Here is a 56055-nt window from a genome sequence, read left to right on the forward strand (position 1 = left end):
GATCGTCGATGGGACTCATGCCTGAAGGCTATGGACGACGACCGACAGCTGGCCGAGGTTATCCACAACCGCGATGGCTATCCACAAGTTCGACGAACCGCTTGTCGGATCTCAGAAGTTACGGTAGTCGCGCACGGGCATTCGTGATCCGTGCCGCTCCGGCTTGGGTGCCACGAGCTCGATGAGCCGAATGACGCGATAGCGTTGCCCGGCATAGGGTTCCAGGAGTTCCAGCATGCCGGCGTCGTCCGTTTTGTGGCCGGCGAGTGCGAAGCCCACCTGCCCGGCGATGTGGTAGTCACCGACGGGGACGGCGTCGGGATCACCGAGCGCGCGTGCTCGGATCTCGGCCTCGGTCCATGGCCCGACTCCTTGGATCGAGGTCAGGTGCTCCGGTTTGGTTTCCACGTCGACGGTGGCAGCGATGCGGATGGTGCGCATGCGGACCGGCTCGGCACCGGACTTGTGCCACTCCCATGACGGGATGTCGAGCCATTCCCGTTGGGGCGGTGGGACCTTAGCGCCGCCTAAGTCGGTGCCGACATGGTTGAGTAGATAGCGCCAGGCGCGCCAGGCCTCTGCGCCGGGCACCTTCTGTTCCAGCACGGCGGGGACGAGGGCTTCCCAGACGCGATCGCTAGCGCCGAGGCGGACGCCTTTCGCGCCGTGCACCAGCCGGGCGATGACATCGTGTTTCGGTGTCAGTGCCTCGGGCTCGTCGTCGGCGCCCAGCAGGCGTGGAAGGCGATCCAGCAGCCATTCGGCGCCGTCACCGTGGGCGCGGCCGACGACGGTCTTGTCTTCACGCGAGATCGTCAGCACGCCGGGGCCATCCGGGGTGTAGGAGCCCCGGGTGATGGATCCTCCGGGGGATACGCGATATGTCGGGTCGGTCGATCCGCGGCGGTGGATGCCGAGCGTGCGGCGAATATCCAAAGGCCACGGTGGAATCCACTCGCGGGTGAGTGGCGCTGCTAGGCCCCCGGGCAGAACTTCCAGCCGCCCGTCTCCTTTTTGAACTCGATGTCGTGCTTGCCCTTGGCATCGGTGATGTGAATGACGGCGGTGTCGTCATCAATCTCGAGGCCAGTGATTTTCGACGGGCCGTTATCGGCCTTGGTCAAGGCGTTGAGGTCGGGTGCCTGGCCGCTGCCCGCGATGTCCTTGAATGCCTCGCGGTACTTGGCGCAGAAGAAGGTGAGCATCTTCTTGAAGTCGTTGGCCTTGGCGGCATCGGCCATGCCGGAGATGGTCTGCTTGATCTGCTTGATGTCCTCGTCTTTGTTGGAGCCGGAGGAGCGAGGGGCATCGACGATCTGATCGCTGGCGGCGGTCGTCCGCTCGGTGCTGGAGTTGGTGGTGGTCAGGCCGAGCACCAGCAGCGCGATCAGGAAGATGCCGAGCGAGCCGCCGACGACGGCCAGGGCCTTCTGCTGTGGGGACATGGGTGGCCGGGGCGGCTTCGGGGTGGGGAAGTACCCGCCGGGGGGCTGACCATACTGACCGGGCTGGGGGTATCCCGGGAACTGCGGCTGAGGCTGCTGGTACTGGCCGTGGGGGTACTGCGGTTGCGTCATCTGTGTGTCTGTCCTAGCGCGGCGGCGGTCATGGCGTTCCCTGCCAGTGTGCCGGATGGGCGTGGTGCGGGTGGTTGTCACGCGGTTTCCGTGCCTGCCGAGGTGAGTGTCCCGTTTCTCCACACACCTCCCCGACATGTCCGAGATTCAGGCTTCAGCGGGCTGCGCTGTTAGTCTCCGAGGAACGCCGGAATTGGGACGCGGGGAGGCGTGCTCGACCGGTTGATCGCAAGGAAGCGCGAAAGAGCTGGTAGCGAGGCTGACGGAGAGATTAGTGCGCGGCGGAGAGATCAAGGCCTTAACGGGACTTCGCATCATCGCCGCGCTCTGGGTCGTGCTCTTTCACTTCCGGCCACTGCTGGAGGAAGCGGTCCCCGCATTCCGGTCCGCACTGACTCCCGTCCTCAACTGCGGCGCTCAGGGCGTCGACCTCTTCTTCATTCTCAGCGGATTCGTGCTGACCTGGAACTACCTGGATCGCATGGGGCACCGCTGGTCCACCAGGGAGACGCTGCACTTCCTGTGGCTGCGCCTGGCCCGGGTGTGGCCCGTCTACTTGGTCACCATGCACCTGGCCGCGCTGTGGGTCATCTTCACCATGCACGTTGGGCACATACCGCCGAAGGACGTCAACGGATACGACGCCATGAGCTATGTGCGTCAGCTCTTCATGGTGCAGCTGTGGTTCCGTCCGTACTTCGATCTGTCCAGCTGGAACGGTCCGGCGTGGTCGATCAGCGCCGAATGGCTGGCTTACCTGCTGTTCGGCGGCCTGGTCCTCGTCATCTTCCGGATGGCGCGCGCGACGCGGGCCCGCAGTCTGATGGTTCTGGCTGTGGTGGCCTCGCTGCCGCCGGTCGTCCTGCTGCTGCTGACCGGGCAGTTCTACACCCCGTGGAGCTGGTTGCCGCGCATCGTCATGCAGTTCACCGCGGGTGCGCTGGCCTGCGCGGCGGTCAGCCGGCTGCGGCTGACTCACCGTTCTCGCCATATCGCCGGCTATGTGGCGATAGCGATTATTGCGGCGATCGTGGGTGCGCTGTACTTCCTGGACGCTCATCCGATCTCCGGAGTGACCGATAGCAGCGGCGTGGTGGACGTCCTGTTCGTGCCGTTGGTGATGGCGCTGGCGGTGGGCATCGGCCCGCTGCCCACGCTGCTCTCGACGCGCATCATGGTCTACGGCGGACAGATCTCCTTCGGGCTGTACATGGTGCATGAGCTCGTGCATGTCTCATGGACATGGGCGACCAAGCAATTCGAGCTCTCGTTGACGGACTCTGGCGGCGGCTGGATCGTGGTCGGTCTGATTGCGCTCGCCGTGGTGCTGTCGATGGCCCTTTACCACTGGGTGGAGGAACCCGGGCGGCGGTGGATGCGCCGCATGATCGGCGTCACCAAGCCCGCCATCACCGACCATCACGCCGTGCACAACGGGCAGAAACATCGTGCACCCGCGGACCTGACCGAACCCGAGCGCGAGCGGGTTGCCGTCGGCTCGGTGGATGTAACGCGCCGTTAGTTTCAAACGAATAACGCTGTGCCGCAGTCGGGCTGAGGGCCCGTAAAATGCTGGGGACAGTGGAGGTAGCAGTGGTCCGTCTGGCGGCGTTCGTCATCGCATTCGCGTTTCTCTTCGGTGTGGCTGCTCAGCAGACTGCGCCCGTGCGCCCGTACCGTCTGCTCAATTCCGGATCCGGCCTCAACCATGTCGCGGTGGTCAGCGATTCGTACACCACCGGCACCAGAGAAGGCGGACTGGGCGCCAAGTCGTGGACATCGCTGACCTGGCGGATGCTGAGCCGTGAAGGCGTCCGGGTTACGGCAGACGTCGCGGCCGAAGGACGCGCCGGATACGGCGTGCGCGGTGACCATGGCAGCGTCTTCTCCGACCTCACCGGCCGGGTGGTGCACCCCGACGACGAGCTCGTGGTGTTCTTCGGCTCGCGCAACGACCAAGGCGTTGATCCCGACGTGTACGCCGAGGTGACCCGCAACACGCTGGCGTCGGCGCGGCGCATGGCCCCGGCGGCCAAACTGCTGGTGATCGGCCCACCCTGGCCGACGGCCGACGTCCCCGACGTGGTGCTGCAGCTGCGCGACATCCTGTACGGCGAGGCCCACGCGATCGGCGCATCCTGGGTGGATCCGTTGGCCGAACGGTGGTTCGTCGGGCGCCCGGAGCTGATCGGCTCGGATGGCGTGCACCCCAACGATGCCGGGCACGCCTACTTGGCCGACAAGATCGCCCCGCTCATCGGCACCCGGCTGACCCGTCGGCTCTGAGAGTAAGCAACAACTGCAACCAGTTCGTTGGTAGGGTTCAGGCATGACGCGGCTCGTGTTATTGACTGGAATTACCTTGGCTGCCTTCGTTTTTGCGGGCTGCGGCTCATCATCAACATCGACAGAGAAGACGCCCGTATCCACGTCGGCCGCGTCGTCATCGACTGCGCTCCCCGAGCCGTCTCACAAGGTGGTGCCGCCCGGTGGCGTCTACTGGAATCCGGTGACCCAGCAGCCGGAGGCGAAGCCCACTGAGATCGTGCTGACTCCCGCCGATGCCGGAGACATGCTCGTGGACATCACCTGGGACAGCTGGGCTCAGCAGCGGGCGACCGGGAAGGCCGTCCGCGCGACGAAGGACTGTGCTCCGGACTGCGCGACGGGTGGGACCACCCGTCGGGACGTCACGCTGCTTTTCGAGGCCTCGCAGGCACTCCCGGATGACAGTGGGTGGTGGCAGTTCACCAAGCTGGTCATCACGGACCGTGACGGCAAGGCTGAGACCGTCGACATGCCAGTGACCGCGCAGTAGCGCGGCCACCGAGTTGACCCGTTGGCTCTAGTCGGCGATCACGTCCAAGGTGCCGAACAGGGTGAGTCCCGCGGCGGGGGCCAGCGCGCTGGACGCCGCGTTGTCCACCTGGCACCGGTATTGCGGTTCATAACCCTGCGCGCAGGCATACCGAAACGCGGTGCGCACCAGCTGGCGGGCGTGCCCCCTGCCTCGGAAGATCGGCAGCGTCAGCACTCCGAGATCCATGATCGCCGCGTCGTCCCACTGATAGATGCTGGAGACGGCCACGAGGCGGCCGTTGTCGAAGGAACCGAACACCGCCCAATGGTCCAGTTCTACCTGCGCGTTATCCAAGTCCTGTTCCGAGGCAACCGATTCGAACGCTGTGAAGATGGCCGCGTCACCTGCCGTCAGCCGACGGATATCTCCGGTCGGTACCTCGGCGACGAGTGCGGCACGGGCGTCGTTGGTGAAGTAGAACAAGTTGTCCGCGCCGTGCATGGTGACGCCGGCCTTGTCCAGGCTGGCCCAGAAGTCGGATTCCGAAATCGATTGGGCGCCATTGATTCCGGTGCGCTTGGCGAGTTCCGGAACGAGAGCGACGCTGGTCTTGCCGTCCACCGTGTGCAGCACCATCAGCTGGCTGTCCTCGTCGAGGTCGGGGTAGACGGCGAGCTGGAAGTTCTCACCGCTGTGCAGGACAGTGCCGCGTCCGAGGTAGCTGCGCCAGAAGTCGGTGATGATCGGGGAGAAGTCAGGCATCTGCTCTATCTTGTGTGAGGTAATCGGTTATGGCGCAAACGGATCCAGAGTAGAGAGCGGGATGGAGTGGCGCCACCGAATATTGCGGTGATCCATCACGAATCAGGCCGCCTGCATCCCGAAGGACACAGGCGGCCTGATTCGTGATGGAGTTTTAGAGCGTCAGCGCATCAATGACGTCAGTAGTGGGTTGCCCGAGGTCTCGGCGCGCTTCTCCGGATCGGTGCAGTCCTTCCACTTTCCGTTTTCCTGCACGAACTCACGCTGCTGGTTGGCGGTCACGTCGTGACCCTGCGCGGTGACCGCCGCAGTCGCCGTCGGTCCGGTGACATTGATGTCCGAGACGTTGTAGGTGACGCCGGACAGCACCTCGCGCGCCGCGTTGCGGAACGAGGTCCGGTACGCCTTGTCGTCGTTGTTCTGGATCGCGGTGGTCAGTGCCTGGGTGGTGGGTCCGGAGACCCCTGCCGCCGAGGCGACCGCGCCGATCATTCCGGGCCCGTAGCCGGACACTTCACTGATCGGGGGGATCTGGTCTTCGGCGGACTTCGAGGCGATCGTGCCGCGGTACTTGTCGCAGAAGAATGTCGAGAGCGTGGCGTTGTCGAGCGACTTGATCGCCGAAGCCTCGCCGGAAATGATCTGCCGGATCTGCTGCTCATCGGCAGGGGCGGCGGCGGCCAACGCCGGTCCGCTGAGTGCGGCTGCCAGCGCGATCACGCCAGCGCCCATAAGGCGATTCTTCATCTAAAAGCTCCCATCGTCGGGTTTTGTCAAACCTTACCGAATGAAATGTCGCGCGTTCCTGCTTAGCTGTTACCGGTACATCGCGACCAGGAGCACCAGTGCTGCCAGCACGCCAATCAACATCACGGCCTTGCGCAGCTTCCAGACAAGAAGCAAAGCGATGGCGATGGCCGCGAGGGCGACAGGATTCGACGCGAGTTCAGAGACGGCCATACCTCCACCATGTCACGGTGGAGGGGCAACGCGCTGCTCCGCCATGCGTATGAAAAGGGCCCTGACCGGGGGTTCCTGGTCAGGGCCTTACTTCTAGCGTCGGGGTGGCGGGATTCGAACCCACGACCTCTTCGTCCCGAACGAAGCGCGCTACCAAGCTGCGCCACACCCCGCTTTGAAGCCACGCAAGGGTATCGCATCGAGGGCTTCGGTCGCGAATGCGTTGATCCCCGGGTGTGAAAACCGCGTGTGACATGCCCGTATTGTCGCGAGGCCTAGCCCCAGTGGCCGGTGTCCTCGAACGCGGCCAGACGCTCCGACGGCGCATTGAGATCGAATCCCTGCTCGGCGACCCAGGCGTCGTTGAAGTAGGTGTCGGCATACCGATCGCCGGTGTCGGCTAGCAGTGTCACCACCGACCCGGGGACGCCATCACGTGCCATCTCAGAAATGAGCCGGAAGGCGCCGCAGAGGTTGGTTCCCGTCGACGCCCCCACCCGACGACCCAACACTCTGCTGGCGTGTCTCATCACCGCCACCGAAGCGGCATCGGGTACCTGTTCCATGCGGTCCACCACGGTCGGCAGGAACGAGGATTCCACCCGGGGGCGTCCGATGCCCTCGATGCGCGACGAAATTCGGGTCACCACTTCATGTCCCGCTATGTATGACGGGTAGAAGGCCGAGTTGTCGGGATCCACCACGCACAATTGGGTGGGGTAGCGCCGGTACCGGATGTACCGCCCGATGGTCGCGCTGGTGCCACCGGTGCCCGCGCCGACCACGATCCACGTTGGCAGCGGGTGCTTTTCGTGATGCATCTGGTTGAAGATCGATTCGGCGATGTTGTTGTTGCCGCGCCAGTCGGTCGCTCGCTCGGCGTTGGTGAACTGGTCCAGATAGTGTCCACCGGTCTCGTCGGCGAGTCGCTGTGCCTCGGCGTACACCTGCTGCGCCTCATCGACGAAATGGCAACGGCCACCCTGAGACTCGATCAAGTCGATCTTGCTGGGGCTCGTCGAGGCCGTCATCACCGCGATGAACGGCAACCCCAGTAGTTGCGCGAAATAGGCCTCGGAGACGGCGGTCGAACCGGAGGAGGCCTCCACGATCGTGGTGCCTTCCCTGACGAACCCGTTGCACAGCGAGTACAGGAAAAGTGAACGCGCTAAACGATGTTTGAGACTCCCCGTGATGTGGGTGGACTCGTCCTTGAGATACAGCTGCACATCCACGGTGTCGGCCCAGGCCGCCGGCAACGGATATCGCAGCAGATGGGTGTCGGCGCTACGGCGTGCATCCGCCTCGATCAACCGGACCGCGTTATCGGCCCACACGCGGCTCACGTCACTGCGCGGTGGCGCTGGGCAGCCGGTCGCCTGATTCGGCGTCGGCCCCTTGGCCGCGGATGCGCGCGGGCACCAGGGTTAGCAGCGTCGCTTCCGGACGGCAGAAGAACCGCATCGGCGCGAACGGTGATGTCCCGATACCCGCCGACACGTGCAGCTGCATATGCGAACCCCACTGCGACGGGCCCTTCACTCGGGAACGGTCCAGCTCGCAGTTGGTGACGATCGCCCCGTAGAACGGCAGGCACAACTGCCCGCCATGGGTGTGACCGGCCATCACCAGCTGATAGCCATCCTCGGCGAAGCGATCCAGCACCCGCGGCTCGGGTGAATGGGTCAGCCCGAGTCGCAGCGTGGCCAGCGGGTTCGGCATTCCGGCGATGGTGTCGTAGCGGTCCCGCTGCAGATGCGGGTCGTCCACCCCGGCGGCCGCGATCCGCACCCCGGCGACCTCCAGCTCGTGACGGGTGTGGGTCATGTCGTGCCACCCACGCTCGGTGAACGCGGCGCGCAGATCCTGCCACGGCAGCGGTTCGCCGTGCGTGCGCTCATCGCTCTTGTAGAGGTACTTGGCCGGATTCTTCAGGCGCGGACCGAAGTAGTCGTTGCTTCCGAAGACGAAAAGCCCGGGGACCGAAAGCAAATCGCCGAGTGCCTGGACAACCGAGGACACCGCCTTGGGGTGGGCCAGGTTGTCGCCGGTGTTGATCACCAAGTCCGGCTGCCATTGCGCCAGCTCGCGCAACCAGGCCTGCTTAAGGCGCTGACCGGGCCGCATGTGGATGTCGCTGATGTGCAGCACGCGCAGCGGAGAGGCCCCGGGATCGAGTACGTCCATCGTCGCCTCACGGATGGTGAACGCGTTGCGTTCGATGATCGACGCGTATCCGATGCCAAGCGCGGCCGAACCTGCCGAGTACGCCGCGGCCCGCTTGATAACCGTGTTGAACGACGTGTTCATCATCCGAGAGTAACTCTGAAAGCTGAGTGACCCCTGATCACCTGCGCGAAACGTGGCGTATTTCTCGTCAAAGACTCCAGAGCTAGATCACGGGGGCGGCGCGAGCACCGGCACAGTGATCGGCGGCAGGCCGGGAATGTTGACGACCGTGGTGGTCATCTCGCCCGGCGGGCCGCCCAGGCCCGGAATGACGATCGGCGGCGGCGCCGGCGGGATGCCGTTACTCAACAAGATGGTGACGATGGAGCCGGGGATGGTGGTCCCGGACGGGCTGGTGCCGACAACCTCGTTGAACGGCGCGGTGCTGTTCACCACGCTGGCCTGATCGGCCACCTTGAACCCGGCCTTCTTGAGGGCGTCACGCGCCTCGCTCTCGCGCAACCCGTTGATGCTGGGCACCTTGGAACCCGGACCGCCCTCGACATACCGCGGTTCGGTGGGCGGCAGGGCGGTGGGGCCGTAGTTCTCGGCAATCGGCTTCATGGCCTCGAACCAGGCCCGCGCCGGCTCATTACCGCCGTACAGGTTTCCGTCGCCGCACTTGCGCAGCGGGAACGAGCACAGATCACCGGGGGTCGTGGAGTCGTCGAAGATGTAGCTCGCCCCGGCCAGGTTGTTGGTAAATCCCAGGAACGCCGAAGAGCGATGTGCCTCAGTGGTTCCCGTCTTACTGGACAACGGCAGGCCCCAACCGACCGAACCCGCCGAACCTGCGGCGGTGCCGCCGGGCTGGTCGTCCTTGCTCAGGGCGTTCGCGAGAGTGTTGGCCAATCCGGTAGGCACCGCCTGCTCGCACGACTCGGTGGTCGTCGGTACCTCTTTGCCGTGGCGGTCGAAGACCTTGTCGATCGGATTGGGCGGGCACCACTTGCCGCCCGAGGCCAAAGTGGCAGCCACATTCGATAATTCGAGGGCATTGACCTGGATGGGGCCCAGTGTGAATGAGCCCAGGTTGTACTTTTTGATGTAATCGGCCAGGCTCTCGTCGCCCTCGGGGTCGTAGGGCTTGGCGGTGCCCGCCTGTGCGTAGGAACGCATGCCCAGCTTCACGGCCATATCGACCGCCTTGGACACACCGATCGACTGAATCAGCTTGGCGAAGGCGGTGTTCGGCGAGGTCGCCAGGGCGTCGGTCACGCTCATCGGGGAACGGTAGTTGCCGACGTTCTTGACGCACCAGGTGTCCTTGGGGCAGCCCTTGGTGCCGTCGCTGCTGCCGAGCCCCTTGGCCGCGAAGGTGGGCGGCACGTCGAGCACGGTGTTGATACCCATGCCCATATCCATGGCCGCGGCGACCGTGAAGATCTTGAAGATCGATCCGGCGCCGTCGCCGACGAGCGAGAACGGCTGCGGCTGCATGGTCTCGTTGGTCGCGCCATCCAGACCGTAGGTACGGCTGGAGGCCATCGCCAGGATGGGGTGGCTGGTCTGCCCGGGTTTGATGACGCTCATGACGTCGGCGACACCGTTGAGGCCCGGATCGGCGACGTGCGAGACCGCTTGTTTCACCGAGTTCTGCACATCGGGGTCCAGGGTGGTGCGGATGAGGTACCCACCCTTCATCACCTGGTCCTTGCTGATCCCGGACTTGGCCAGGTAATCGAGCACGTAATCGCAAAAGAACGCACGGTCGCCGGCGGCGATGCAGCCGCGCGGCAGCTCATTGGGCTGGGGCAGCACGCCGAGGGGCTGCGCCCTGGCGGCCACTAGCTCGGCCTTCTTGTCGGGGGCGTTGGCGATCATGGTGTCGAGTACCAGGTTGCGGCGCGCCAGCGCGCGTTCGGGATTGACGTAGGGATTAAGACCAGAGGTGGACTGCACCATGCCCGCCAACAGCGCCGCCTGCTGCCAGTTCAGGTCCTTCGCGTCGACCCCGAAGTAGGTCTGTGCGGCATCTTGCACACCGAAGGAGTTGTTACCGAAGGACACCAGGTTCAGGTACCGGGTCAGGATCTCCTGCTTGGTAAAGGTGCGGTCCAGCCGCAGCGCCATCCGGATCTCGCGCAGCTTGCGCGCGGGGGTGGTCTCGATGGCGGCCTTGCGTTCGGCGTCGGTCTTGGCCACCACCAGCAGCTGGTAGTTCTTCACATACTGCTGCTCGATCGTCGAACCACCGCGGGTGTCCTCGTCGCCGGAGGCGTACCCGGCCAGGCCGCCCAGCGTGCCCTTCCAGTCGACACCGTTATGCGAGGTAAACCTCTTGTCCTCGATAGACAGCAGGGCCAGCTTGATGGTGTCGGCGATCTGATCGGCGGGCACCTCGAAACGCCGCTGTGTGTAGAGGTACGCGATCTTGTTGCCCTTGGCGTCTTCCACCGTGGTGACCGCGGGTACCTCACCCTCGAGCAGCTGGGTGGAGCCGTTGGCCACCACATCGGATGCCCGATTGGATGCCAACCCGAAGCCGCCCGCGAAGGGGAACATCAGTCCGGCCAAGATCACCGCCGCGATAAGCCCGCAGCCCGCGAGCTTGGCGAGGGTCACCGTCTCGGGCGGGCGTTCTGACATACGCACAGGGTAACTGGCGTCCCCGGGGGTGTCTGCGGGTAGTTGATCGGTAACGCGAGGCTCCGAAACGGCGATGAAAAGACGTTGTCGGCACAACCGTCCCAAAAAATTCGGATCAGGTGTTGCGTTGGAGATCCCTGACCACTAACTTGATCTCACGGTGTGATTCAAGTTACACACCGAGCGGACTGTGGCCCACGCCTCTTGCGGGCCACCAGTGACAGAAGGGATAGCCAGTGTCAGCTTCAAGGCCTGCCATGAGTGCTTTACATACAGTGGGATCGATCGATGGTGGAGAAGCACGCATTGCCTGGGTCTCACAGGCCAGATGCAGACAAGGCGATCCCGACGAGTTGTTCGTCCGCGGAGCGGCACAGCGTAAGGCCGCAGTTATCTGCCGGCACTGCCCGGTGATGATGGAATGTGGTGCCGACGCCCTCGATAACCGGGTGGAATTCGGCGTATGGGGTGGACTGACCGAACGGCAGCGCCGCGCGATGCTCAAGGCTCACCCTGAGGTGGAGTCCTGGTCGGACTTCTTCGCCGCGCAGCGCAAGCACAAGAGCGCCGTCTAACACAGCGCCGTCCAATACCTAGCGCCGAGCGCGCGCTCAGGCACCCCGATCCGCGAGGATTGGAGCACCTGAGTGCGCGCTCGTTGCGTTTTTAGGAAGCGACGCCGGTGATCTGATCGGCGATGGCGCGCAGCGCGTCCACATCGGAGACATCGAACGGGAGCGAGGGCACCCCGACGATCGGGACGGTGGGGTTGGCGCTCGTGAACCGCGACAGCAGCCGGATCTCCCGCTTGGCGGTCGCCGCGCGCTCGGCATGCACCCGCAGCACCGCCCCGGGGAGGCTGTATTCGCCCGACTCCTCGAGATTGTCCGCGACATCGATGGCGCGCTCGACGGTCAGGCTCGACAGCGTGGGGTGGGTGCGGTTGAGGATCAGGCCTGCCAGCGGCATGCCCTCCTGGCTCAGCCGCTCGACGAAGAAGGTGGCCTCACGCAGCGCATCGGGTTCGGCGGCCGACACCACGATGAATTGGGTGCTGCGCCGACGCAGCAGCTCGTAGGTGCGGTCGGCCTTCTCGCGGAAGCCTCCGAACGTGGAGTCCAGTGATTGCACGAACAGTGAAGCATCGGAAAGCAATTGCGATCCGAGCACCGTCGACAGCGCCTTCATCGCCAGCCCGACGGCTCCGGTGACGATTCGCCCCAGGCCACGGCTAGAGCCCAGCAGCATCTTCCAGAGGCGTCCATCCATGAAGCTGCCCAACCGCTTGGGCGCGTCCAGGAAGTCAAGGGCGTTGCGGGACGGCGGGGTGTCCACCACGATCAGGTCCCACTTGTCTTCATGGAGAAGCTGTCCCAGCTTCTCCATGGCCATGTATTCCTGCGTGCCCGACATGGAGGTGGCGACGGTCTGATAGAACTTGTTGTCCAGAATCGATTGTGCGCGATCGGATCCCGCATGCTGGACCACCAGCTCGTCGAAGGTGCGACGCATATCCAGCATCATCGCGTACAGCTCACCCTTGACGCCCTCGACGTGCACCTGCTGCGGGGTGTTGCCCAGTGCCTCGATGCCTAGTGACTGCGCCAACCGGCGTGCCGGGTCGATGGTGAGCACCACGACGGTGCGGCCGTACTCCGCGGCGCGGAGCGCGACCGACGCGGCGGTGGTGGTCTTGCCGACACCGCCTGCGCCACAACAGACCACGACGCGGTTCTTGCGGTCTTCGAGAATGGCCGCCATATCCAAGACGGCAGGTGTGTTGCTCATCGGACTCCCTGCTCGGCCAGGCTCTCGGCCAGTTCGTAGAGGCTACCCAGGTCGACGCCGTCGGCCAGGGTGGGCAATTCCAGTCGAGGTATCTGCAGCTCGCCAAGCAGCTCTTCACTCTCGGCGCGTGCACGCATCCGTGTCGCGTGCTCGATCGTCTCGGTGAGTAGACCGGCGAAGTCCGCGTCGGAGAGAGTTACGTTGTTATCGGTCAACGCCTTACGCACCTCGTCGGCGTCGATGACGCCCTCGGCAGCCTTGTCCAGATCCGTGGGCGACAGGTGCGGCACTACGGTTCGGTTGACGATGACGCTGCCGATCGGCAGGCCCATCCCGCTCAGTTCGGCGATGGCCTCGGCGGTTTCCTGCATGGGCAGTGCCTCCAGCAGGGTCACCAGGTGGATCGCCGTCTGGTCCGAGTGCAGCAGCCTGCGCACTCCCTCGGACTGGGAGTGGATAGGGCCGCCCTTGGCGATATCGGACAGTGCCGACGTCACGTCGAGGAAGCGGGCGATCCGGCCGGTGGGCGGGGCATCGACCACGACGGCGTCGTACACATGCCGTCCGGACTTGTCGACGCGGACGATGCACTCCTTGATCTTTCCGGTCAGGATGACGTCTCGCAGACCCGGCGCGATCGTGGTGGCGAACTCTATGGCCCCGATGCGCTTCATCGCACGCCCGGCCAGACCCAGGTTGTAGAACATCTCGAGGTACTCCATGAACGCCGTCTCGATCTCGACGGCCAGGGCGTTCACCGCCCCGCCGCCCTCGGCGGTGGCGATCTTGAGTTCCTTGGGCGCCAGCGGAGGTACGTCGAAAAGCTGGGCGATGCCCTGCCTGTTTTCGACCTCGACCAGCAGTACCTTGCGGCCGCCCGCGGCCAGCGCAAGGGCTAGGGCCGCGGCGATGGTGGACTTTCCAGTCCCGCCCTTGCCGGTCACAAAGTGCAGTCGTGCATTCGCGACTCGTGCGGGCCAGGCATCTGACAAGGGCCCCGCCGCCGCATCGCTGGGGGAGTCAGGGGAAGTGTTCACCACGCACGCATGCTAACCGTCCATGATCGACTGCCAACGACGAACGCCCTAGGGTGCGTATATGACCGAACGCACCGCATGGGAGTACGCCACCGTCCCGCTGTTGACACATGCCACCAAGCAGATCTTGGACCAGTGGGGAAGTGACGGCTGGGAGCTGGTGAGCGTGCTACCCGGACCCACCGGTGAACAGCACGTCGCCTACCTGAAGCGGTCGAAATGAGCACCCATAGCGCCCGGCTCGCCGAGCTCGGAATCGAACTGCCCGCCGTCGCGGCGCCCCTGGCCGCGTATCAACCCGCGGTACGCAGCGGCAATCACGTCTATACCTCCGGGCAGCTGCCGATCGTGGACGGCAACCTGGTCGCCGCGGGCAAGGTCGGGGCCGAGGTCACGCCGGAGGATGCCAAGGCACTGGCCCGTACCTGTGCCCTCAATGCGGTCGCCGCGGTGGACGCGCTCGTCGGGATCAACAACGTCGTGAAGGTGGTCAAGGTCGTCGGATTCGTCGCCTCGGCACCCGGGTTCACCGGCCAGCCCGGCGTGGTGAACGGAGCATCGGAGCTGCTGGGCGACGTGTTCGGGGACGCGGGTGTGCACGCGCGCTCGGCCGTGGGTGTGGCGGAGCTGCCGATCAACGCCCCGGTGGAGGTGGAGATCGTGGTGGAGGTCAGAGCGGAAGCCTCCGCCTGATGACCCACCCGGCCTACGGGCAACTGCGTCCGGTCACCGAGACCGCTTCGGTGCTGCTGGCCAATAACCCCGGGATGATGACGCTGGAAGGCACCAATACCTGGGTGCTGCGCGCGCCGGGCAGCGACGAGGTCGTCATCGTCGACCCCGGGCCGGGTGTCGCCGCTGGTGACCCCGATGTGCACGTCGAGGAACTGGCGAAGATCGGCAAGGTGGCTCTGGTTTTGGTGAGTCATCGGCATTTCGATCACACCGGTGGTGTCGACCGTCTGGTCGAGCTGACCGGTGCGCCGGTGCGCGCCGCCGACCCGGCGTGGCTGCGCGGCGATTCGGTGGCGCTCTCCGACGGCGAGCGCATCGACGTCGCGGGCTTGTCGATCTCGGTGCTCGCGACCCCCGGGCACAGCGACGATTCGGTGTCTTTCGTTCTCGATGACGCGGTATTGACCGCCGACACCATCCTCGGGCGGGGGACCACTGTCATCGCGCAGGACGGCGGCGGCCTCGGTGACTACCTGGAGTCACTGAAACGCCTTGAGGGCCTGGGCAAGCGCACCGTGCTGCCCGGTCACGGTCCCGAGCTGGGCGACCTTTCGGCGGTATCGGCCGAGTATTTGGCGCACCGCGAGCAGCGTCTTGAGCAAGTGCGCGGGGCACTGGCCGCATTGGGTGAAGATGCCTCGGCTCGGCAGGTTGTCGAATTCGTCTACACCGATGTGGACCCGTCGCTGTGGGGCGCCGCCGAATGGTCGGTGCAGGCGCAGCTGGACTACCTGCGCGCTGTTTAGTCGGCGGTGAACCCCATCCCACTGGCCCTCGCGGGCTCGCTCAGCTGGGGCGTCAGTGACTTCATCGGCGGACACGCGAGCAAGCGGCGTTCCACGCTCGCCGTACTCGCGCTCAGCCGGCCCGTCGGGCTGGCCGTGGTGGGTTTGGTGGCTGTGCTTACCGCGTCCACGCATTTCGACGGCCGCACGCTGCTGGGAATGCTGTCCGGCCCAGCGGCTTTCACGGCTCTATACGCGTTGTACCGCGCGCTTGCCATCGGTCCGATGGGGGTCGTTTCGCCCATCGCGGCGGTAGGTGCGGTGGTACCGGTCATCTGGGGCGCCATGATCGGACAGTCACTGTCGGGGCTGACGTATCTGGGGCTGGCCGGCACACTCGTCGGCGTCATGTTGGCCTCGGCCTCGCAAGGACTGGACGGACGGCGTCCGGGGCGACAGGTGCTCATGTGGTCGTTCTTTTGCACGGTGATGTTCGGGGTCTGCATGATCCTGCTGGCCGAGGCAGGCAGGTATCACCCCGTGGAGGCGGTGGTTGTTTCCCGCGCCACCGAGGTGATGCTGATCCTGGTGCTGGGGGCGTTCAACTGGACGAGCCTGCGGCAGAACCTGCGCCCGCCGTTCGGTGTGGTGCCCCTCGCCGGGTTGCTCGACACGTCGGCGATCCTGCTGTTTACCTACGCCTCGTCGCGCGGAAGCCTGGGTGTGGCGGCGGTGCTGTCCTCGCTGTACCCGGTGGTGACGGTGCTCATTGCCCGCCTCATGCTCCACGAGCGGCTGAGCCGGATTCAGCAAGCCGGTGCGGTACTGACGCTGGTGTGCGTCGCGGTGGTGGCGTTCAGCGCATCACGTTGATGCACGAACCGCTAGCGCGCGCGGCGAGCCAGACGCTCCGAGTCTGAGATCAGGACGCTTTTGCCCTCTAGCCGGATCCAGCCGCGGTGCGCGAAATCGGCCAGTGCCTTGTTCACGGTCTCGCGGGACGCACCTACCAGCTGAGCGATCTCTTCCTGCGTCAGGTCGTGCGTCACGCGCAGCGAGCCGCCCTCCTGGGTGCCGAACCGCTGGGCCAGCTGCAGCAGCTGCTTGGCGACGCGACCGGGCACATCGGTGAAGATCAAGTCAGCGAGATTGTTGTTGGTGCGGCGCAGGCGGCGGGCCAACACGCGCAGTAGCTGCTCGGCGATCTCCGGGCGGTCGCCGATCCAGGCGCGTAGCGCGTCCCGGTCCATCGATACCGCGCGCACCTCGGTGATGGTGGTGGCGCTGGACGTCCGGGGCCCGGGGTCGAAGATCGACAGCTCACCGAACATGTCCGACGGGCCCATGATCGTCAGCAAGTTCTCACGGCCGTCGGGAGATCGGCGCCCGATCTTCACCTTGCCCGTGATGATGATGTACAGGCGGTCGCCAGGCTCGCCCTCGGCGAACACCGTATGCCCGCGCGGAAAGTCAACTGGCTGCAGCTGCTTCGTCAGCGCCGAGATGGCACTCGGTTCGACACCCTGGAAGATTCCGGCCCTGGCCAGGATCTCGTCCACGTTTGCCCCTTACCCAAATTCGTTGGTCATGCTTGCGCTGGCCTGCTCGACATGAGTCTAGAGGCCAAGTCGCTAAAGAACGTGATCCAAGCTACACCGCTGCCCCACCGGCACGCAGTGAATCCACCACCGAATGCCGGGAGCGCATGGAGTGCACACCCTCGTCACGCAGGCTGGAGGTACCGCCCGTTCGCGGGGGCTTGGTGGACGAACCGTTGACTCGTGGCTGGTTGTAGCCGTTTGTGGTGGCCTGGTACACCGCCTCCAACGACGGCTCGATGCGTTGCAACTGACGCCGGTGCAAACCCTCGATGGCCGACGGCATGCCGTCGCGCGCGAGCCGATTCATATCCGATGGACCTGCTTGGTCCAGAAAATCGGCGACCTCACTTGGTTGCAAGGTATGCCGCATCAACCCGGCTTCCAGCCTTCCCAGCCCAAGGCTGGCAAGCATGAGAAGTCCGGGTACCAACAAACCGAATAGGCCCGACACGGGTTGAAGTAAACACGCCCAAGATCTCGACGAGGTCACGAAAAACAACCGGTTTGTCCTGCGCAAGGGTGCAATCGGTGGGCGTACTCGCCCCTGCGGTGTCTCAGCCTCCCGCTACCCTGGGCTTGTGTCTGTGACCGGATCGGCCTCTAAGCCCAGAGCGAAATTGACGGCGAAGACGTCAGCCCCGGTCCGAGCACGGAAGGCTGAGACGCACACGGGACTGGTCCGTCGTGCGCGACGGATGAATCGCACCCTGGCGCAGGCATTTCCACATGTCTACTGCGAACTCGATTTCACCACGCCGCTGGAATTGACGGTCGCCACCATCTTGTCGGCGCAATGCACCGACGTCCGGGTCAACATGGTGACCCCCGCGTTGTTCGCCAAGTACCGCACTGCCGAGGACTACGCCGGGGCCAATCGGACCGAACTCGAGGAAATGATCCGTACCACCGGTTTCTACCGGAACAAGGCGAACTCGATCATCGGGCTGGGAACCCAGCTGGTGGAGCGATACGGCGGTGAAGTGCCGCCGCGCCTGAAGGACTTGGTCACCCTGCCCGGCATTGGCCGTAAGACGGCAAACGTTGTTCTGGGCAACGCCTTTGACATCCCGGGCATCACCGTCGACACGCATTTTGGGCGGCTGGTGCGGCGTTGGGGATGGACCGAGGAAGAGGACCCGGTCAAGGTCGAGCACATCGTCGGCGAGCTCATTGAGCGCAAGGAATGGACCTTGCTCAGTCATCGGGTGATCTTCCACGGTCGGCGCGTATGTCATGCCCGTAAGCCGGCCTGCGGGGTGTGCGTACTGGCCAAGGATTGTCCGTCATACGGATTGGGCCCGACAGATCCCGAGCTGGCGGCGCCGCTGGTGAAGGGTCCGGAAACCGAGCACTTGCTGGCCCTGGCCGGGTTGTGACGTGGCTCGGCTCAGCACCGGGGCACGGTGGACGATTGCCGGGATGGTGCTGGTCGCCGCACTGATCACCGTCATGCTGTCGCAACAACACGATGAGCGGCAGCGCGGGCCGCGGGGCCAGGATCTTGTCGCCGCCCGGGAACGTCGAGACGCCGACACCCCCGAAGCACTCGCGGAGTTGCGCCGTCAGGCGCAACTGCCGCCATGTCCGACCGCGGGCAGTGCCCCGGGGATGCCGGAACTGGCCGGGATAACGCTCGAATGCAGTGGGGTCAGGGTGCCGGTGGGTGCTGTGCTTGCCGGGCGTCCGGTGGTGCTGAACCTGTGGGCCTACTGGTGTGGTCCGTGTGCCGATGAGCTGCCGGCGATGGCCGAGGTGCAGCGCCGCGCGGGTGACAAGCTGACCGTTGTGACGGTGCATCAAGACGAGAATGAGGCCGCCGGGCTGGCCAAGCTCGCCGAGCTACACGTCCGGCTGCCGATGATCCAGGATGGAGCCCGGCGAATCGCGGCGGCACTGAAGTCACCGAATGTCATGCCCACAACAATTTTGATCCGTGCGGACGGTAGCGTTGCCCGAGTGCTACCGCGTTCGTTCACTTCGGCGGATGAGATCGGTGCCGAGGTGGAGCAAGCGTTGGGAGTGAGGTTCTAGGTCGTGACTGCCGATGGGCCGCATGCGCGAAGAGGATTGGCGACGGCGCCGTTGACGCCCAGCGCCGCTCCCGACTGGATGCGACCGCTGGTGGACAACGCCGCGGGTGTCAAAGACATCTATGGCCGAGGTGTGCACCCCGCGATCAAGGCGGTGCTGCGGGCGCGCAAGCTGCCTTCGTCCGGTCGGCCGGCGGCCGTCTTGGTGTTGGTATCCGCCGACGGAACGATCACCGATCCCACCGAGGCAGATCTGTTGCTCACGGTGCGGGCATCGACCTTGCGTCAGCACAGCGGCCAGGTGTCGTTTCCCGGCGGCGCTACCGATCCCGGTGACGGGGGACCGGTAGGAACGGCATTGCGTGAGGCACACGAGGAGACGGGGCTGGACCCCATCCGCGTGCAACCGCTGACGGTGATGGACCCGCTGTTCATTCCTCCGTCCGGTTTTCACGTCTCGCCGGTGCTTGCGTACTCACCCGATCCGGGTCCTGTCCTCGCCGTCGATCCGGGCGAGACCGCCGAGGTTTCGCGCGTGAAGATCGGTGACCTCGTCAACCCTGCGAATCGGATCATGGTGACCAAGAAGACTTTTGGTATTCGTTACAGCGGCCCGGCCTTCCTGCTGCCGGGGATGCTGGTGTGGGGCTTCACCGGGCAGATCATCGCGGCGATGCTGGAAGTGTCCGGCTGGGCGCAGCCATGGGACACTCGTAACCTTCGTGATCTTGATGAGCTACTGGCCGAGCACCTGGGAGGGTCGGTATGAACCTGAATCCATCGCAGTGGCTTGATATCGCCGTCGTCGCCGTCGCGTTCATCGCGGCCGTATCCGGATGGCGTTCCGGCGCATTGGGTTCCCTGATGTCCTTCGTCGGGGTGATTCTGGGCGCGGTGGCGGGGATCATGCTGGCCCCGCATGTGGTGGGCAACCTGGAAGGGGCGCGCACCAAGCTGTTCGCCTCGCTCATGCTCATCCTGGTGCTGGTGGTCATCGGCGAGGTCGCGGGCGTGGTGCTGGGCCGCGCCATGCGCGGCGCCATCAAGAATCGGGCGCTGCGTGCCGGCGATTCGGTGGTGGGGGTGGTGCTGCAGGTGGCCGCCGTCCTGATTGCCGCATGGCTGCTGTCCATCCCGATGCAAAGCTCTGCCCAGCCGAATATCTCTGCGGCAGCGCGTGAATCGAAGGTGCTCAGCCAGGTCGACAAGTACGCCCCAGACCAACTCCGCAAGGTTCCCAACGATCTGTCGAAGCTGCTGGATACCTCCGGGCTGCCCAGTGTGTTGCAGCCTTTCGGCAAGACCCCCATTGCGGCCGTCGACGCTCCCGAGTCAACCCTGGCCGACGGGCCGGTGGTGCGTGGAGCCGAGCCGAGCGTCGTCAAGATCAAGGGCATCGCCCGCAGCTGCCAAAAATCGCTCGAGGGAACCGGATTCGTCATCGCCCCGCACCGGGTGATGTCCAATGCCCACGTGGTGGCCGGCACGAACAGCGTCACCGTGGAGTCGGCAGGGCAGACCTTCGACGCCAGCGTGGTGGCCTACGACCCCGGTGCGGACATCTCGATCCTTGCTGTTCCGGATATGCCGGCGGCGCCGCTGGTCTTCGCGCCCAAGCCCGCCAAGACCGGGGACGACGCCATCGTGCTGGGCTACCCGGGCGGTGGGAACTACAGGGCGACCCCGGCGCGGGTCCGCGAGATCATCGAACTGAATGGCCCAGACATCTACCGGTCCACCACGGTCACCCGAGAGGTGTACACCGTCCGGGGCTCAGTGCTCCAAGGCAATTCGGGCGGTCCGCTGATCGACACGGAAGGTCGGGTGCTCGGCGTGGTCTTCGGGGCGGCGATCGACGATGACGACACCGGATTTGCGCTCACCGCCAAGCAGGTCAAGGATCAGCTGGCTAAGGCGGAGCTTGTCCAGCCCGTCGGTACCGGCAGTTGCATCTCCGCTCCCGAAGCCAGCAAGTCGCCGGAGCAGCCCGTCAATGGGCCGCAGTCACCGGCGCCCAACAAAACTCCGTAGGTGTTCGTTGACGGTGGCGGGATCTTCCTCGTGGCCGTAGTGACCCACCCCGCGCAGCGCCGCGAACTGGCCGTTGGGTGCGAATCGAAGTGACCGATGCACCGGGTCGGCAAGCACGTAGGGATCGGTATCGCCGCGCATGTGCAGCACGGGGACAGACAGTTCGCGGTTCATTGAGCGCATGAAACGCCAGCCTTCGCTGCGCAATTGGCTGCGCACAGCCCACCGCTGATACTCCAGCGCGCAATGAGCCACACCCGGGATGGCGATGGCGGTGCGCAGCTGGCTGATGGTCTCGGCGAAATCCTCGGTGGTGGTCCACTGCGCGCCGGCCCGCGAGCGCACCAGACGTTCCAGCTCGGCACCGCGATGACGTGTCAGGGTGCGCTCGGGGAGGATCGGCACCTGGTAGCGCATCAGTGAAGGCAGTAGCGCCCCACGCTGTCCGGTTCCGCGGAATGTGGAGGTGCGTAAGGCGATCGGGTGCGGCGAGCTCACCACCGCGATGGCATCGACAAGGCGCGGATGCAGGTTGGCGGTGGCCCAGCAGACCAGCCCGCCCTCGGCATGCCCGACCAGCGTGGCCGACGTGTGGCCCAGGGCGCGAATCAATCCGGCGGTGTCGCCGGCCAATGTCCATCCGTCGTATCCGCGCGGTGGCTTGTCACTGCCCCCGTAGCCGCGCAGATCGATCGCCACCACGCGGGCATCCGTCAGTTCGCGAAGCTGATGACGCCATGACCACCAGAAGGAACCGAATCCGTGCAGCAGCAATACGAGTGGTCTGCTGGTGACGGGTGTGTTCGGCGGGTTGGCGTCTTCGTTGTTGGTGGCCTCCACCACGTGAAACCGAATTCCGTTGGCATGCACGTCGGAATGACGCCATGGGCCGACGATGCGGACCACGGACGGGTCGGGGTGGCGGGCCGTCTGGTCAAACAGCATGGATGTGTCGGTATCGAGCCGACGTCAGTCAGCTACCAGCCCGACGGGTCTGCGGGCTTGGCCGACTTGGTCAGTGCGGGGGTCTCGTCGTCTCGTGAGGTGAACACGGTCCGTGTTTCCTTGACGGAGGCGATGGTGTCGCGTGGTCCTCGGATTCGTCTGACCTGCAGGAAACCGATCAGCACCGCGAGGACGGCGACGAACACCATGGCGGCGAAGATGATCAGGTAGGCGGCCCAGGCGGGTAGCCAGATCTTGAGGATCTCGGCGGCGAAAAAGAAGAAGAAGAACGTCGAGTAGAACAGGACCACGAGAGCGGCGATGAAGAAAACGCTGCCCGCAACGCCCTTCTTGACATCCCGGACGACCTCGGCGCGGGCCAGCTCCACCTCGGCGCGCACCAGGGCCGAAACCTGGGCGGTGGCATCACGGACGAGATTGCCGATGGTGGGTTCGCCGGTCCCGGTCGCGTTCGGATCGGACAGCGGAATGGCGGCGACGGTGATCGGAACACCATTGCTGTCCGTGCGGTGGTTGCGGCTTCCAGGGCTGCTCACTGTGCTCCCTCCGTGTCCCCTTGCGGGTCCGGTGTGATGTCGTGCGGCCTATGTTGCCACGTCGGTGGCGCCGGGGATGCGGCGCGTCTGACGGGGGGCGTCGTTACCCAATCGATAGCACTGTGACAGAAGTGACCAGTGTGAATCTTGTTTAGAATGATGGCAGGCATGGCCGACGGGGGAGAGATGCGGCCGGAATGAGAAAGGCTGCACCGATGAGCCGCATGCGCGAAGAGACCAAGGCGCCGATGAGGTCCCCTGGGCGGCGTTTGCGGTACGGGTTGCCGGTCCTGATCGCACTGTTCGGCCTCGTCACGGGCGTGATTCCGGCTGGTGCGGCTCCCGCCGCCGGCGCCGATGACAAGGTGCCCATGGGTGGCGGCGCCGGGCTGATCATCAACGGCGACACCCTCTGCACGTTGACGACTATCGGCCACGACAACAAGGGCAATCTGGTGGGCTTCACTTCCGCTCACTGCGGCGGTGCGGGTTCGCAGGTGGCCTCGGAGGATTTTCCCAAGAAGGGTGTAGTCGGCAAGTTCGTCAACGGTAACGAGCAGTACGACTACGCGACTATCCAGTTCGATCCCGAGAAGGTGCAGCCGGTGAACACCTACAAGGGCTTCACCATCACCGGAATCGGGCCGGACCCGCAGCCCGGTGATATCGCATGCAAGCTGGGACGCACCACCGGCAACTCATGCGGCGTGACGTTCGGCGCCGGAGCTGAGCCCGGCACATTCATCAATCAGGTGTGCGGACAACCGGGGGACTCGGGTGCGCCGGTCACCGTGAACGGACAACTGGTGGGAATGATCCACGGCGCCGCGACCAAGCTGCCAGTGTGCGTCATCAAGTACATCCCGCTGCACACCCCGACCACCACATACTCCATCAATACCGTGCTGGCCGACCTCAACGCCAAGAACCGCACCGCCGGAGTGGGTTACACCCCGGTCGGATAGGCGGTCCTACTTGCTGGCTCTGATCGCCTCGAAGACGCTCGGGTCGACCAGTGTCGAGGTGTCGCCCAGCTCGCGTCCTTCGGCCACGTCACGCAGCAGCCGCCGCATGATCTTGCCGCTGCGGGTCTTGGGCAGCTCGGGTACCACGTGAATCTCGCGCGGTTTGGCGATGGGCGAGATTTCCTTGGACACCTGGGCTTTCAGGTGTGAGACGAGCTCGTCACCCTCGACGGTGTGGCTGGCCTTCAGAATCACGAACGCCACGATGGCCTGCCCCGTCGTGTCGTCGGAGGCGCCGACGACAGCCGCCTCGGCGACACCGTCATGTCCGACGAGTGCGGATTCCACCTCGGCGGTGGAGATCCGGTGACCGGATATGTTCATGACGTCGTCGATGCGACCCAGTATCCAGATGGCGCCGTCGCTGTCATAGCGGGCGCCGTCACCGGCGAAGTACCAGCCCTTGTCGGCGTAGCGGGACCAGTAGGTCTCCTTGAACCGCTCCGGGTCGCCCCAGATGCCGCGCAGCATCGACGGCCACGGCTGATCGAGAACCAGATACCCGGTGACCGGTTCGTCGCCGCTCGCCGGCTCCAGCCGATTCCCTTCGTCGTCAACGATTTTCGCGGAGACACCGGGTAACGCACGCATCGCCGAACCGGGTTTGGTGTCGGTGATGCCCGGCAGCGGGGAGATCATCGCCGAGCCGGTTTCGGTCTGCCACCAGGTGTCGACGATGGGTGTGCGGTTGCCACCGATGACCTCCCGGTACCAGCGCCACGCCTCCGGGTTGATCGGCTCACCGACGCTGCCGAGCAGTCGCAGGCTGGACAGGTCGTGCGCGAACGGGATCTCACGGCCCCATTTCATGAACGTCCGCACCAGTGTGGGAGCGATGTAATAGATGGTGACGCCGTACTTTTCGATGATCTCGAAATGCCGGTGCTCGTTCGGGGAGGTGGGTGTGCCCTCGTACACCACCTGGGTGGCGCCGTTGGACAGTGGGCCGTAGACGATGTAGGTGTGGCCGGTGACCCAGCCGATATCGGCCGTGCACCAGTACACGTCGGTCTCGGGCTTGAGGTCGAAAATGTTGAAATGTGTGTACGAGGTCTGCGTCAGGAAGCCGCCCGAGGTATGCACGATGCCCTTGGGCTTTCCGGTGGTCCCCGATGTGTACAGCAGGAACAGCGGATGCTCGGAATCAAAGGACTCGGGGACGTGAGTGGTGTCGGCATGGGCAACCGTCTCGTGCCACCACAGGTCGCGACCCGGGGTCCATTCGACGGGAATCTCGGTGCGGCGCACCACGAGAACATGTTCGACAGAACTCGGCTCGCCGTCCAACGCCTCGTCCACACCGGCCTTCAGCGGGGCCGCGGCGCCGCGGCGCCATTGGCCGTCGGAGGTGATGACCAGCTTGGCCTGGGCGTCGTCGATGCGCGCCCGCAGCGCCGCCGCGGAGAATCCCGCGAACACCACCGAATGCATCAGGCCCAGTCGTGCACACGCCAGCATCGCCACAATCGCCTCGGGCAGCATCGGCATGTAGATGGCCACCCGGTCGCCGGACACCAGGCCGAGCTCGGTCAGATAGTTGGCTGCCTGGCTGACTTGAGCCAGCAGCTCGGCGTAGGTGATGGTGCGCGTGTCCCCGGGCTCTCCCTCCCAGTGGATGGCGACGCGCTCACCGTTGCCGGCCTCCACATGCCGGTCGACGCAGTTGTACGCGACATTGAGCTTTCCCCCGACGAACCACTTCGCGAACGGCGCCTCGGACCAGTCGAGTACCTCACCGAAGGGCTCGCTCCAGTGCAGGCGGCCCGCCTGCTGCGCCCAGAACCCGAGACGATCTTCCTCGGCCGCCTGGTAGAGGTCGGCAGTCGCGTTCGCCGTCGCCACAAACTCCGGTGACGGCGGGTAGCGGTCTGGTTCGGTGCTGATTTCGGTCATCTGATCTGGCCTTTCTGCCATCGACAGGTCCGTGTCGAAAGCCTAGTGGGCGGTCTTGGTTACCGAGAAGTAATTGTGGTCGTCGTTCAGATCCGGGCGCGGCGGTGTGTCGATGGAGAGACATCGGCGTGATACCCGCCTATGGTTCGTCCTACCTATTTCAGCTACCGAAGGGAAGGGTGGGGATGAGGTTCCGCCAACTGGCCGTCGCGTTGCTCGTTGGTATTGCCGCGATCCTTCCCGCCGGCTGCGGTGACCTCGTGACTCCGGCGCCGCCGGGCTACTACAGCATGTACATCACCGAGCCCGAGCACACCTTGGTACCGGGAAACACCACCGAGAATCAGGGTGGCCGGATCCTGCGCTCGCTATTCACCGCGCTGGTCGAGTTCAACAATGACACCGCTGCGGTGGAATACACCGGTGCTGCCGAATCGATCACCAGCCACGACAACGTCAACTGGACGATAAAGCTCAAGCCCGGATGGACATTCCATAATGGCGAACCGGTGACGTCCCAGTCCTATGTGGATGCTTGGAACTACACAGCCCTGAGCACCAACGCGCAGGGCTCCTCGAGTTTCCTCGCCAATGTTGACGGGTTCGATGATCTGCAGGGCGATCCGAAGAACAAGATTCCCCCGCGGGCGACGCAGATGCGCGGACTGCATGTCGTGGATGACCTGACGTTCACCGTGCGGCTGAACACTCCGTTCGCGATTTACCCGATGACATTGGGGTACACCGCGTTCCTCCCGTTACCCAAGGCATTCTTTCGGGATCCGGCCAAGTTCGGGGTGCACCCCATAGGAAATGGCCCGTTCAAGGCGGACGGTGATTGGGTGCGCGGCATCGGGTTCACGCTGAGTCGCTATGACCAGTACGCCGGCCCGAAGAAGGCCAAGTCGAAGGGCCTGATCTGGCGGGTCTACACCGAGGGCCTGACCGCGTACACCGATATGCAGGCCGGCGCCCTTGATATCCAGCTCGATCTGCCCGACTCCGCGTACGAGAACGCCAGGGCCGAATTCGGATCGGCCTTTTTGGAGCGGCCACGCCCGGACATCACTTCGCTGGGCTTCCCGATGTATGACCCGCGGTTCGGCGATGTGCGTGTGCGCCAGGCGATTTCCATGGCCATCGATCGCGAGGCGATCACCCAGGTGATCTTCTCCGGCACCCGTACTCCCGCCACCTCGTACGGTTCGGCGGTGGTCTACGGGTACCGCAAGGGGGCGTGCGGCAAGCTCTGTGAGCTGCATGTCGACGAGGCCAACAAGCTGCTCGATGACGCTCATTTCGATCGGAGTAAGCCCGTTGAGCTGTGGTACAGCTCGTCGAGCACCGGATCGCTGGCGTGGGTGCAGGCCATCGGAAATCAGCTGCAATCCAACCTGAAAGTGCCCTACATCCTCAAGAGTCTGCCGTGGTCGCAGTTCCTGCCGTTGCAGGACAGCAAGGGGATGACAGGACCTTTTCGGTCCGGCTGGGTGATGGACTACCCGTCGATCTACAACTTCCTGGAGTCGTTGTACGGGACGGTGGCGCTTCCTCCCGCCGGATCGAACTACGTGTTCTACAGCAATCCAGCGTTCGATGAGCTGCTGCGGCAGGGCAATAACCAACCGACCGTGGAACTTGCCACCAAGGCGTATCAGAAGGCGGAAGACTTGTTGTTCAAGGATCTTCCGGCCGCCCCGCTGTTTTATGAGGTCAATCAGGCGGTGCATTCCAAGCGGGTGAGCAATGTGAAGATCAGCATCCAGGACTGCATTGAGTACGCCGATGTGGAGGTCGTGCAATGACCGCCAAATTCCTTGATGTCCGGCACTTGTGGCAGAACGCAGGCATGTTTCGATACATCGTGAAGCGGCTGCTGTTGGCCGTCCCGGTACTCATCGGAACATCCCTGCTCATCTACGGCCTGGTGTACGCGCTCCCCGGCGACCCCATTCGGGCCCTGGCGGGCGACCGTCCGTTCACTCCCGAGGTCATGGCGCAGCTGCGCGAGCGCTTTCACCTCAACGATCCGTTCTTGGTGCGGTACGGCAAGTACATCGTGGGCTTTCTACACGGCGACTTCGGTACTGACTTTCAGGAACGTCCTGTCGCGCATACTGTTGCGCAACGCCTGCCGGTGACCTTGCGGCTCACGGTGGTGGCGGTGGTATTCGAGACGATCATCGGCATCACTGCTGGAGTGCTGTGTGCGGTGCGCCGGGGATCGTTCTACGACAACCTGGTCCTCGTCACGACAACCCTGCTGGTCTCGATGCCGGTGTTTGTGCTCGGCTTCTTGGCGCAGTATCTTTTCGGCTTCAAGCTCGGCTGGTTCCCGATCGCCGGAATCCGGGACGGCTGGTACAGCTTCCTGCTGCCGGGGCTGGTGCTGGCCTCACTATCCATGGCCTATGTCGCCCGCCTCACCCGGACCTCGATGCTGGAGACCATGGATGCCGATTACGTGCGTACCGCCCGTGCCAAGGGCATCTCGGAATCGCGGATTCTGTTGCGGCACACCCTGCGTAACAGCCTGATTCCGGTGGTCACGTTCATCGGTGCCGACGTGGGGGCCCTGCTGGCGGGCGCCGTCGTCACCGAGTCGGTGTTCAACATCCCCGGACTGGGGAGGGCGACATTCGACGCGGTCCGCAACCAGGAGGGTGCCGTGGTGGTGAGCATCCTGACACTGATCGTTTTCTTCTATATCTTCTTCAATCTCGTCGTCGACGTCCTGTACGCGCTGCTGGATCCGAGGATTCGCTATGAGTGACCCCATACACGCTCCGGGCCCGGTATCGGGACCCGACGCCGTTGCCGAATCGCTGGTGGAGCAGGCGGACCTCTGGGGCAACGCATGGAAATACCTGCGCCGCAGCGGCTTCTTCATCACCGGGTCGATCCTGTTGACGATTCTGGTTCTGATGGCGTTGGCGCCGCAGCTGTTCACCTTCGGGAAAGACCCCCGCGACTGCGATCTCTATCAGGCCCGTAAGGGGATCAGCGCGGCCCACTGGCTGGGTACAGACCTGCAAGGCTGCGACTACTACGCCAACGTGGTCTATGGAGCCCGGGTGTCACTGACAATCGGGCTGATCGCGATGGCGGGTGTGCTGATCATCGGTGTCATCGTCGGCGCGCTGGCGGGATACTTCGGGGGCCTCGCCGACTCGGCGCTCTCTCGGTTGACCGATGTCTTCTATGGCATTCCCACGATTCTGGGCGGAATGATCCTGTTGTCGGTGGTGGGTCATCGCACGGTGTGGAGTGTCGCCGGTGCGTTGATCGTGTTCGGCTGGATGACATCGATGCGGCTCGTGCGTTCCAGCGTCATGACCATCAAGCAGAGCGACTACGTTCAGGCCGCCATCGCGGTGGGCGCGCCGACTTGGCGAATCCTGCTGCGGCACATACTTCCCAATGCGTTGGCGCCGGTCCTCGTGTACGCCACCATCGCGGTGGGCAGCTTCATCGCGGCGGAAGCCACGCTGACCTATATGGGCATCGGCCTGGAGTTGCCGGAGATTTCGTGGGGGCTGCAGATCAATGACGGGCAGTCCCGTTTTGCCACCACGCCGCGACTGGTCATCGTTCCCGCCCTGTTCCTCTCGGCCGCCGTGTTGGGCTTCATCATGGTTGGTGACGCCCTCCGGGATGCTCTCGATCCACGGAGGAGGTAGGCGGAGGTGTCCACAGATTCCGTGATCGAGATCAGGGACCTTACGGTCGATTTCGAGGTCGACAAACAATGGGTGCCAGCCGTCAAGGGCGTCTCGCTGACTGTCGCCAAGGGCGAGGTGCTCGCCATCGTCGGGGAGTCCGGCTCGGGAAAATCCACGACCGCCATGGCCATTCCGGCGCTACTACCCTCCAGTGCGCGGGTTGATGGAAGCATCAAGCTCAACGGTGCCGAGCTGCTCGGTGCCACCAATGATGAGCTGCGTGAGGTGCGGGGCAAGGATGTTGCCGTCATCTTCCAGGAGCCGATGACAGCACTGAATCCGGTGTACACCATCGGCTGGCAGATCGCCGAGGCCGTCTGTGCGCATAAGAAGGTGTCGCGCAGGCAGGCGCGCGATCGCGCCATCGAACTCCTTGAGCTGGTGGATATGCCCGAGCCGGCGAAGCGGGTTAAGCACTACCCGCACCAGCTTTCCGGTGGGCAGCGTCAGCGCGCGATGATCGCGCAGGCTCTTGCACTGGATCCCGGGTTGCTCATCGCCGATGAGCCCACCACCGCGCTCGACGTAACCGTCCAGGCCGAAATCCTTGATCTCATGCGCGATCTGCGGCATCGCATCGAGGCCGGGATCATTCTGATCACGCACGACATGGGTGTGGTGGCGGACATGGCGGATCGCATCATGGTGATGAAGGACGGCGAGGTCGTCGAGGAGGGGGATGCCGACGGCATCTTCCACCGGGCGCAGCAGCCGTACACGCGGCAGCTGCTGGCGGCCGTTCCGCATCTGGGCGCGACACTGCACGATACTGACGAATCTTTCGAACCGGCAATCGATCTGGCGCTGAAGGTGGAGCGCGCGGTCATCGAGTATCCGGGCAAGGGGGGAGGTTTCCGGGCCATCGACGATGTGTCCTTCTCCATCGGTAGGGGTGAGGTGGTGGGCCTCGTGGGTGAATCGGGATCCGGGAAATCCACCATCGGCCGCGCCGCGGTGGGCCTACTCAAGGTGACATCGGGAACCATCTGCGTTGCCGGACATGATATTTCGAAGGCCAATCGCAAGCAGCTCCGGGACATCCGGAGCAAGGTAGGGGTGGTTTTCCAGGATCCGGGATCCTCGCTGAATCCGCGATGGCCGATCGGTCAGTCGATCGCCGAACCGTTGACCCTGCACACGGATATGGATCGCTCCCAGCGGGAAAGCAGGGTCAAGACACTGCTGGAGCAGGTGCAGTTGCCCGCGAACATGCGAAACCGTTTCCCCCATCAGCTCTCCGGCGGGCAGCGGCAGCGTGTCGGCATCGCGCGGGCCTTGGCGCTGGAGCCCACGCTGCTGATCGCCGACGAACCGACTTCCGCGCTGGATGTTTCAGTGCAGGCACGGGTGCTCGAACTTTTCGCCGAGCTGCAACGTGAGCACGGCTTCGCGTGCTTGTTCATCAGTCATGACCTGGCGGTTGTTGAATTGGTGGCGAGCCGCATCGCGGTGCTCAACCATGGCCGTCTCGCCGAATTCGGTTCCGATAAACAGGTATTGACCGCGCCGACGGATGACTACACCAAACGTCTGCTGGCGGCGGTTCCGGTTCCCGACCCGGAGCAGCAGCGGATCCGGCGCGAGGAGCGCAAGGCGCTGCGGTGAGTCTCTTGCACGACGAGCCATTCAGTACCGTTAGTGGACCATGACTGATCCACTCGCGCCGCTGGCCACCTTGCCGGGAGTATCCGAAGCCGCCGAATCCGCTCGCGACGCGGTGAGCAAGGTGCACCGCCATCGCGCCAATCTGCGGGGATGGCCGGTGACTGCGGCCGAGGCGGCGGTGCGGGCGGCCAGGTCTTCGTCGGCGCTGGACGGTGGGACGATGAAGCTGAGTGCCGATGGAGCGGTGGATGACCCGATACTGGCAGGTGCGCTGCGTGTGGGGCAGGCCCTTGATGGGGATGCGCTCGGTCAGATGACGTCGGTGTGGTCGCGTGCGCCGCTGCAGGCATTGGCGCGTCTGCATGTGCTGGCGGCCACCGGCATGGCCGATGAGGACACTCTTGGACGGCCGCGCCCCGGCGTCGATACCGACCGGCTGGAGCTGCTGGCGCAACTGATCTCGGGTGGAACATCGGTGTCCGCGCCGATTCTTGCGGCGATTACACACGGGGAACTCTTGGTGCTGAACCCCTTTGGTTCTGCCGATGGTGTGGTCGCTCGCGCGGCGTCCCGGTTGGTGACGGTGTCACGTGGTCTTGATCCGCATGCGCTCGGCGTTCCCGAGGTGATGTGGATGCGCCAGTCGGGCAGATACCGAGAGCTTTCCTCCGCCTTTATGGAGGGGACACCGGAGGCCATTGCCGCATGGATTATCTTCTGCTGTCAGGCATTAACGGCGGGGGCCGCTGAGGCGACATCGATCGCGGACACCGCGTCGAGCTGACCGAGACTTGTCTGCGCATAAAAACGGGCGACGGTCCGAGTTAATCGGCCCGCCGCCCGTTAGCACGGATCCTCCGGTTACCAAGCGTGCATTATGGGTTGTGTGGGTGGCCTCGGCGCTTTCGCAACGCTTCTAACTCGGACTTCACCCAAGAAGTCTGATGAGTCGTCTCTGTTCGCGATTACGCAGGCCCACAACGCTTCTGCCCTTGTCGCGGCGTGCTCCGCGTGGGTGCCGTGGTCCGTGCTGGGAATCCTAGGTAGGGAGATCGATCCTTCTCTTCCGAGTCGACCTTGGCCTTGCCAGGCTTCCGTACCTTCTTTCTACACTGAGACGACGGTCACATCAAGGGGTAATTCCCATGGTCACTACTTTGTTACGTGCGTGCCAAAAGTGACGCGTGTCTAGTACTACGGCCGTAGCTTGCGGATCAGCGAATAGGTAAGTGCCCCAGCGGCGATGGCGCTCAGCCCAACGGCGGCCGTAGTAGCGGCCGCGGCACCAGAGGGAACGGGTATCCGATCACCCAGCGACACGGGCCGCGAAAACGTCAGCACAGGCCAGCCGCGCGCCATGGATTCCTTGCGCAGCGCCCGATCCGGATTGACGGCTGTCGGGTGACCGACAGATTCCAGCATCGGTAGGTCGGTAATCGAATCTGAGTAGGCGTAGCAGTGCTCTAGCGGATAGCCCTCGCGCTTGGCGAGTTCCTCGATGGCCGCCACCTTGCCTTCTCCGTAGCAGTAGAACGCGACATCCCCGGTGTACTTACCGTTCTCCACGACCATGCGCGTCGCCATCGCGTGGGTCGCGCCGAGGGCGCGGGCGATGGGGCCGACGATCTCTTCGCCCGAGGCGGAGACCACGACGACATCGCGGCCGCAGAGCTTGTGGTCGGCGATCAGGTCGGCGGCCTCGGCGAACACCAGCGGATCGACGATGTCGTGCAGTGTCTCGGCAACGATCCCCTTCACCTGCTCGACATCCCAGCCCGTACACATGTTGGTGATATGCGTACGCATGCGATCCATCTGGTCGTGATCGGCGCCGGACAGCAAGAAGAAGAATTGTGCGTAACTCGATTTCAAGACGGCGCGTCTATTAATCAGGCCCTGGTCGAAGAACGGCTTGCTGAACGCGAGCGTGCTCGACTTCGCGATCACGGTCTTATCCAGATCGAAGAAGGCTGCCGTCCTGGGGGCCGGTCCGATGTCTGTGGGCTGGCTGATGGCCGCGGCATCCCGGTCCTCAACGGAAGGAAAGGGTCCGGGTTCCGTTGCGTGGTCGGTCACAGTTCGAGGATAGATCTCACCGGGTGCACCGTCGTGTCCATCTGGAAAGTCGCACGTCAACGGGGGTGGTCTGGTAACGCGGCGGTGCTAGAAGAAGGGTTGCCTTTCTTTCCCTTTTTTCGGTCGTTTGGTCTTGCCTCCCTCACCTGGTTCGTGTGTATAGTGGGGTTACTCGGCTATGCCGAGTGTGTCTCAGCCCGACCCCCCGGGGCTGAAGCACGACGACCCTCGCCTCCTCCCCCCCTGGCGAGGGTCGTCCTCTTTTCTGGGGACGTTTGTCACCGGTTTTTGCGGTTCACCTCGGATCTATCCACAGATCCGCATCCATCCCCAATCTCGATGAGGCCCCTGGCGCTCCCTTCGCGCAACCTCGATGGTGGAGCGCGTGGAGGGAATTGCGGGGGATCCGATCGTCGTTGCCGTGAGTGATCGACGTCTCGGCAACGACATCGAACGGATTGTTGCGGCGACGGGTAAACCACTGATCCTCGCTACCGATGCCGGCGCGATCGGCAGGCAGGCGTGGACCCGTGCGGGCGTCGTGGTGCTCGACGGCGCTGACCCGTCGCTGGATACGGTGACTCGACTGCCACGTCGAGCCCGGGTACTGCTCGTCTCTCGGGACGAGCCGACGAGTGAGATGTGGCAAAGGGCGGTCGCGGTGGGCGCCGAGCAGGTGCTCGCGTTGCCGGAGGATGAAGTCAGGCTCATCGAGGCCTGTTCAGCAATACCGCCCGCCGCGGGGGCAGGCCACGCCCCGGTGATTGCGGTCGTGGGTGGACGCGGTGGTGCTGGCGCGTCTGTTCTGTGCGCCGCGATTGGCCTGAGTGTGCCGGGCGGCGCGCTCATCGTCGATGCCGATCCGTACGGTGGCGGAATCGACCTGCTGCTGGGGTGGGAGGACATCGACGGCATGCGCTGGCCGGATATCGATATGCGCAGCGGCCGAGTGAGTTTCGACGCGCTTCGCCGAGCGCTGCCGCATCGTCGCGGGCTTGTTGTCGTATCGGGCGACAGATCGGGAGGCGGTGGCAACACGGAGGCGGTCGGCGGGGTAATCGACAGTGCACGAGAAGCCGGAGTGCCGGTGATCGTCGACCTGCCGAGGAGGCTCGGTGCGACGAGTGTGGCCGCGCTGGAGCGCACGGATCTGGTGGTCGTGGTGGTACCTGCTGAGGTGCGGGCATGCGTGGCAGCCGCACTTGTGACCACGGCGATACAGGTCACTAATCCGAATGTCGGTGTTGTGGTGCGCGGTCCCGCTCCGAGTGGGTTACGTCCGGCAGAGGTAGCCGAAATCGTGGGAGCCCCACTGATCGCCGCCATGCGACCGGAACCGAATCTCGGCAATCGCCTCGACAACGGCGGTCTGCGGTTATCGCGACGTTCGCCATTGGCGGGTGCCGCGCGCGCAGTGCTGGCACTGATCTCGCGTGACGGGAAGGGTGTGGCGGCATGACCGGATCGCTGATCGATCGTGTTCGGGAGCGGCTCGCCACCGAGAATGCGACGCTGCGGCCTACGGCGGTAGCGGCGGTGATACGCGCTGAATCCGGTGGTGTACTGGGTGATAGCGATGTGCTGCACAACATAAAGGAGCTCCAAAGTGAGCTCGCCGGTGCCGGCATCCTCGAGCCACTGTTGTGCGCGGAGGGTACGACGGATGTCTTGGTCACCGCACCTGATCGAGTCTGGGTGGATGACAGTCAAGGATTGCGCCTCACCACAGTGAAATTCGCCGACGACGCTGCCGTGCGCCGGCTCGCGCAACGGTTGGCCCTCGCGGTGGGGCGACGCCTCGATGACGCGCAGCCATTTGTTGACGGTCAGCTGACGGGCATCGGTCCACCCCGTTCGGTGGTGCGTATCCACGCGGTGCTGGCGCCCATCGCAGTCGGCGGGACGTGTGTGTCGCTGCGCGTATTGCGTCCCACTGTTAAGGGTTTGGAGCAGCTGATCGCCGACGGCACTGTTGCGCAGGATGCCGGTAGGTTGCTTCGCGGAATGCTGGCCGCCCGACTGGCATTCCTTGTCACCGGGGGCACAGGCGCGGGTAAGACCACCTTGCTTTCGGCACTGCTCGGAGCCGTGCATCCGTCAGAACGCATCATTTGCGCCGAGGATGCCGCCGAGCTCGCGCCGCGTCACCCGCATGTGGTCACGCTTGCGGCGCGCACCGTCAACGTGGAGGGCGCCGGGGAAGTGACCCTGCGCCAGTTGGTACGTCAGGCGTTGCGTATGCGTCCGGACCGGATTGTGGTGGGGGAGGTGCGTGGAGCCGAGGTGGTCGAACTGCTGACCGCCCTGAACACCGGCCACGATGGCGGTGCGGGAACCGTCCACGCGAACGCTCCGGCGGAGGTCCCCGCTCGGTTGGAGGCACTCGGCGCCTTAGGCGGACTCGACCGCGCCGCACTCCATTCTCAATTCGCCGCGGCCATTCAATGTGTCTGTCACATAAGAAGATTTGGCAATGTTCGGCGGTTGACCGAAATCGCGGTGGTCTGCAGCGGCGACGACGGGATTGCGCGGGTGATACCCGCATGGAACGTTGACGGCGGGCCTTGTTCCGGTGCGGAGCAGCTCGATGCGTTGATCGCTCGGAGTGTGCCATGACGCAGGCTTTGCTGTTACTCGCCACAGCGTTTCTCATTGTGCCGCAAAGACGCTCGCGGATAAGGCAGGGGGGATTATGTCCTTGGCGGTGGAACTGGAAGCTGGCGGCGGCACCGCTGGGTGGTCTGATGTTGGCGGGGGCGTGGTTGTTGCCACTGTCGGTGGCGATGGCGGTGGGTATCGCGGGCGCGACGTTGTGTGTGCGGTGGCGCCGTCGTCGCCGGTTGATGGCCCAATCGGAGGAACTGATCGTCTTGGAGTCCGGCCTCGACGTGGTTGTTGGTGAGCTGAGGGTGGGCGCGCATCCTGTGCGCGCGTTCGAGGTCACCGCCGCAGAGCTTGGAGGAATGACCGGGGAGGTGTTCGCGGCCATCGCCGCCCGCGCACGCCTGGGGGTGACGCTCGATCCGGCTGTGCCGAGGTTGGGCGCATTGGCATCGCAATGGGGCCGGATCAGCCGTGGCTGGATGCTGGCCCAGCGTCACGGCCTCGCCGTCGCAGATCTGCTCGATGCGTGTAGATTGGATCTACAAGAACGGCAACGGTTTACGGCACGGGTGAATGCCGGTCTCGCCGGGCCGCGCGCGACGGCGGCGGTGCTTACCGGATTGCCGGTAGCAGGAATCGGGCTCGGACAGATGATCGGAGCCAAACCGCTGAGCGTGCTGTGCGCGGGTGGAATGGGCGGCGTGCTACTGGTTGTCGGGGTGACGTTGGCCTGTGTCGGTCTGCTGTGGTCAGACGTAATCACCGGGAAGGCATTGCGGTGACCACGGCTCTGCTGCTGCTTGCCGCGGCAATCTTGAGCACGCCGGGGGCGTTGCGTGCCCGTGCAAGGCTGTCGCAGGGTGATGCACCTATCGTCGTGGATCGCGAAGCCAACGAAAAGGGTTTATTGGGAATGGCTTTCAGCCTCGACGTGCTGAGCGTGTGTCTTCGATCAGGGACGCCGGTAGCGACCGCCGCGGTGGTGGTGTCCTCCTGCGCACCGCCGGAATTGGCCCGGATCCTGAACCGCGCGGGGGAGATGCTCGCCCTGGGTGCGCCGGCCTCGGCAGCCTGGGCTGATCCGGGATCTGCGGATGATCTGGCATACGAGCAGCGGCAGGCGCTGACCAGATTGGCACGGCGATCGGCCGACTCCGGTGCGGTGCTGGCCGAGGGCATTGCCTCGCTGGCCGTGCAGTGTCGTAGGGATGCCGTCGACGCAGCCGTGGCCACCGCCGAACGTGCCGGTGTGCTGATCGGTGCGCCGTTAGGACTGTGCTTTCTGCCGTCATTCGTCTGTCTGGGCATCGTGCCTGTCGTCATGGGCCTGGCGAACGATGTATTCAACAGTGGTGTGCTGTGATCCGCGGAAGGTCTGCGGGGTTACGAGGGAGGGAATCCATTGATACACAACATATTAAGGAAGCTGCGGCGACGGATGGTGGTGATCGTCGAGTCAGAGGATGGCATGTCCACCGTGGAGTATGCGATTGGCACGATCGCGGCGGCGGCCTTCGGAGCGATTTTGTACACGGTGGTCACCGGGGATTCGATCGTCAGTGCGCTCACCAACATCATCGCGCGCGCACTCAACACCAGCGTCTAGGCGACGACACTGGAGCCGCCACCGTCGAGGCCGCCTTCGGCATCGCGGCGTTGGTGGCGGTACTCGTGTTGTGCTCCGCGGGAATCCAGGCGGTGTCGATGCAGGTGCGCTGTGTGGACGCTGCGCGAGAGGCAGCGCGATTGGTGGCGCGCGGCGATGACTCCGATGCGAGAGCGGTCGCGCGTCGGATTGCCCCGCGCGGTGCGGTGCTCGAAGTGCGGCGGGACGGCGACTATGCGGTGGCGCGGGTCGCCGCGACGAGTAGATTGCTACCGACCATTACGATTGCGGCTGAGTCGGTTTCAGCGATGGAACCCCAGGGCTGACAACGGCTCGGCGAGCATCGTCGCGGTGGCGATGATGGCGGTGCTGTTGGCGTTGACGGCTGGAGCTGCTGCGGTGAGCGAGGCCGTGGTGGCGCGGCATCGGGCTCAGGCCGCCGCCGATCTGTCCGCGCTGGCCGGGGCGCAACGTGCGCTGTACGGCACCGCGCCCGCCTGTGCGGAGGCTACCGTTGTCGCCCGGAGGGTGGGCGCCGCCGTCACCGTCTGCATGGTCGAGGATCTCGATGTGGTTGTCAGCGTGAATGTTCCGGTGATGCTGGGCCGGTTCGGGATGGGCCCGGCTCGAGCGACGGCCCGTGCGGGACCGGTCACCGAAGGCGGGTGACGGCAGTACCGATCAGCGTTTGTTCGTCGATTGCGGTGAATCGAGATAGGGAGCCACCGCGGCGTAGAAGATTTCGACGTAGATATTGATCATGTCTTGGCGGTCCAGGTCGGGGCGGGATTGCCACCAGTGTCCGAGACGTTCCGCTGCCCCGGACATGGCGTGCGAGAGTCCTTCGGCGAAAAGCTGGGGTATGCCGGGACGATCCTTGGTGATCAACGCATAGGTCGTCTCGATGTTGTCCAACCGCAAGGCGGAGAGTTCCTCCCGTGATTCTGCGGGCAGCACTGCGGCGCTGCCGTAAATCAGCTCCCACCGCTCGGGATGAGTCTCCAAGAGCTCAAAGAACAGGTCGGCGGCGGTGGCAAACTGCTCGCGCACGGCACGCGTGGGGTCCGCACGCTGTATCAGGGCCTGCGCGAAGTCGGCTTGGGCTCGCCGGGCACAGGCCAAGTACGCCCCGTCCTTGGTTTTGAAATGGCGGTAGGCAATGGGCTTGGTGACGCCTGCGGCCTGGGCGATGTCGCTTAACGACACCGCGGCGAAGCCGCGCTCAAAGAACAACTGCTCGGCGGTGTCCAACAGGTGCGCGCGGCGCTCTACCCACGGGCGACGCGACCCCGCGCCGGACGTCGAACCTGCCTCCATGAGTTGACAGCGTAGCCGACTTGTTACTTCGGGTAACAAGAGCTATGTTACCAACGGTAACAACGATGACGAGCGGCAAGGAGGATTGCGTGTCCGCTATCCATCCCGTCCAGGCCAGGGGTTCTCAGCTATGAGTCGACACAAACAGTCTCGGGGCCGTGCCGGACGAATTCTCGGCACGTTGTGGATGCCTTTGGTGGCGCTGATTGTCATCGTGGTCGTTGGGTTCGGGGTCACTCGGATTCGGGAGAAGTCGCAGGCGATCAGCCATCCGCCGACTACCCGTCCGATTCCGGCCACGGTTGTTCAGATCAATCCCAAGAACGTCACCTATGAGGTGTTCGGCGATTTGGGAGCTAGCGGGAAAGTGTCCTATGCCAACCTCAACAGCGAACCGGTCGATGTCGTGCTGACGTCATTGCCGTGGTCGGTTTCTGAAACCACGATGTCGTCGGCGGCGTCGCTGAGCCTGGTGGCTCAGGTGGACGGGGACTCGTTGGGGTGCCGTATCCGGGTCGATGGCGAGGTTCGCGAGGAACAGGTCGTGAACCATGCCAGCGCCGCGGTCGCATGCACGGTGACGGCAGCATGACCTCGGGTCAGCAGCCGCCGGAGGACGCGGATACCGGTCCGGTGCTGGTGCCGCCCGCACCGCCGGTGGCGAAGGAACCCGAGAAGCGCCCTGGGCCTGTGCGATTGCTCCGGGTGCTGGCGATTCCGGTGGTGATCTTCTGGGTGGTGGCAGCTGCGGCTCTGAACATTTTCGTGCCCACGTTGGAAGAAACGACCGCGGCCAATGCCAAGGCGATGATTCCGCGTGATGCACCCTCATCGGCCGCTGCCATCACCCAGGGGCAGGATTTCAAGGAGTCCGACTACACGAGCATGGCGGTCGTTGTCCTGGAGACCCAGGGCCGCAAGCTCGGCGAGCAGGACCACCGGTACTACAACACAATGGTCCGCGATCTGCTCGAGGACAAAGAGCACGTCCAGTCTCTGATGGATCTGTGGGGTGACCCGGTCACCCGGTCGGGTCAGCAGAGCGCGGACGGTCAGGCGGCAACGCTGACGGTGCGCCCGGCCGGAGATCTGGGTGATGCCGACTCGAACAGGTCGATCAAGGCCATCCGCGACATCGTCGAAAAGCTGGATAAGGAAAAGCCTGAGGGGCTCACGGTTTATGTGAGCGGCCCGGCGCCTTTGGCCTCGGACACTCTCAATGCCGCCGACGAGAGCATGGTCACGCTGACGATCGTCACCATCGTGGTGATCATCGCGATGCTGCTCATCGCCTACCGGTCTTTCACTCGGGCGATCATCCCGTTGATCGGTGTGTTGATTACGTTGGCCACTGCCCGCGGCGTGGTCTCGCTTCTGGTCGAAAATCACGTCATCGGGATCTCGTCGTTCGCGATGAACATGGCAGTGTCATTGGTTCTGGGTGTGGCCACCGATTACGGGATCTTTTACCTGGGTCGTTTCCAGGAGGCCCGGCGCGCGGGGGAGGACCGGGAGTCGGCGTACTACACCTCGGTGCGCAGCGTGGCCCATGTTGTTCTGGGGTCGGGCATCGCCATATCCGGTGCGTGTCTGTGTCTGAGTCTGACGACCCTCGACTACTTCCGCACCCTGGGTCCACCGTGTTTTGTGGCGATGATTGTCGCGGTTATCGCGGCGCTCACGCTGGGGCCCGCCCTGTTGACGCTGGGTAGCAAGGTTCCCTGGTTGTCCGAGCCGGCCAAGACCAGTCCGGTCTGGCGTAAGTTGGGCACGGCGATCGCCAAGTGGCCGGTCGCGATGATTGCGGTTGCCGCCCTGGTGATTCCGTTGTGTATCGCTAACCTGGCCAACTACACGGTGAGCTATAACGATCGCGATTACGCACCTAAGAGCGTCGAGTCGTCTCGGGGGTATGACGCTGCGGACCGGCATTTCCAGCCGAGTCAGCTGTCGATCGATACCTTGTATGTCAAGGCCGATCACGATATGCGCAACACCACCGACATGATCAGTCTGGACCGAATTGCGAAGAACATTGTTCGTACGCCAGGTATTTCGATGGTGCAAAGCATTACCCGGCCCAATGGCCGGCCGCTGGAACACGCCTCGCTGCCGTATGCGATGGGTTCGATGGGAACCAAGATCGGTCAGAATCTGGGGTTCTTGAAGGACCGTGTCACCGATATCGACACCATGGCCGCCCGGATGGGGGACATGATGGAGCTGAGCAAGAACATGGCGGACATCACCGGTCAGCTGTCCGCGGGTACTCAGATGTCCGTGGAGGCTTCTCGGGGGCTGAAGGTTGCGATGGACAAGACGCGCGACAATCTTGCCAACTTCGATGACTTCTTCCGGCCCGTGCGCAACTACTTATATTGGGAGCCGCACTGTTTCGACATTCCGATTTGTTGGGCCATGCGTTCGCTGAATGAATCGATCGACAATATTGACGAAGCGACCTCGCAACTGGGCCCGATGGTGGACGGCCTGAGCATGGTGGATGCGGCCACCCCGCAGATGATCACGCAGCTCAATGCGATGGTGCAGAACATGGCCGTCATGCAAAAGCTGACTTTGACGATGCAAAGCCTGTTCCACGCCACCATCGCCCAGCTCGAGCCCATGATCAACCCGATGGTCGATATGGGCAAGGCGTTCGACAATGCCAAGAACGACGACTTCTTCTTCATGCCGCCGGATGCGTTCAAAACCAACGATTTTCAGACCGGTTTGAAGTTCATGATGACCCCCGATGGCAAGGGCGCACGCATCTTGATCTACCACGAGGGCGAAGCGATGAGCCCGGAAGGTATTGATCAAATTCAGCGGGCCGCCTCGGCTGCACACGAGGCCATCAAGGGGACGTCGCTGTCTAATGTCGATCTGCTGGTAGCCGGTGCGTCCGCGAATTACCGTGATGTGCAAGCATTTTCTATGAACGACATCCTGACGATGATGTTGGCGACATTCGGGCTGGTGTTCCTGATTGTCATGGTGATCACCCGCACCCTGGCCGGTTCGGTGATTGTGCTGATCACCGTGGTGCTGTCCTTCCTGGGCTCCCTCGGCTTGGCCGCATTCATCTGGGAAACCTTGATAGGCATTGAACTGCATTGGCTCACACTGCCTATCGCGTTCATTGTGCTTGTCGGGGTGGGCTGTGACTACAACCTGCTGCTGCTGTCCCGGTACCGGGAGGAACTGCACGCAGGTATCCGAACCGGCCTGATCCGCACCATCGCCGGCTCGGGCAACGTCGCCGTCACCGCCGCATTCGTGCTTGCCGGAACCATGCTGGCCATGCTCTCCAGCGACGTGGTCAACATCGGCCAGGCCGGATCCACCATCTGCATCGGACTGATCTTCGACATGATGATCGTCCGACTGTTCCTGGTGATGCCGCTGGCCCGGATACTCGGCCCATGGTTCTGGTGGCCCCAGAAACTGCCCGCCCGGAAACGCGCCACGTTCAGGGATGAGCCCGAACGTGGTCCGCGACCGGACGTGCCGGCGACTTCGTAGTTGCAGAAACCGGCCATCGTCGCGGTGGACCGGTCACCGGATTAAGTCCGAGCCATGGTCGAGAGATCCGGCGCTCGACCTCGTCGGCCATATCGCCCGGGGGGAACGTCCAGGGTGCGCAGGGCAATCATGCGGAAGTACCCCGGATTCTGCAGGTGGAGATCGCACCGCCAGCGCGCGTTCGACGAGGGCGAGATAGAGACGTTCCTTGTTCTTGAAGTGGTGATAGATTGAACCGATCGCGAGATCGGCGGCATCGGCGATGGCGTCCATCGTGACCGCGTGGAACCCTCGCGCCACGAAGAGCCCTTCGGCCGCATTGAGGATGGCCGCGGTGGTTACAGCGGTGCGACGGTCTTGACGTCGGGTCCTGGTCTCAGACACCGACCGAGGTTACGGGCGCACGAACTGGTGGCGGTAGCTTTACCGGATGGTCGTCACCCTGCACCCCAAGTCGGGTCTCAAGGCTCGGTTGCCGTTTCTGTTCGTGCTGCTCGTCGTCAAGCCGCTGCTGATCCTGTTCCCGATCTTCGACGCGGGTCTTCGGCAGCTCAAATGGCTGGATCGTGGCGCCCAGCGTGGTCCCGACGCGCCCGGCATCGAAAGGACGCGGATCGCGCTGGCCGACAGGCCCACGGATCTGATGGTGCCGGCCGGGACGCGGGCCGGCGATTCCGACACCGCCATCCTCTATCTGCACGGGGGTGCGTTCATCGCGTGCGGCCCCGCCACCCATCGCAAGATCACCGGTCTGTTGGCGCGTCAGCTTCAGATCCCGGTCTACGTGCTCGACTACCGGCAGCTGCCGGAGGTCGGTGTGGGCAGCTCGGTGGCGGACGCGGTGCAGGCCTACCGCGAGCTACTGCAGGACTACGCACGGGTGATCGTCGTCGGCGACTCGGCCGGCGGGTACCTGAGCGGCAAGGTCATCGAATACGCGCACACCCATGGCCTGACGAAACCCGTTGCCTATGTAGGGTATTCACCGCTGCTGGATCTGGACTTGGCCTCCAATCCGTCCAGCACCAGTCGTCACGACGCGTACCTGCCCAAGGGCAAGCTCGCCAAGTTGGCGCCTAAATTCGACAGGGGTCCAGTGGAATTCACTGGAGAACGTCGGGTGATATCGGTACCTGTCGAGGCGTTCCCGCCCACGCTGCTTATCACCGCGCAGGACGAGTTCCTGGAACCGGACGCCCTGGAGCTCGCCGAGAAGCTCACCGCCGCGGGCGTGGTGGCCACGGTGCACAGCTACTCGTGGCAGCTACACGCCTTCCCTGCCATCGCCGTCTCACGCGACACGGCCGAGGCGGTCGTTCTCTCCGCCGACTTCATCCGTGAGGCGTTGTCGGTCTCCGAGCAGGGCAGCGCCACGGAGCAGGCCGGGTAATACGGCACGGGAAATATTTCGCGCGCGTCTGCGTTGGATTGTGCCGGGCCAGCGTGCTGGCCGCCGAACCGACGCGAGGAGCCTTCGGACCATGAGCCTGCTGTTCGAGCCGTACCGGCTGCGCGACATCACGATCCCCAACCGGGTGTGGATGTCGCCGATGTGTCAGTACTCGGCCGACCCCACCGGGCCGTTGACCGGGACGCCGAACGACTGGCACCGCACCCACCTGATCAGCCGCGCGGTCGGTGGGGCCGGGTTGGTGTTCACCGAGGCCACTGCCGTCAACCCGCACGGGCGGCTCTCCCCGTACGACACCGGGCTGTGGAACGACACCCAGGAGCAGGCCTGGGCGCCCATCGTGGAACGCGTCAAGGATTTTGGTGCCGTCCCCGCGGTACAACTCGGGCATGCCGGGCGCAAGGCGTCGACCGTCGCGCCGTGGGATGGACACCGCTCGTTGGACCCCTCGGACCCGTTGAGCTGGAAGACAATTGGTCCCACCGAGGCGCCGTACGGCGACTTCGTGCCGCCCGCGGCGGCCAGCTCCGCGGAGCTCACCGCGATCGTCGAGGACTATGTGGAGGCCGCGCGGCGCGCGTTGCGGGCAGGCTTCCAGGTGCTTGAGGTGCACGCCGCGCACGGCTACATCCAGCACCAGTTCCTTTCTCCGGCGAGCAATTCCCGCACCGACGAGTACGGCGGCTCATTCGCTGGCCGCGCCAAGCTCACCCTGGACACCGTCACGGCGGTACGCACTGTCTGGCCCGAGCACCTGCCACTGTTCGTCAGGGTGTCGGCGACTGACTGGGTGTCCGAGGAGCCCGGGCTGGAGGCGGGCAGCTGGACACCCGATCAGACGGTCGAGCTGGCCAGGCAGTTGCAGGGACGAGGGGTAGACCTCATTGACGTATCGACCGGCGGCAACGTGCCGCATGTCCGGATTCCGACAGGACCCGGATACCAGGTGCGGTTCGCTCGGCGTGTCCAGGCCGAAACATCCCTTCCCGCAGCGGCAGTCGGCATGATCACCGAGCCGCATCAGGCCGAATCGATCCTTGCCGCCGGTGATGCTTCCGCGGTGCTGCTGGGCCGCGAGCTGCTGCGCGACCCATACTGGCCGCGGCGGGCGGCGCGTGAGTTGGGTGCCGAGCTGAGCCCCGCAGTGCCCAAGCAGTACGCGCGCGCCTTCTAGCCCGGCAGTCGGGATAGCACCAACCGCAGCACCTTGATGGCCGCGGCCTTGTCCAGCGGGGAATTCCCGTTGCCACACTTGGGCGATTGCACACACGACGGGCACCCCGCCTCACATTCGCACGCCTGGATGGCGTCGGCGGTGGCGCCCAGCCAGATCGTCAGCTGCTCGTATCCGCGGGCAGCGAAACCCGCGCCGCCGGGATGGCCGTCGTAGACGAACACCGTCGGTAGACCGGTCTCGGGTTGCAGCGCGGTCGACACCCCGCCGATATCGCCGCGATCGCAGCTGGCGACCAATGGCAGCAGACCGATCGCGGCGTGCTCGGCGGCATGCAGGGCGCCGGGTGTGGCGAGTGCATCGATATCTATGCCTGCCAACGCTTCCGGGGTGATCGTGTACATCACCGCCTTGGTGCTCAATGTCGAGGACGGCATGTCGAGCTCGACGAAGTCGAGGATCTCGCCGGTTGCCAGCTTGCGCAGATAGCCGATCACCTGGTGGGTGACATCCACCGGTACCAGCCCAATCTGTATGTCGCCCAGGTCTACCCGTTCGCCTTCACCGGTGATCGCGATATCGATGGTGGACCGGGCGAATGTCGAATAGTCGGGAGTAGCGTTGTGCACCAGTGCGATTCCGTCACTGAAATCGAGAGAATCGACCAGATACGTCTCGCCGGAATGCAGATAGACCGCTCCTGGATGCACCGCCGCGGGGGCTCGGCCAGTATCGACGGTTCCCAGTACCCGCCCGGTGTCGGCCTCCAGGATCGCGATCTGACCGCCGATCGATCCACGGATATCTACCGCTGCATAGGGATTGAGCCCCGGGGCGGCGAAATACCCACCGGGCCGCTTGCGTAGGAGGCCGTCGTCGACGAGCTCGGAAACCACATCCGCTGCGTCCAGGGATCGCACGTCGTCCTCGGTCAACGGCAGTTCTGTTGCCGCGCACAGCAGGTGAGGTCGCAGCACGTGCGGATTGGTGGGATCGATCACCACCGCCTCGATCGGCTTGTCCAGCAGCGCGCCCGGATGGTGAACCAGATAGGTGTCCAGTGGATCGTCGCGGGCGACCAGCACTACCAACGAGCCCTGTCCCCGGCGGCCGGAGCGGCCGGCCTGCTGCCAGAATGAGGCCACGGTGCCCGGGAAGCCGGCTACCACAACGGCATCCAATCCGGCGATGTCGACGCCCAGCTCCAGAGCGTTCGTTGTTGCCGCACCGGTCAACGCGCCCGTCGATAACGCCTGCTCCAAGGCCCGGCGGTCCTCCGGTAGATATCCCGCCCGATATGCCGCCACCTGGCACGCCAGCGCCGGATCGACCTCGGCGAGCCGATGGGCGGCACCGAGCGCCGTCATCTCCGCTCCGCGCCGCGATCGGACGAAGGCCAGTGTCCGCGCGCCTTCCTGGACCAGATCGGCCAGCAGTCGGGAGGCCTCGGTGCTGACCGGGCGCCGCACGGGTGCCCCGTTCTCGCCGGTGATCGGAAGCAATGGTGGTTCCCACAGCGCCACCGTGCGCATTCCGTGAGGCGACCCGTCGGTGATCACTTCTTCGACCGGCTGTCCGATCAGTGCTTGGGCCGCCGAACCGGGGTTTGAGGTCGTGGCGCTGGCGAATACCACCGTCGGATGCGAACCGTACCGTGCGCATAAGCGCAACAGCCGCTGCAGGACGAGAGCCACATTCGACCCGAAAACTCCTCGGTAGTAATGGCACTCATCCACCACGAGGTAGCGCAATCCGCGCAGGAACACCGACCAGCGGGTGTGGTTATGCAGCAGGGACACATGCATCATGTCGGGATTGGTGAAGATCCACCGAGAGCTCTCGCGTGCGAACCGCCGCAACTCGTTGGAGCTGTCCCCGTCGTAGGCGCAGGGCAGCACTCGCTCGAAACTTTCCATCCCCGTGATCAATTCGCGCACCGAGCGCAGCTGGTCATGGCCGAGCGCCTTGGTGGGCGCCAGATACAGCGCGCGTGCCCGCGGCTCCTCGGCCAGGGCGGTCAGGATCGGCAACTGGTACGCGACGGACTTCCCGGATGCGGTTCCGGTGGCTACCACCACATGGCGTCCCGCGAAGGCCAGGGAGGCCGCGGCGACCTGGTGCGACCACGGAACGCTCACCCCTTGGGCCGCAAACGCGGCTACTGCGTCGGGATGCGCCCACTGCGGCCAGGCCGCCACCTGGGCATTTCGCGCGGGGATATCACAAACATGCCGCACCGGGGTCTCGCCGCTGGGCGTACCGGCCACGATGAGATCCAGCAGTTCACGACCGTACCCAAACGTCACCGCAAAACACCTCGTGACCTGCACACTTGTGCCAAAACGGTGCCGGGCTCGCTACCGCAGATGGCCATAACGCCAGGGTAGGGCAGGCCGAAAGAGGGTCGAAGTTTCGCCACTGTTCACCGAACTTCCCGGCAATTATGTGGCACACCGCTATCGCCAACGCCCCAAACATGCTCTACTTAAGGGGGTCGCAGCTTCTGTGTTCGTGTTTTGCACTCGCAGGATCGACGTTGTGATCGCGGTTACTGCGAGGATCATTCCACGGGGTATGGCGGTCGGAACGGGGCCCGACGTGCCGAACGGGTATGTCGAACCCAAGTAAAGAAAGATCAAAGAAATGCCACAGGGAACTGTGAAGTGGTTCAACGCGGAAAAAGGCTTCGGATTCATTGCGCCCGAGGACGGCTCCGCTGACGTCTTCGTCCATTACACCGAAATCTCGGGCAACGGATTCCGTACCCTTGAAGAGAACCAGAAGGTCGAGTTCGAGGTAGGCCAGAGCCCCAAGGGCCCGCAGGCTACCGGCGTCCGCGCCGTCTGACCCACATCCGTCGAAGGAACGCCCCCGGCCATGTGCCGGGGGCGTTTCTCGTTCCAAGAATCTCCCCGCGCGCGGGGAGAGCCCCCCAGCTCGCGGAGAAAGTACTGTCTGTGACTGTGAGCCAGCTGTCCTTCTTTTCCGCCGAATCGGTGCCTCCCGAGGTCACCGATTTGGCGGGGCTGCTGGCCGGACCAGGCCAGGTCGTGGTCGGTGGAGGGGGTGCCCGGATTTCGGTGGTCGTGGACCAGACGTGGCGTGCGCTGGCACTGGCCGAGATGATCACCGAGACCGGTCTGCAGGCGGAACTGGGCCACACCGAGACCGGCGCGGAGAACCATCCGCTGGTGCGTACCGCCATGGATCCCGCAGTGCTGCCGGTCGCGCGTGAGTGGACCCGCGGTGCGGTGAAAACCGTGCCGGCGCAATGGTTACCGGGTGCGCGAGAGCTGCGGGCATGGGTGCTCGCCGCAGGTGCACCAGAGGCCGACAGGTACCTCCTGGGACTGGACCCACACGCCCCCGATACCCATTCGCCGCTGGCGGCAGCGCTGATGCGGGTAGGCATTGCTCCGACCTTGATCGGAACACGCGGTGCCAATCCGGCGTTGCGGATCAGTGGGCGGCGCAGACTGGGACGGCTACTGGAAAACATCGGAGAACCACCCGGCGACACCGACGCATTCCGCGCCTGGCCGAGGGTCTAACGGGGCTTTAGCAGCGGTTTAGTGAGGACTCGAACACGCTTTTGGCCACCCTGATATCGGGAATACCGATGCCTATATGGAAGGCTAGGTTTGCGCAATCGGCGCGGGGGTGTCATCTTGTGACCACGGTGGACTGCCCCCTACACCGTACATATGCGGCTTAATGCGCAGGTAAGGAGACGAAGCAGTGCGACGGCTCGTCATCGTCGAATCACCGACGAAGGCCCGCAAGATCGCTGGCTACCTCGGCGACGGATACGTCGTCGAGTCGTCGCGTGGCCACATCCGGGACTTGCCCCGTGCCGCTGCCGATGTTCCGGCCAAGTACAAGTCCGAACCATGGGCCCGTCTTGGAGTGAACGTCGATCAGGACTTCGAGCCGCTCTACATCGTCAGCCCCGATAAGAAGGGCACTGTCACCGAACTCAAGGGCCTGCTGAAGGACGTTGACGAGCTCTATCTCGCAACGGACGGTGACCGCGAGGGTGAGGCCATCGCCTGGCACCTGCTGGAGACTCTCAAGCCCAAGGTGCCCGTGAGGCGCATGGTCTTCCACGAGATCACCGAGCAGGCCATCCTTGCGGCCGCCCAGGACCCTCGTGACCTCGACAACAACCTCGTCGATGCGCAGGAGACCCGCCGCATCCTGGACCGGCTCTACGGCTACGAGGTCAGCCCCGTGCTGTGGAAGAAGGTCGGCCGGAATCTGTCCGCCGGTCGTGTGCAGTCAGTGGCGACCAGGATCATCGTTCAGCGCGAACGCGATCGCATGGCGTTCCGCAGCGCGGGGTACTGGGACCTGGGCGCCGAACTGGACGCCGGTAGTGAGGCCAAGCCCCCACGTTTCAATGCCCGCCTGCTGAGCGTTGACGCACTGCGGGTGGCTTCCGGCCGTGACTTCGACTCTCTGGGCCAGGTCAAGAAGGCCGACGATGTGCTGGTCCTCGATGAGGTGCGTGCCAATGCACTGGTCGCCGGGCTGTCTCAGGCCACCCTGACGGTCGCCTCCGCCGAGGAGAAGCCGTATACCCGCAAGCCCTACCCGCCGTTCATGACATCGACGCTGCAGCAGGAAGCGGGGCGCAAGCTGCGCTTCTCTTCCGAGCGCACCATGAGCATCGCGCAGCGGCTGTACGAAAACGGCTACATCACCTATATGCGTACCGACTCCACGACGCTGTCGGAATCGGCATTGACTGCCGCGCGCAGCCAGGCCGCGGAGTTGTACGGAAGTGAATACGTGCATCCTTCGCCGCGGCAATACACGCGCAAGGTAAAAAATGCGCAGGAAGCGCACGAGGCTATTCGCCCGGCGGGTGAGACTTTCAAAACTCCGGGCCAATTGCATTCACTGATCGACAATGACGAATTCCGTCTCTACGAGCTGATCTGGCAGCGCACGGTTGCCTCGCAGATGGCCGATGCCCGTGGCACCACGCTGAGCCTGCGTTTGGCGGGTACCGCCACGTCCGGCGAGCAGGTGGTGTTCACCGCAAGCGGTCGCACCATCACGTTCCCCGGCTTCTTGTCCGCGTACGTCGAGACCGTGGATGAACTGGCCGGTGGCGAGGCCGACGATGAGGAGCGTCGCCTGCCGCGGCTCACACAGGGCCAGACCGTTACGGTCACTGATCTGTCCGCGGATGGACACACCACCAATCCGCCCGCCCGCTATACCGAGGCCTCGCTCATCAAGGCATTGGAAGAGCTGGGAATTGGGCGTCCGTCCACCTACTCGTCGATCATCCGGACCATCCAGGATCGCGGCTACGTACACAAGCGCGGCAGCGCGCTGGTGCCCTCGTGGACCGCTTTTGCGGTGATCGGGTTGCTCGAACAGCACTTCGGCCGGCTCGTCGACTACGACTTCACCGCTGCCATGGAAGACGACCTCGACGAGATAGCGTCCGGTAACGAACGGCGCACAAACTGGTTGAACGCCTTCTACTTTGGTGGCGAGCACGGTGCCGAGGGATCGGTGGCCCGCGCCGGTGGTCTCAAGCGCCTGGTGGGTGTGAACCTGGAGGAGATCGACGCCCGCGAGGTCAACTCGATCAAACTGTTCGACGACGACCAGGGCCGCCCCATCTATGTGCGGGTCGGAAAGAACGGGCCGTACCTGGAGCGGATGATCACCGATCCGGACGGTGAAGCCGGTGCTCTCATCCCGCAGCGTGCCAACGTCAAGGACGGAGTCACTCCCGATGAGCTGACGGTCGAGATGGCCGAACAGCTGTTCGCGATCCCGCAGGAGGGCCGGACGCTGGGTGTTGACCCGGAGACCGGACACGAAATCGTCGCCAAGGATGGACGTTTCGGCCCGTACGTGACCGAGGTGCTGCCGGCACCACCGGAGCAGCTCGACGCCGTCGAAGCGGATGCGAAGCCCAAGCGGGGCGCCAAGAAGGTGGAAGGCCCCAAGCCGCGCACCGGCTCGCTGCTGAAGTCCATGACGTTGGAGACCGTGACGCTGGAGGATGCACTGAAGCTGCTGTCCTTGCCGCGTGTGGTCGGTGTCGATCCCGCCAACAGCGAGGAGATCACCGCGCAGAACGGGCGCTACGGCCCGTACCTCAAGCGCGGCACGGACTCTCGATCGCTTGCCACCGAGGATCAGATGTTCACCATCACCCTCGACGAGGCATTGAAGATCTACTCCGAACCCAAACGCCGTGGTGGACAGGCGGCCTCGGCCGCCCCGTTACGTGAGCTCGGTGCGGATTCGACGACCGGTAGTCCGATGGTGATCAAGGACGGGCGCTTCGGTCCCTACGTCACCGACGGCGAGACCAACGCCAGCTTGCGTAAGGGCGATGACGTGCTGTCGATCACCGACGAGCGGGCTTCGGAGTTGCTTGCCGATCGTCGCGCGCGTGGTCCGGTGAAGCGGGCCAAGAAGGCACCGGCGAAGGCAGCCAAGAAGGCTCCGGCCAAGAAGGCCCCCGCGAAGAAGGCTGCCAAGAAGGCGACTTAGCCGCGACGCGGCCGCGCGACCTGCGTTGACACGTTGCGTCCGCGCAGCTCGACGGTCTCGCCGACGTTCCAGCGCAGTGCTTCCTCGTCGCGAGCCTCCATCACCGCGGAGGCCGATGCCAGCACGTTTCCGGGTTCGTTCTTGGCCAGCTCGGTCAGCCGAGCCGCCTCGTTCACGGGGTCGCCGATGACGGTGTACTCAAAGCGCGCCTGCGCTCCGATGTGGCCGGCGATGGCGCGTCCGGCAGAGACTCCGATGCCGAAATCATTGGAGCCCAATACATTGGTGAGCTCGTCGGCCAGCTCGCGGGCGGCTGCCAACGCGGCCGCGGCGCCATCGGGATGATCGATGGGAGCGCCGAAGATGGCCAGAGCCGCGTCGCCCTGGAACTTGTTGACGAATCCGCCGTGTTTGTTGACGGTGTCGACGATCACCCGGAAGAACTCGTTGAGGACCTGCACGACCACCGCCGGGCCTCGAGTGGAAGCCAACTGAGTGGAGCCCACCAGGTCCACGAAAAGCACTGCCACACTGCGTTCCTGACCGCCGAGCTCGGTGCCGTATTCGAGTGCCCGGCGCGCGACGTCCTCGCCGACGTAACGGCCGAAGAGGTCGCGTAGGCGTTGTCGTTCGCCCAGATCGCGCACCATGTCGTTGAACCCGGCCTGCAGTAGTCCTAGCTCACTGGCGTCGTAGATCGGTACGTGGGCGTTGTAGTTGCCGCGTTGCACTTCGCTGAGCGCCCAACGTAATTGGCGCAGCGGGTCGGCGATCGAGGTGGCCACCAGCAGGGTGCCCATCAGTCCGATCGCCAGCGCGATGATCGCCAGGATCAGGATGGAGCCGGTGAGGTTATCGGCATTGGACTTCAGATAACCCGCGCGCTGTCCCACGACGGTGAGCACGATGGCCAGGATCGGCACGCCGGTGCTCAGTGCCCAGGTGAGAACCTGGCGGACGATGACGCCTGGGGCGGTGATATTTTCCGGGACCCCACGGCGCAATGCCTGAATCGCCACGGGGCGCAGCACGCGCTCGGACTGCAAGTAGCCGATGATGCTGGTCGTGGTGGCCCCCAGTACCGTCGCGAATGCGGCGACCAGCACTGAGCTATGGGTAGATGACCAGGTGACGGCAACGAATATCGCGCCACCGACAAGCCACGTCGCCACGCTGATGACGGTGCGGTAGAAGGGCATCTGTAAGGCGCGGACGCGGACATCCTCGGACCCCTCGGACTCGAAGTCCGGGGAGCTGTACTGCCAGCGCAGTACAGGTAATAGCAGGTAGGTGCTCACGATGGCGCCGGCAACAAAGAGGATGAACAGCGAGACGCCGAGGATGATGAGCCGCTCTGGGCCGAGCTCGGACAGTTCCACCCGGTCGCTCGGTGGCAGACCGAACCGCAGGAAGCCCAACACGAACAGTGCGCCGACCAGGTTGGACTGGGCGATACCCATGATGAAGAGGGGCCACGGCGTGCGCATGACCCATCGCGAATACCGGGCTGCGCGTGCAAGAGGGCGCTGGTCTGCCCTTCCCTCCGCGCCAGTCACCCGTTAACCGTAGCTGTCGGCGGTGACGGCAGCGTTTCACACGCCTGTGCGGCTTGTTCTTCGAGTCGGTTCCGGCGGCTAGGGTTGGAGGCGATGAGCGGGGTTTTCGGGCGCCTGGTGGATCAGGGAGCGGTGGTTTCTACGCTCTCATCTGCGGTATTGGCCGCACGCGGTGATGACGCGGGCCGGATGACCCATGCCTGGTTGTTTACCGGACCGCCGGGGTCGGGCAGGTCAGTGGCGGCTTTGTGTTTTGCCGCCGCCCTTCAGTGCGAATCGGAAGGTGCCGCGGGCTGCGGGGAATGCCGTGCCTGCACGACCACGATGGCCGGGACCCATGCTGACGTGCGCAGAGTCGTTCCCGAGGGATTGTCGATCGGCGTGGATGAGATGCGCGCCATCGTGCAGGCGGCCTGGCGCCGGCCGAGCACCGGGCGCTGGCTGGTGGTGCTCATCGAGGATGCCGACCGGCTGACCGAGGGTGCCGGCAATGTCCTGCTGAAGGTTGTCGAGGAGCCGCCGCCGCGGACGGTGTTCTTGCTGTGCGCGCCGTCGGTGGACCCCGAGGACATCTCGATCACCCTCCGCTCGCGCTGTCGGCATGTGGCACTCGTCACTCCGTCGGTGGCGGCCATCGCGCAGGTGCTGATGGAACGCGACGGGATCGATGCCGAGCAGGCGCAGTGGGCGGCCTCGGTGAGCGGCGGCCATGTGGGCCGGGCACGCAGACTTGCCACCGATGAGCAGGCCCGTGCGCGGCGGCTGCGGGCGCTGGGGCTGGCCAGGGAGGCCGCCACCCCGACGCGGGCGTATGCCGCGGCCGAGGAACTCGTGATCAGCGCCGATGTTGAGGCCAAGGAGCTGACGGCAGCGCGTAACGAGGCCGAAGAGGAAGAACTGAAGACGGCGTTGGGGGCCGGGGGTACCGGCAAGGGCGCGGCGACCGCGCTGCGCGGGTCCGCGGGTGTCTTGAAGGACCTTGAGCGTAAGCAAAAATCGCGTCAGACCCGGGCATCACGAGATGCCCTGGACCGCACACTCATCGATCTGGCCACCTACTTCCGCGATGCGTTGGTGCTGTCGTTCGGCGCTGCCGAGGAGGGCCGGGTGACACTCCATCACCCCGATATGGCCGACCGGCTTGGGCCGATGGTGGACAGGGTGCCGCCCGAACAGCTCCTGCAATGCATCGAGGCAGTCCTGGCGTGCCGAGAAGCATTGGCGGTGAATGTGAAGCCCAAGTTCGCGATCGATGCGCTGGTCGCGACGGCAGGGCAGGCACTGCGTCCGTCGGAATGAGATTGGGAGTCGCGGCGGGGGTGCCGTAGACTCTCGGGCGCTGGGTTCGCCCGGCGCGCTGCCCTAGCTCAGTCGGTAGAGCAATTCACTCGTAATGAATAGGTCGGGGGTTCGATTCCCCCGGGCAGCTCCACACGGATTATTCGACAGCTTTCGTGACTGCCCGGCCATCGCCACAAGGTATCTCCTGAGCTCAGCGGTGAACTGCCTGGCCTCTAGATTCGGAAGTACCATGGAATTGGACGGGCGCCTGCAACGAGACGGTTGCGTGCTGCGGTACTCCGATACTGGTGGCCCGGGTGTTCCTGTCCTGTTTATCCATGGAGCGGGCGCCGATCATGCGATGTTCGAATCGCAGCGCGGTGCCCTCCGAGACGCCGGTTTTCGCGCCATCCTCTTCGACCTGCGCGGACACGGAGCCTCGAGGCCCAACAGCGTCGCCATCACAGCAGCGGTGCTCGTAGCGGATGTCGAGGCGCTTATAGCCCACCTCGGCCTCGACCGACCTGTCCTCATCGGACTGTCTCTGGGTGGCAACATCGGGCAACGCCTTGTCAGACAGGCGCCGGATGGCTATCGGGGGCTGGGTGTCCTCGACTCCACCTGGAACACCGGTCCATTGACCTGGATCGAACGATCGTCACTGCGGCTGGCTGCTCCGCTGCTGCGGTTTATACCGGCACGGTCCCTGCCACGTGTGATGGCCGATGCCTCGGCGCTTACCGAGGCCGCGCGTGCTGACCTGCGCCGGGCCTTTTCGGCGATACCGAAGGCCGAGTTTCTCGAGATATGGCGCGCGACCACCGAGTTTGTGACGCCCGACAGCGATTACCGCACTACATTGCCGCTGCTGCTGATGCGGGGAGCAAAGGATCGGACCGGAAACATCGCGACGGCTATGTCTGATTGGGCAACCGCCGAAGGCGTCGCGGAGGTGGTGGTTCCCGATGGCGGTCATGTGGTCACGTTGGATGCCCCGCTACCCGTTAATGCTGCGCTTGTCGCCTTTCTCCGGCACTTGACGTAAATCACTCCGCTACCGGGTACTTCTGCTGTGGGCGCAAAGCAAGGCCGCTAGCATCAATGCTCATGTGGTTTGCACAGCGCGATGCCGGCCGTCATGGCCCGGTGGTTGCTGCGGTGGACCAGGTGCTGGCCACGACTATCGGGCGGCAAGGCTCGGTGGTTGATGTCACACATAGCTGGGCGCAGGCGAACGGCCGGGTCGTGGACATCGAGGATGCACCGCTCGCGGCCGGCGTATTTGGTCAGTGGATCTCGTTCCCCGACAGGGACCTCGTGCAGGTGGGGCAAGGAGTCGTGGGCCGCGACCGCACGATCGCGCACGAACTGGGCCACATGGTGTTGGGTCATCGCGGTCTGCCGGTTGCCGAGTTCGCCGCCGAGCACGTCCGAGCGGTGCCGCCTGAGCTGGTTGCCCGCATGCTGCAACGCAGTTGTGGCGCTGATGAATTGACTCATAGCGACGACCGCTGGCCGCAGGATGAACTAGCTGCTGAGCGGTTCGCGGGCTTGCTCATCCGCCGTATGCGGGCTGGGCGAGGTGTCCACACGAGGTGGAGTCCGTACGTCGACGACGCACTGGGGTGATCAGCCCCGCGCTGTGGCACGCCATGGACATCGGGCGCATCGCATTTATGCTCTGTTTCCTGCCTGTCCTGCTGTACCGGATTTGGCGGCTCTGGCGGTACCCGGCATCTGCCCCGGCGGTGGCGATCACGGCCTTTTGTCTGGTTATGTGGTTCTGGCTGTTCATGCTGTCCGACTTCTGGTGGCGCACGCTGCCATCGGCTGTGCGCGCGACCAGCTTGGGCGGCCTGTTGGTCACCATATTGGCTGCCTGTACACAGATCTTCGTTCTTGGTATCAGCGGCTCTGCTTCACCGGAACGGGTCAGGCGCGGTCGGCGGGTGATCCTTGTGGTAACCGCGATTGTGCTTGTTGTGGTCGTCGTGTCCGCCAATCAGAGTCCGGTCCTGCTGGAAACGAAAGACCTGCACGAGCTCACCAATGCGCTGCTGGATGGGGGGGATCGGTGGGCGATTGTGTCTTCGGTTGTGGGCAATGGTTATCTGGCGGTATCGCTCGCGCAATTGATATGGACCGGGCTTCGCCACGCTGACCGTACGCCGGTCGGCACCGGCCTGGGACTGCTTGCCATGGCCGCGTCCTTCGAGATCGTCGCGGTTGTTGTTGGGGGAGTTGTACGACCGCTGACCGGGGGACGAGACGTCATTTCGGGTAGGTACGGGGTGTTAGTGCAGGGCGTGTCTGGGTCTGTCGGTGTCACCCTGCTGGCCCTCGGTTTTCTATGGCCTCCGGTGGTGTTG

General features: G+C 64.4%; 56 protein-coding genes, 2 tRNA genes and 1 pseudogene (2 of these 59 cut by a window edge). 37 read left to right on the forward strand and 22 right to left on the reverse strand.

The genetic code is table 11. The features are described 5' to 3' along the window. The 3 genes from DSM43276_RS01715 to DSM43276_RS01725 form a co-directional block, all read right to left on the reverse strand. Positions 1-19, reverse strand: the 5' end (the start) of a protein-coding gene (locus DSM43276_RS01715) for an HNH endonuclease signature motif containing protein (RefSeq protein ID WP_078330492.1). The gene continues 1310 nt to the left of window position 1, outside the view; the window shows 19 of its 1329 coding nt (coding positions 1-19); the start codon lies at positions 17-19; the stop codon falls past the left edge of the window. 92 nt (positions 20-111) lie between these two features. After that, on the reverse strand, positions 112-936 hold the full coding sequence (locus tag DSM43276_RS01720) for a DNA-3-methyladenine glycosylase family protein (RefSeq protein ID WP_078330491.1): 825 nt from the start codon (positions 934-936) through the stop codon (positions 112-114). 38 nt (positions 937-974) lie between these two features. Continuing rightward, positions 975-1577 (reverse strand): hypothetical protein, encoded by a 603-nt coding sequence (locus tag DSM43276_RS01725; protein ID WP_078330490.1) that lies wholly within the window; start codon positions 1575-1577, stop codon positions 975-977. Between the two features lie 274 nt (positions 1578-1851). On the opposite strand from DSM43276_RS01725, the gene DSM43276_RS01730 reads away from it, so the two are divergent. The 3 genes from DSM43276_RS01730 (at position 1852) to DSM43276_RS01740 (ending at position 4395) form a co-directional block, all read left to right on the forward strand. Further along, the gene (locus DSM43276_RS01730; RefSeq protein WP_078330489.1) at positions 1852-3099 is read left to right on the forward strand and encodes an acyltransferase family protein; all 1248 of its coding nucleotides are present in this window, start codon (positions 1852-1854) and stop codon (positions 3097-3099) included. Between the two features lie 71 nt (positions 3100-3170). Further along, positions 3171-3863 carry an Rv0518 family GDSL lipase gene (locus DSM43276_RS01735; RefSeq protein ID WP_078330540.1) on the forward strand — a complete coding sequence of 231 codons (693 nt, stop codon included), beginning with the start codon at positions 3171-3173 and terminating at the stop codon, positions 3861-3863. Between the two features lie 43 nt (positions 3864-3906). Further along, positions 3907-4395, forward strand: a complete 489-nt coding sequence (locus tag DSM43276_RS01740; RefSeq protein ID WP_078330488.1) for a hypothetical protein — start codon at positions 3907-3909, stop codon at positions 4393-4395. Positions 4396-4422: 27 nt separating this feature from the next. Here the strand turns inward: DSM43276_RS01740 and DSM43276_RS01745 are convergent, their stop codons facing one another. From DSM43276_RS01745 to ponA2, 7 genes are all read right to left on the reverse strand, one after another. Further along, on the reverse strand, positions 4423-5139 hold the full coding sequence (locus tag DSM43276_RS01745; protein WP_078330487.1) for a GNAT family N-acetyltransferase: 717 nt from the start codon (positions 5137-5139) through the stop codon (positions 4423-4425). Between the two features lie 162 nt (positions 5140-5301). Beyond that, positions 5302-5886, reverse strand: coding sequence for a hypothetical protein (locus DSM43276_RS01750; protein WP_078330486.1), 585 nt, complete (start codon positions 5884-5886; stop codon positions 5302-5304). Positions 5887-5955: 69 nt separating this feature from the next. Beyond that, entirely contained in the window at positions 5956-6099 is a 144-nt protein-coding gene (locus tag DSM43276_RS23495) for a hypothetical protein (RefSeq protein WP_169053023.1), read from the reverse strand. Between the two features lie 99 nt (positions 6100-6198). Then, a tRNA-Pro gene (locus tag DSM43276_RS01755) sits at positions 6199-6272 on the reverse strand. 102 nt (positions 6273-6374) lie between these two features. After that, entirely contained in the window at positions 6375-7445 is a 1071-nt protein-coding gene (gene cds1, locus DSM43276_RS01760) for an L-cysteine desulfhydrase Cds1 (RefSeq protein ID WP_078330485.1), read from the reverse strand. A gap of 1 nt (position 7446) precedes the next feature. Next, positions 7447-8409, reverse strand: coding sequence for a metallophosphoesterase (locus tag DSM43276_RS01765; RefSeq protein ID WP_078330539.1), 963 nt, complete (start codon positions 8407-8409; stop codon positions 7447-7449). 87 nt (positions 8410-8496) lie between these two features. After that, positions 8497-10917, reverse strand: a complete 2421-nt coding sequence (ponA2, locus tag DSM43276_RS01770) for a transglycosylase/D,D-transpeptidase PonA2 (protein ID WP_109556194.1) — start codon at positions 10915-10917, stop codon at positions 8497-8499. A 257-nt stretch (positions 10918-11174) separates the two neighbouring features. Between ponA2 and DSM43276_RS01775 the strand changes: the two genes are divergently transcribed. Beyond that, complete coding sequence (locus DSM43276_RS01775; RefSeq protein ID WP_078330484.1) at positions 11175-11492, forward strand: WhiB family transcriptional regulator; 318 nt, start codon at positions 11175-11177, stop codon at positions 11490-11492. A gap of 91 nt (positions 11493-11583) precedes the next feature. Here the strand turns inward: DSM43276_RS01775 and bagB are convergent, their stop codons facing one another. After that, entirely contained in the window at positions 11584-12705 is a 1122-nt protein-coding gene (bagB, locus tag DSM43276_RS01780) for an ATPase BagB (protein ID WP_078324421.1), read from the reverse strand. Further along, the gene (gene bagA / locus DSM43276_RS01785; protein WP_078330537.1) at positions 12702-13697 is read right to left on the reverse strand and encodes an ATPase BagA; all 996 of its coding nucleotides are present in this window, start codon (positions 13695-13697) and stop codon (positions 12702-12704) included. Before bagA ends, bagB begins: the two co-directional genes overlap by 4 nt. 106 nt (positions 13698-13803) lie before the next feature. Between bagA and DSM43276_RS01790 the strand changes: the two genes are divergently transcribed. Genes DSM43276_RS01790 through DSM43276_RS01805 form a run of 4 tightly spaced genes read left to right on the forward strand, consistent with a single transcriptional unit; the run spans position 13804 to position 16075 of the window. Beyond that, complete coding sequence (locus tag DSM43276_RS01790; protein ID WP_005063257.1) at positions 13804-13965, forward strand: Sp36 family protein; 162 nt, start codon at positions 13804-13806, stop codon at positions 13963-13965. Continuing rightward, a complete protein-coding gene (locus DSM43276_RS01795; RefSeq protein ID WP_078311586.1) occupies positions 13962-14435 on the forward strand; it encodes a RidA family protein in 474 nt (157 codons plus the stop codon). The genes DSM43276_RS01790 and DSM43276_RS01795 overlap by 4 nt, the downstream gene beginning before the upstream one ends. Next, positions 14435-15223, forward strand: coding sequence for an MBL fold metallo-hydrolase (locus DSM43276_RS01800; protein WP_078330483.1), 789 nt, complete (start codon positions 14435-14437; stop codon positions 15221-15223). The genes DSM43276_RS01795 and DSM43276_RS01800 overlap by 1 nt, the downstream gene beginning before the upstream one ends. A 6-nt stretch (positions 15224-15229) precedes the next feature. Further along, entirely contained in the window at positions 15230-16075 is an 846-nt protein-coding gene (locus DSM43276_RS01805; RefSeq protein ID WP_078330482.1) for a DMT family transporter, read from the forward strand. An 11-nt stretch (positions 16076-16086) separates the two neighbouring features. On the opposite strand, the gene crp is transcribed toward DSM43276_RS01805, so the two are convergent. Both crp and DSM43276_RS01815 read right to left on the reverse strand, forming a co-directional pair. Beyond that, on the reverse strand, positions 16087-16761 hold the full coding sequence (gene crp, locus DSM43276_RS01810; protein WP_078311583.1) for a cAMP-activated global transcriptional regulator CRP: 675 nt from the start codon (positions 16759-16761) through the stop codon (positions 16087-16089). Positions 16762-16852: 91 nt separating this feature from the next. Beyond that, complete coding sequence (locus DSM43276_RS01815; protein WP_078330481.1) at positions 16853-17215, reverse strand: hypothetical protein; 363 nt, start codon at positions 17213-17215, stop codon at positions 16853-16855. Positions 17216-17498: 283 nt separating this feature from the next. Between DSM43276_RS01815 and nth the strand changes: the two genes are divergently transcribed. The 4 genes from nth to marP are packed head-to-tail and all read left to right on the forward strand — an operon-like array spanning position 17499 to position 20864. Next, positions 17499-18179, forward strand: a complete 681-nt coding sequence (gene nth / locus DSM43276_RS01820; RefSeq protein ID WP_078330480.1) for an endonuclease III — start codon at positions 17499-17501, stop codon at positions 18177-18179. Position 18180: 1 nt separating this feature from the next. Continuing rightward, positions 18181-18834: a TlpA family protein disulfide reductase gene (locus tag DSM43276_RS01825; RefSeq protein WP_078330479.1), complete on the forward strand. Its 654-nt coding sequence runs from the start codon at positions 18181-18183 to the stop codon at positions 18832-18834. A 3-nt stretch (positions 18835-18837) separates the two neighbouring features. Further along, positions 18838-19602: an NUDIX hydrolase gene (locus tag DSM43276_RS01830; RefSeq protein WP_078330478.1), complete on the forward strand. Its 765-nt coding sequence runs from the start codon at positions 18838-18840 to the stop codon at positions 19600-19602. After that, on the forward strand, positions 19599-20864 hold the full coding sequence (gene marP, locus DSM43276_RS01835) for an acid resistance serine protease MarP (RefSeq protein ID WP_078330477.1): 1266 nt from the start codon (positions 19599-19601) through the stop codon (positions 20862-20864). Before DSM43276_RS01830 ends, marP begins: the two co-directional genes overlap by 4 nt. Here the strand turns inward: marP and DSM43276_RS01840 are convergent. Beyond that, positions 20838-21809 carry an alpha/beta fold hydrolase gene (locus DSM43276_RS01840; RefSeq protein WP_078330476.1) on the reverse strand — a complete coding sequence of 324 codons (972 nt, stop codon included), beginning with the start codon at positions 21807-21809 and terminating at the stop codon, positions 20838-20840. The genes marP and DSM43276_RS01840 overlap by 27 nt on opposite strands. Before the next feature lie 32 nt (positions 21810-21841). Then, on the reverse strand, positions 21842-22366 hold the full coding sequence (locus DSM43276_RS01845) for a phage holin family protein (protein ID WP_078324431.1): 525 nt from the start codon (positions 22364-22366) through the stop codon (positions 21842-21844). Positions 22367-22635: 269 nt separating this feature from the next. Between DSM43276_RS01845 and DSM43276_RS01850 the strand changes: the two genes are divergently transcribed. After that, positions 22636-23331, forward strand: a complete 696-nt coding sequence (locus DSM43276_RS01850; RefSeq protein ID WP_078330536.1) for a chymotrypsin family serine protease — start codon at positions 22636-22638, stop codon at positions 23329-23331. 6 nt (positions 23332-23337) lie between these two features. On the opposite strand, the gene acs is transcribed toward DSM43276_RS01850, so the two are convergent. Continuing rightward, positions 23338-25284 carry an acetate--CoA ligase gene (gene acs / locus DSM43276_RS01855; protein WP_078330475.1) on the reverse strand — a complete coding sequence of 649 codons (1947 nt, stop codon included), beginning with the start codon at positions 25282-25284 and terminating at the stop codon, positions 23338-23340. Positions 25285-25469: 185 nt separating this feature from the next. Between acs and DSM43276_RS01860 the strand changes: the two genes are divergently transcribed. From DSM43276_RS01860 to DSM43276_RS01880, 5 genes are read left to right on the forward strand one after another with little or no spacing between them, the layout of a single operon-like run. After that, positions 25470-27089 carry a peptide ABC transporter substrate-binding protein gene (locus tag DSM43276_RS01860; RefSeq protein WP_078330474.1) on the forward strand — a complete coding sequence of 540 codons (1620 nt, stop codon included), beginning with the start codon at positions 25470-25472 and terminating at the stop codon, positions 27087-27089. After that, positions 27086-28057 carry an ABC transporter permease gene (locus DSM43276_RS01865; RefSeq protein WP_078330473.1) on the forward strand — a complete coding sequence of 324 codons (972 nt, stop codon included), beginning with the start codon at positions 27086-27088 and terminating at the stop codon, positions 28055-28057. Before DSM43276_RS01860 ends, DSM43276_RS01865 begins: the two co-directional genes overlap by 4 nt. After that, entirely contained in the window at positions 28050-28964 is a 915-nt protein-coding gene (locus tag DSM43276_RS01870) for an ABC transporter permease (protein WP_078330472.1), read from the forward strand. The genes DSM43276_RS01865 and DSM43276_RS01870 overlap by 8 nt, the downstream gene beginning before the upstream one ends. A gap of 6 nt (positions 28965-28970) precedes the next feature. Further along, positions 28971-30611 carry an ABC transporter ATP-binding protein gene (locus DSM43276_RS01875; protein ID WP_412458681.1) on the forward strand — a complete coding sequence of 547 codons (1641 nt, stop codon included), beginning with the start codon at positions 28971-28973 and terminating at the stop codon, positions 30609-30611. A 40-nt stretch (positions 30612-30651) separates the two neighbouring features. After that, positions 30652-31395 (forward strand): Fic family protein, encoded by a 744-nt coding sequence (locus tag DSM43276_RS01880; RefSeq protein WP_078330471.1) that lies wholly within the window; start codon positions 30652-30654, stop codon positions 31393-31395. Between the two features lie 410 nt (positions 31396-31805). Here the strand turns inward: DSM43276_RS01880 and DSM43276_RS01885 are convergent, their stop codons facing one another. Beyond that, positions 31806-32687, reverse strand: a complete 882-nt coding sequence (locus tag DSM43276_RS01885; protein ID WP_078330470.1) for an HAD-IB family hydrolase — start codon at positions 32685-32687, stop codon at positions 31806-31808. A 373-nt stretch (positions 32688-33060) separates the two neighbouring features. On the opposite strand from DSM43276_RS01885, the gene ssd reads away from it, so the two are divergent. From ssd to DSM43276_RS01920, 7 genes are all read left to right on the forward strand, one after another. Next, positions 33061-34146 carry a septum site-determining protein Ssd gene (gene ssd / locus DSM43276_RS01890; protein WP_109556190.1) on the forward strand — a complete coding sequence of 362 codons (1086 nt, stop codon included), beginning with the start codon at positions 33061-33063 and terminating at the stop codon, positions 34144-34146. Then, positions 34143-35303 (forward strand): TadA family conjugal transfer-associated ATPase, encoded by a 1161-nt coding sequence (locus DSM43276_RS01895; protein WP_078330469.1) that lies wholly within the window; start codon positions 34143-34145, stop codon positions 35301-35303. Before ssd ends, DSM43276_RS01895 begins: the two co-directional genes overlap by 4 nt. Beyond that, positions 35300-36073 (forward strand): type II secretion system F family protein, encoded by a 774-nt coding sequence (locus tag DSM43276_RS01900; protein WP_078330468.1) that lies wholly within the window; start codon positions 35300-35302, stop codon positions 36071-36073. The genes DSM43276_RS01895 and DSM43276_RS01900 overlap by 4 nt, the downstream gene beginning before the upstream one ends. Next, positions 36070-36654 carry a type II secretion system F family protein gene (locus tag DSM43276_RS01905; protein WP_078330467.1) on the forward strand — a complete coding sequence of 195 codons (585 nt, stop codon included), beginning with the start codon at positions 36070-36072 and terminating at the stop codon, positions 36652-36654. Before DSM43276_RS01900 ends, DSM43276_RS01905 begins: the two co-directional genes overlap by 4 nt. 75 nt (positions 36655-36729) lie before the next feature. After that, entirely contained in the window at positions 36730-36897 is a 168-nt protein-coding gene (locus DSM43276_RS01910; RefSeq protein ID WP_169053024.1) for a DUF4244 domain-containing protein, read from the forward strand. A 41-nt stretch (positions 36898-36938) separates the two neighbouring features. After that, positions 36939-37223 carry a TadE family type IV pilus minor pilin gene (locus tag DSM43276_RS01915; protein WP_211196749.1) on the forward strand — a complete coding sequence of 95 codons (285 nt, stop codon included), beginning with the start codon at positions 36939-36941 and terminating at the stop codon, positions 37221-37223. After that, a complete protein-coding gene (locus DSM43276_RS01920; RefSeq protein WP_078330465.1) occupies positions 37132-37566 on the forward strand; it encodes an Rv3654c family TadE-like protein in 435 nt (144 codons plus the stop codon). The genes DSM43276_RS01915 and DSM43276_RS01920 overlap by 92 nt, the downstream gene beginning before the upstream one ends. Positions 37567-37578: 12 nt before the next feature. Here DSM43276_RS01920 and DSM43276_RS01925 read toward each other — a convergent pair whose 3' ends face one another. Further along, positions 37579-38214 (reverse strand): TetR/AcrR family transcriptional regulator, encoded by a 636-nt coding sequence (locus DSM43276_RS01925; RefSeq protein WP_078330464.1) that lies wholly within the window; start codon positions 38212-38214, stop codon positions 37579-37581. A 130-nt stretch (positions 38215-38344) separates the two neighbouring features. Here DSM43276_RS01925 and DSM43276_RS01930 point away from each other — a divergent pair, with 130 nt between their 5' ends. Beyond that, positions 38345-38806 (forward strand): MmpS family transport accessory protein, encoded by a 462-nt coding sequence (locus DSM43276_RS01930; protein WP_078330463.1) that lies wholly within the window; start codon positions 38345-38347, stop codon positions 38804-38806. Continuing rightward, positions 38803-41739, forward strand: coding sequence for an MMPL/RND family transporter (locus DSM43276_RS01935; RefSeq protein ID WP_078330532.1), 2937 nt, complete (start codon positions 38803-38805; stop codon positions 41737-41739). Before DSM43276_RS01930 ends, DSM43276_RS01935 begins: the two co-directional genes overlap by 4 nt. A gap of 61 nt (positions 41740-41800) precedes the next feature. Here DSM43276_RS01935 and DSM43276_RS01940 read toward each other — a convergent pair. Then, a pseudogene (locus DSM43276_RS01940) lies at positions 41801-42123 on the reverse strand (helix-turn-helix domain-containing protein); the annotation flags it as partial. A gap of 46 nt (positions 42124-42169) precedes the next feature. Between DSM43276_RS01940 and DSM43276_RS01945 the strand changes: the two are divergent. Continuing rightward, positions 42170-43129 carry an alpha/beta hydrolase gene (locus DSM43276_RS01945; RefSeq protein ID WP_078330462.1) on the forward strand — a complete coding sequence of 320 codons (960 nt, stop codon included), beginning with the start codon at positions 42170-42172 and terminating at the stop codon, positions 43127-43129. Between the two features lie 91 nt (positions 43130-43220). Next, positions 43221-44324, forward strand: coding sequence for an NADH:flavin oxidoreductase/NADH oxidase (locus DSM43276_RS01950; protein WP_078330461.1), 1104 nt, complete (start codon positions 43221-43223; stop codon positions 44322-44324). On the opposite strand, the gene DSM43276_RS01955 is transcribed toward DSM43276_RS01950, so the two are convergent. Next, positions 44321-46630, reverse strand: coding sequence for a DEAD/DEAH box helicase (locus tag DSM43276_RS01955; protein WP_136628969.1), 2310 nt, complete (start codon positions 46628-46630; stop codon positions 44321-44323). The genes DSM43276_RS01950 and DSM43276_RS01955 overlap by 4 nt on opposite strands. Positions 46631-46967: 337 nt before the next feature. Here DSM43276_RS01955 and DSM43276_RS01960 point away from each other — a divergent pair, with 337 nt between their 5' ends. The 3 genes from DSM43276_RS01960 to topA all read left to right on the forward strand — a co-directional run bounded on the left by DSM43276_RS01960 (position 46968) and on the right by topA (position 50849). Continuing rightward, positions 46968-47171, forward strand: coding sequence for a cold-shock protein (locus DSM43276_RS01960; protein WP_078292536.1), 204 nt, complete (start codon positions 46968-46970; stop codon positions 47169-47171). 116 nt (positions 47172-47287) lie between these two features. Then, entirely contained in the window at positions 47288-47875 is a 588-nt protein-coding gene (locus tag DSM43276_RS01965) for a hypothetical protein (protein WP_078330449.1), read from the forward strand. Positions 47876-48062: 187 nt separating this feature from the next. Beyond that, positions 48063-50849: a type I DNA topoisomerase gene (gene topA / locus DSM43276_RS01970; protein WP_078330448.1), complete on the forward strand. Its 2787-nt coding sequence runs from the start codon at positions 48063-48065 to the stop codon at positions 50847-50849. Here the strand turns inward: topA and DSM43276_RS01975 are convergent. After that, positions 50846-52336 (reverse strand): adenylate/guanylate cyclase domain-containing protein, encoded by a 1491-nt coding sequence (locus DSM43276_RS01975; protein ID WP_078324451.1) that lies wholly within the window; start codon positions 52334-52336, stop codon positions 50846-50848. The two genes, topA and DSM43276_RS01975, sit on opposite strands and share 4 nt — an antisense overlap. A 162-nt stretch (positions 52337-52498) precedes the next feature. On the opposite strand from DSM43276_RS01975, the gene DSM43276_RS01980 reads away from it, so the two are divergent. From DSM43276_RS01980 to DSM43276_RS02000, 5 genes are all read left to right on the forward strand, one after another. Beyond that, a complete protein-coding gene (locus DSM43276_RS01980) occupies positions 52499-53704 on the forward strand; it encodes a DNA polymerase III subunit delta' (RefSeq protein ID WP_078330447.1) in 1206 nt (401 codons plus the stop codon). A gap of 57 nt (positions 53705-53761) precedes the next feature. Further along, positions 53762-53837: transfer RNA gene (locus DSM43276_RS01985), tRNA-Thr, on the forward strand. A gap of 99 nt (positions 53838-53936) precedes the next feature. Further along, on the forward strand, positions 53937-54731 hold the full coding sequence (locus DSM43276_RS01990; protein ID WP_078330446.1) for an alpha/beta fold hydrolase: 795 nt from the start codon (positions 53937-53939) through the stop codon (positions 54729-54731). A 62-nt stretch (positions 54732-54793) separates the two neighbouring features. Continuing rightward, positions 54794-55315, forward strand: a complete 522-nt coding sequence (locus DSM43276_RS01995; RefSeq protein WP_078330459.1) for a hypothetical protein — start codon at positions 54794-54796, stop codon at positions 55313-55315. Beyond that, positions 55312-56055, forward strand: the 5' portion of a protein-coding gene (locus DSM43276_RS02000; RefSeq protein ID WP_109556186.1) for a hypothetical protein. 411 nt of this gene lie beyond the right edge of the window; 744 of the gene's 1155 nt are visible here — the first part of the coding sequence; it begins with the start codon at positions 55312-55314; the stop codon falls past the right edge of the window. Before DSM43276_RS01995 ends, DSM43276_RS02000 begins: the two co-directional genes overlap by 4 nt.

This window comes from Mycobacteroides salmoniphilum (genome assembly GCF_004924335.1).
GTDB lineage: Bacteria > Actinomycetota > Actinomycetes > Mycobacteriales > Mycobacteriaceae > Mycobacterium > Mycobacterium salmoniphilum.

What these genes read in the sequence shown, in the direction of transcription:
- DSM43276_RS01725 (WP_078330490.1), bottom strand. Translation starts at nt 1,577, where the DNA reads ATGACGCAACCGCAGTACCCCCACGGCCAGTACCAGCAGCCTCAGCCG.
- DSM43276_RS01740 (WP_078330488.1), top strand. Translation starts at nt 3,907, where the DNA reads ATGACGCGGCTCGTGTTATTGACTGGAATTACCTTGGCTGCCTTCGTT.
- DSM43276_RS01745 (WP_078330487.1), bottom strand. Translation starts at nt 5,139, where the DNA reads ATGCCTGACTTCTCCCCGATCATCACCGACTTCTGGCGCAGCTACCTC.
- DSM43276_RS01750 (WP_078330486.1), bottom strand. Translation starts at nt 5,886, where the DNA reads ATGAAGAATCGCCTTATGGGCGCTGGCGTGATCGCGCTGGCAGCCGCA.
- DSM43276_RS23495 (WP_169053023.1), bottom strand. Translation starts at nt 6,099, where the DNA reads ATGGCCGTCTCTGAACTCGCGTCGAATCCTGTCGCCCTCGCGGCCATC.
- DSM43276_RS01765 (WP_078330539.1), bottom strand. Translation starts at nt 8,409, where the DNA reads ATGAACACGTCGTTCAACACGGTTATCAAGCGGGCCGCGGCGTACTCG.
- ponA2 (WP_109556194.1), bottom strand. Translation starts at nt 10,917, where the DNA reads ATGTCAGAACGCCCGCCCGAGACGGTGACCCTCGCCAAGCTCGCGGGC.
- DSM43276_RS01775 (WP_078330484.1), top strand. Translation starts at nt 11,175, where the DNA reads ATGAGTGCTTTACATACAGTGGGATCGATCGATGGTGGAGAAGCACGC.
- bagB (WP_078324421.1), bottom strand. Translation starts at nt 12,705, where the DNA reads ATGAGCAACACACCTGCCGTCTTGGATATGGCGGCCATTCTCGAAGAC.
- DSM43276_RS01790 (WP_005063257.1), top strand. Translation starts at nt 13,804, where the DNA reads ATGACCGAACGCACCGCATGGGAGTACGCCACCGTCCCGCTGTTGACA.
- DSM43276_RS01795 (WP_078311586.1), top strand. Translation starts at nt 13,962, where the DNA reads ATGAGCACCCATAGCGCCCGGCTCGCCGAGCTCGGAATCGAACTGCCC.
- DSM43276_RS01800 (WP_078330483.1), top strand. Translation starts at nt 14,435, where the DNA reads ATGACCCACCCGGCCTACGGGCAACTGCGTCCGGTCACCGAGACCGCT.
- DSM43276_RS01815 (WP_078330481.1), bottom strand. Translation starts at nt 17,215, where the DNA reads ATGCTTGCCAGCCTTGGGCTGGGAAGGCTGGAAGCCGGGTTGATGCGG.
- nth (WP_078330480.1), top strand. Translation starts at nt 17,499, where the DNA reads ATGAATCGCACCCTGGCGCAGGCATTTCCACATGTCTACTGCGAACTC.
- marP (WP_078330477.1), top strand. Translation starts at nt 19,599, where the DNA reads ATGAACCTGAATCCATCGCAGTGGCTTGATATCGCCGTCGTCGCCGTC.
- DSM43276_RS01840 (WP_078330476.1), bottom strand. Translation starts at nt 21,809, where the DNA reads ATGCTGTTTGACCAGACGGCCCGCCACCCCGACCCGTCCGTGGTCCGC.
- acs (WP_078330475.1), bottom strand. Translation starts at nt 25,284, where the DNA reads ATGACCGAAATCAGCACCGAACCAGACCGCTACCCGCCGTCACCGGAG.
- DSM43276_RS01860 (WP_078330474.1), top strand. Translation starts at nt 25,470, where the DNA reads ATGAGGTTCCGCCAACTGGCCGTCGCGTTGCTCGTTGGTATTGCCGCG.
- DSM43276_RS01865 (WP_078330473.1), top strand. Translation starts at nt 27,086, where the DNA reads ATGACCGCCAAATTCCTTGATGTCCGGCACTTGTGGCAGAACGCAGGC.
- DSM43276_RS01870 (WP_078330472.1), top strand. Translation starts at nt 28,050, where the DNA reads ATGAGTGACCCCATACACGCTCCGGGCCCGGTATCGGGACCCGACGCC.
- DSM43276_RS01880 (WP_078330471.1), top strand. Translation starts at nt 30,652, where the DNA reads ATGACTGATCCACTCGCGCCGCTGGCCACCTTGCCGGGAGTATCCGAA.
- ssd (WP_109556190.1), top strand. Translation starts at nt 33,061, where the DNA reads ATGGTGGAGCGCGTGGAGGGAATTGCGGGGGATCCGATCGTCGTTGCC.
- DSM43276_RS01895 (WP_078330469.1), top strand. Translation starts at nt 34,143, where the DNA reads ATGACCGGATCGCTGATCGATCGTGTTCGGGAGCGGCTCGCCACCGAG.
- DSM43276_RS01900 (WP_078330468.1), top strand. Translation starts at nt 35,300, where the DNA reads ATGACGCAGGCTTTGCTGTTACTCGCCACAGCGTTTCTCATTGTGCCG.
- DSM43276_RS01910 (WP_169053024.1), top strand. Translation starts at nt 36,730, where the DNA reads ATGGTGGTGATCGTCGAGTCAGAGGATGGCATGTCCACCGTGGAGTAT.
- DSM43276_RS01920 (WP_078330465.1), top strand. Translation starts at nt 37,132, where the DNA reads ATGCGGTGGCGCGGGTCGCCGCGACGAGTAGATTGCTACCGACCATTA.
- DSM43276_RS01925 (WP_078330464.1), bottom strand. Translation starts at nt 38,214, where the DNA reads ATGGAGGCAGGTTCGACGTCCGGCGCGGGGTCGCGTCGCCCGTGGGTA.
- DSM43276_RS01930 (WP_078330463.1), top strand. Translation starts at nt 38,345, where the DNA reads ATGAGTCGACACAAACAGTCTCGGGGCCGTGCCGGACGAATTCTCGGC.
- DSM43276_RS01935 (WP_078330532.1), top strand. Translation starts at nt 38,803, where the DNA reads ATGACCTCGGGTCAGCAGCCGCCGGAGGACGCGGATACCGGTCCGGTG.
- DSM43276_RS01945 (WP_078330462.1), top strand. Translation starts at nt 42,170, where the DNA reads ATGGTCGTCACCCTGCACCCCAAGTCGGGTCTCAAGGCTCGGTTGCCG.
- DSM43276_RS01950 (WP_078330461.1), top strand. Translation starts at nt 43,221, where the DNA reads ATGAGCCTGCTGTTCGAGCCGTACCGGCTGCGCGACATCACGATCCCC.
- DSM43276_RS01960 (WP_078292536.1), top strand. Translation starts at nt 46,968, where the DNA reads ATGCCACAGGGAACTGTGAAGTGGTTCAACGCGGAAAAAGGCTTCGGA.
- DSM43276_RS01975 (WP_078324451.1), bottom strand. Translation starts at nt 52,336, where the DNA reads ATGCGCACGCCGTGGCCCCTCTTCATCATGGGTATCGCCCAGTCCAAC.
- DSM43276_RS01980 (WP_078330447.1), top strand. Translation starts at nt 52,499, where the DNA reads ATGAGCGGGGTTTTCGGGCGCCTGGTGGATCAGGGAGCGGTGGTTTCT.
- DSM43276_RS01990 (WP_078330446.1), top strand. Translation starts at nt 53,937, where the DNA reads ATGGAATTGGACGGGCGCCTGCAACGAGACGGTTGCGTGCTGCGGTAC.
- DSM43276_RS01995 (WP_078330459.1), top strand. Translation starts at nt 54,794, where the DNA reads ATGTGGTTTGCACAGCGCGATGCCGGCCGTCATGGCCCGGTGGTTGCT.